This window comes from Streptomyces sp. NPDC107581, from assembly GCF_055657175.1.
Window position 1 is genome coordinate 1 of sequence record NZ_JBVKBH010000005.1, and the last position, 55075, is coordinate 55075.

The 55075-nt window shown below is 69.4% G+C and carries 54 protein-coding genes and 9 pseudogenes (1 of these 63 cut by a window edge); 32 read left to right on the plus strand and 31 right to left on the minus strand.

Going from position 1 to position 55075, the window contains the following annotated elements:
- Positions 1-197: hypothetical protein (locus ACZ7P3_RS13385; protein ID WP_472081065.1), on the plus strand; the 197-nt coding region annotated here is incomplete at its 5' end.
- A 66-nt stretch (positions 198-263) separates the two neighbouring features.
- Here the strand turns inward: ACZ7P3_RS13385 and ACZ7P3_RS13390 are convergent.
- The gene (locus ACZ7P3_RS13390; protein ID WP_472081066.1) at positions 264-626 is read right to left on the minus strand and encodes an SH3 domain-containing protein; all 363 of its coding nucleotides are present in this window, start codon (positions 624-626) and stop codon (positions 264-266) included.
- A 173-nt stretch (positions 627-799) separates the two neighbouring features.
- On the opposite strand from ACZ7P3_RS13390, the gene ACZ7P3_RS13395 reads away from it, so the two are divergent.
- The gene (locus ACZ7P3_RS13395; protein WP_472081067.1) at positions 800-946 is read left to right on the plus strand and encodes a hypothetical protein; all 147 of its coding nucleotides are present in this window, start codon (positions 800-802) and stop codon (positions 944-946) included.
- 522 nt (positions 947-1468) lie between these two features.
- Here ACZ7P3_RS13395 and ACZ7P3_RS13400 read toward each other — a convergent pair.
- A complete protein-coding gene (locus ACZ7P3_RS13400) occupies positions 1469-2371 on the minus strand; it encodes an alpha/beta hydrolase (protein ID WP_472081068.1) in 903 nt (300 codons plus the stop codon).
- 327 nt (positions 2372-2698) lie between these two features.
- Here ACZ7P3_RS13400 and ACZ7P3_RS13405 point away from each other — a divergent pair, with 327 nt between their 5' ends.
- A complete protein-coding gene (locus ACZ7P3_RS13405) occupies positions 2699-3760 on the plus strand; it encodes an Lrp/AsnC family transcriptional regulator (RefSeq protein WP_472081069.1) in 1062 nt (353 codons plus the stop codon).
- A 68-nt stretch (positions 3761-3828) separates the two neighbouring features.
- Here the strand turns inward: ACZ7P3_RS13405 and ACZ7P3_RS13410 are convergent.
- Together ACZ7P3_RS13410 and ACZ7P3_RS13415 are read right to left on the minus strand one after the other, a co-directional pair.
- Positions 3829-4128: pseudogene (locus tag ACZ7P3_RS13410) on the minus strand (helix-turn-helix domain-containing protein); the annotation flags it as partial.
- Positions 4129-4243: 115 nt separating this feature from the next.
- Positions 4244-4657 carry a DUF4345 domain-containing protein gene (locus ACZ7P3_RS13415; protein WP_472081070.1) on the minus strand — a complete coding sequence of 138 codons (414 nt, stop codon included), beginning with the start codon at positions 4655-4657 and terminating at the stop codon, positions 4244-4246.
- A gap of 90 nt (positions 4658-4747) precedes the next feature.
- Here ACZ7P3_RS13415 and ACZ7P3_RS13420 point away from each other — a divergent pair, with 90 nt between their 5' ends.
- Entirely contained in the window at positions 4748-5377 is a 630-nt protein-coding gene (locus ACZ7P3_RS13420; protein ID WP_472081071.1) for a TetR/AcrR family transcriptional regulator, read from the plus strand.
- Between the two features lie 157 nt (positions 5378-5534).
- On the opposite strand, the pseudogene ACZ7P3_RS13425 reads toward ACZ7P3_RS13420, so the two are convergent.
- Positions 5535-6176: pseudogene (locus ACZ7P3_RS13425) on the minus strand (type I-C CRISPR-associated protein Cas8c/Csd1); the annotation flags it as partial.
- A gap of 186 nt (positions 6177-6362) precedes the next feature.
- On the opposite strand from ACZ7P3_RS13425, the gene ACZ7P3_RS13430 reads away from it, so the two are divergent.
- Entirely contained in the window at positions 6363-6749 is a 387-nt protein-coding gene (locus ACZ7P3_RS13430) for a hypothetical protein (protein WP_472081951.1), read from the plus strand.
- Here ACZ7P3_RS13430 and ACZ7P3_RS13435 read toward each other — a convergent pair.
- Positions 6746-7210: pseudogene (locus ACZ7P3_RS13435) on the minus strand (transposase); the annotation flags it as partial. The gene ACZ7P3_RS13430 and the pseudogene ACZ7P3_RS13435 overlap by 4 nt on opposite strands.
- A gap of 137 nt (positions 7211-7347) precedes the next feature.
- Between ACZ7P3_RS13435 and ACZ7P3_RS13440 the strand changes: the two are divergent.
- The 4 genes and pseudogenes from ACZ7P3_RS13440 to ACZ7P3_RS13455 all read left to right on the plus strand — a co-directional run bounded on the left by ACZ7P3_RS13440 (position 7348) and on the right by ACZ7P3_RS13455 (position 9478).
- Entirely contained in the window at positions 7348-7551 is a 204-nt protein-coding gene (locus ACZ7P3_RS13440; RefSeq protein WP_472081072.1) for a hypothetical protein, read from the plus strand.
- Positions 7552-7615: 64 nt separating this feature from the next.
- Positions 7616-8342 (plus strand): annotated as a pseudogene (locus ACZ7P3_RS13445) (IS5 family transposase).
- Positions 8324-8553 (plus strand): annotated as a pseudogene (locus tag ACZ7P3_RS13450) (transposase); the annotation flags it as partial. The pseudogenes ACZ7P3_RS13445 and ACZ7P3_RS13450, both read left to right, overlap by 19 nt.
- Positions 8554-8779: 226 nt before the next feature.
- Positions 8780-9478, plus strand: coding sequence for a DUF4232 domain-containing protein (locus tag ACZ7P3_RS13455; RefSeq protein ID WP_472081073.1), 699 nt, complete (start codon positions 8780-8782; stop codon positions 9476-9478).
- A 506-nt stretch (positions 9479-9984) separates the two neighbouring features.
- On the opposite strand, the gene ACZ7P3_RS13460 is transcribed toward ACZ7P3_RS13455, so the two are convergent.
- The gene (locus tag ACZ7P3_RS13460) at positions 9985-10458 is read right to left on the minus strand and encodes a MarR family winged helix-turn-helix transcriptional regulator (RefSeq protein WP_472081074.1); all 474 of its coding nucleotides are present in this window, start codon (positions 10456-10458) and stop codon (positions 9985-9987) included.
- A 69-nt stretch (positions 10459-10527) separates the two neighbouring features.
- Between ACZ7P3_RS13460 and ACZ7P3_RS13465 the strand changes: the two genes are divergently transcribed.
- Entirely contained in the window at positions 10528-11079 is a 552-nt protein-coding gene (locus tag ACZ7P3_RS13465; RefSeq protein WP_472081075.1) for a carbonic anhydrase, read from the plus strand.
- Between the two features lie 253 nt (positions 11080-11332).
- Here ACZ7P3_RS13465 and ACZ7P3_RS13470 read toward each other — a convergent pair whose 3' ends face one another.
- The gene (locus tag ACZ7P3_RS13470; protein WP_472081076.1) at positions 11333-12271 is read right to left on the minus strand and encodes an AraC family transcriptional regulator; all 939 of its coding nucleotides are present in this window, start codon (positions 12269-12271) and stop codon (positions 11333-11335) included.
- Positions 12272-12382: 111 nt separating this feature from the next.
- Here ACZ7P3_RS13470 and ACZ7P3_RS13475 point away from each other — a divergent pair, with 111 nt between their 5' ends.
- Both ACZ7P3_RS13475 and ACZ7P3_RS13480 read left to right on the plus strand, forming a co-directional pair.
- Positions 12383-13231 carry an NmrA family NAD(P)-binding protein gene (locus tag ACZ7P3_RS13475; protein WP_472081077.1) on the plus strand — a complete coding sequence of 283 codons (849 nt, stop codon included), beginning with the start codon at positions 12383-12385 and terminating at the stop codon, positions 13229-13231.
- Positions 13228-13680, plus strand: a complete 453-nt coding sequence (locus ACZ7P3_RS13480) for a nuclear transport factor 2 family protein (RefSeq protein ID WP_472081078.1) — start codon at positions 13228-13230, stop codon at positions 13678-13680. The genes ACZ7P3_RS13475 and ACZ7P3_RS13480 overlap by 4 nt, the downstream gene beginning before the upstream one ends.
- A 179-nt stretch (positions 13681-13859) precedes the next feature.
- Here the strand turns inward: ACZ7P3_RS13480 and ACZ7P3_RS13485 are convergent.
- Positions 13860-14119: pseudogene (locus ACZ7P3_RS13485) on the minus strand (Tn3 family transposase); the annotation flags it as partial.
- Positions 14120-14299: a hypothetical protein gene (locus ACZ7P3_RS13490; RefSeq protein ID WP_472081079.1), complete on the minus strand. Its 180-nt coding sequence runs from the start codon at positions 14297-14299 to the stop codon at positions 14120-14122.
- 411 nt (positions 14300-14710) lie between these two features.
- On the opposite strand from ACZ7P3_RS13490, the gene ACZ7P3_RS13495 reads away from it, so the two are divergent.
- Both ACZ7P3_RS13495 and ACZ7P3_RS13500 read left to right on the plus strand, forming a co-directional pair.
- Positions 14711-15376, plus strand: coding sequence for an RNA polymerase sigma factor (locus ACZ7P3_RS13495; protein ID WP_472081953.1), 666 nt, complete (start codon positions 14711-14713; stop codon positions 15374-15376).
- Positions 15373-16410, plus strand: coding sequence for a CU044_5270 family protein (locus tag ACZ7P3_RS13500; RefSeq protein ID WP_472081080.1), 1038 nt, complete (start codon positions 15373-15375; stop codon positions 16408-16410). Before ACZ7P3_RS13495 ends, ACZ7P3_RS13500 begins: the two co-directional genes overlap by 4 nt.
- A 291-nt stretch (positions 16411-16701) precedes the next feature.
- On the opposite strand, the pseudogene ACZ7P3_RS13505 reads toward ACZ7P3_RS13500, so the two are convergent.
- The 3 genes and pseudogenes from ACZ7P3_RS13505 to ACZ7P3_RS13515 all read right to left on the minus strand — a co-directional run.
- Positions 16702-17295, minus strand: a pseudogene (locus ACZ7P3_RS13505) (IS701 family transposase); the annotation flags it as partial.
- Positions 17296-17417: 122 nt separating this feature from the next.
- Positions 17418-17654 (minus strand): hypothetical protein, encoded by a 237-nt coding sequence (locus ACZ7P3_RS13510; protein ID WP_472081081.1) that lies wholly within the window; start codon positions 17652-17654, stop codon positions 17418-17420.
- A gap of 287 nt (positions 17655-17941) precedes the next feature.
- A complete protein-coding gene (locus ACZ7P3_RS13515; protein ID WP_472081082.1) occupies positions 17942-18409 on the minus strand; it encodes a YxiG-like protein in 468 nt (155 codons plus the stop codon).
- A 713-nt stretch (positions 18410-19122) separates the two neighbouring features.
- On the opposite strand from ACZ7P3_RS13515, the gene ACZ7P3_RS13520 reads away from it, so the two are divergent.
- On the plus strand, positions 19123-21018 hold the full coding sequence (locus ACZ7P3_RS13520; protein ID WP_472081083.1) for a lamin tail domain-containing protein: 1896 nt from the start codon (positions 19123-19125) through the stop codon (positions 21016-21018).
- Between the two features lie 302 nt (positions 21019-21320).
- On the opposite strand, the gene ACZ7P3_RS13525 is transcribed toward ACZ7P3_RS13520, so the two are convergent.
- The 3 genes from ACZ7P3_RS13525 to ACZ7P3_RS13535 form a co-directional block, all read right to left on the minus strand.
- The gene (locus ACZ7P3_RS13525; RefSeq protein WP_472081084.1) at positions 21321-22154 is read right to left on the minus strand and encodes a DUF6159 family protein; all 834 of its coding nucleotides are present in this window, start codon (positions 22152-22154) and stop codon (positions 21321-21323) included.
- 391 nt (positions 22155-22545) lie between these two features.
- Complete coding sequence (locus ACZ7P3_RS13530) at positions 22546-22689, minus strand: hypothetical protein (RefSeq protein WP_472081085.1); 144 nt, start codon at positions 22687-22689, stop codon at positions 22546-22548.
- A complete protein-coding gene (locus tag ACZ7P3_RS13535) occupies positions 22686-22883 on the minus strand; it encodes a hypothetical protein (protein WP_472081086.1) in 198 nt (65 codons plus the stop codon). Before ACZ7P3_RS13535 ends, ACZ7P3_RS13530 begins: the two co-directional genes overlap by 4 nt.
- 181 nt (positions 22884-23064) lie before the next feature.
- Between ACZ7P3_RS13535 and ACZ7P3_RS13540 the strand changes: the two are divergent.
- Both ACZ7P3_RS13540 and ACZ7P3_RS13545 read left to right on the plus strand, forming a co-directional pair.
- Positions 23065-23211: pseudogene (locus ACZ7P3_RS13540) on the plus strand (IS630 family transposase); the annotation flags it as partial.
- Between the two features lie 218 nt (positions 23212-23429).
- The gene (locus ACZ7P3_RS13545; RefSeq protein ID WP_472081087.1) at positions 23430-23996 is read left to right on the plus strand and encodes a HutD/Ves family protein; all 567 of its coding nucleotides are present in this window, start codon (positions 23430-23432) and stop codon (positions 23994-23996) included.
- Between the two features lie 184 nt (positions 23997-24180).
- Here the strand turns inward: ACZ7P3_RS13545 and ACZ7P3_RS13550 are convergent, their stop codons facing one another.
- Complete coding sequence (locus tag ACZ7P3_RS13550) at positions 24181-24723, minus strand: hypothetical protein (RefSeq protein WP_472081088.1); 543 nt, start codon at positions 24721-24723, stop codon at positions 24181-24183.
- A gap of 819 nt (positions 24724-25542) precedes the next feature.
- On the opposite strand from ACZ7P3_RS13550, the gene ACZ7P3_RS13555 reads away from it, so the two are divergent.
- Positions 25543-26415, plus strand: coding sequence for a hypothetical protein (locus ACZ7P3_RS13555; RefSeq protein WP_472081089.1), 873 nt, complete (start codon positions 25543-25545; stop codon positions 26413-26415).
- Between the two features lie 75 nt (positions 26416-26490).
- Here the strand turns inward: ACZ7P3_RS13555 and ACZ7P3_RS13560 are convergent, their stop codons facing one another.
- Complete coding sequence (locus ACZ7P3_RS13560) at positions 26491-26649, minus strand: hypothetical protein (RefSeq protein WP_472081090.1); 159 nt, start codon at positions 26647-26649, stop codon at positions 26491-26493.
- 316 nt (positions 26650-26965) lie between these two features.
- On the opposite strand from ACZ7P3_RS13560, the gene ACZ7P3_RS13565 reads away from it, so the two are divergent.
- Entirely contained in the window at positions 26966-27310 is a 345-nt protein-coding gene (locus tag ACZ7P3_RS13565) for a hypothetical protein (protein WP_472081091.1), read from the plus strand.
- Between the two features lie 619 nt (positions 27311-27929).
- Here the strand turns inward: ACZ7P3_RS13565 and ACZ7P3_RS13570 are convergent.
- Complete coding sequence (locus ACZ7P3_RS13570) at positions 27930-28394, minus strand: SRPBCC family protein (protein WP_472081092.1); 465 nt, start codon at positions 28392-28394, stop codon at positions 27930-27932.
- A gap of 46 nt (positions 28395-28440) precedes the next feature.
- Between ACZ7P3_RS13570 and ACZ7P3_RS13575 the strand changes: the two genes are divergently transcribed.
- Together ACZ7P3_RS13575 and ACZ7P3_RS13580 are read left to right on the plus strand one after the other, a co-directional pair.
- Positions 28441-29049 carry a TetR/AcrR family transcriptional regulator gene (locus tag ACZ7P3_RS13575; protein ID WP_472081093.1) on the plus strand — a complete coding sequence of 203 codons (609 nt, stop codon included), beginning with the start codon at positions 28441-28443 and terminating at the stop codon, positions 29047-29049.
- A gap of 401 nt (positions 29050-29450) precedes the next feature.
- On the plus strand, positions 29451-30125 hold the full coding sequence (locus tag ACZ7P3_RS13580) for a formylglycine-generating enzyme family protein (RefSeq protein ID WP_472081094.1): 675 nt from the start codon (positions 29451-29453) through the stop codon (positions 30123-30125).
- A 160-nt stretch (positions 30126-30285) separates the two neighbouring features.
- Here the strand turns inward: ACZ7P3_RS13580 and ACZ7P3_RS13585 are convergent, their stop codons facing one another.
- Positions 30286-31059, minus strand: a complete 774-nt coding sequence (locus ACZ7P3_RS13585; protein WP_472081955.1) for a DUF427 domain-containing protein — start codon at positions 31057-31059, stop codon at positions 30286-30288.
- Between the two features lie 527 nt (positions 31060-31586).
- Between ACZ7P3_RS13585 and ACZ7P3_RS13590 the strand changes: the two genes are divergently transcribed.
- The 5 genes and pseudogenes from ACZ7P3_RS13590 to ACZ7P3_RS13610 all read left to right on the plus strand — a co-directional run bounded on the left by ACZ7P3_RS13590 (position 31587) and on the right by ACZ7P3_RS13610 (position 38109).
- Positions 31587-31781, plus strand: coding sequence for a hypothetical protein (locus tag ACZ7P3_RS13590; RefSeq protein WP_472081095.1), 195 nt, complete (start codon positions 31587-31589; stop codon positions 31779-31781).
- 99 nt (positions 31782-31880) lie between these two features.
- Positions 31881-35393 (plus strand): lantibiotic dehydratase, encoded by a 3513-nt coding sequence (locus ACZ7P3_RS13595; RefSeq protein WP_472081096.1) that lies wholly within the window; start codon positions 31881-31883, stop codon positions 35391-35393.
- Between the two features lie 311 nt (positions 35394-35704).
- Positions 35705-36994, plus strand: coding sequence for a lanthionine synthetase C family protein (locus tag ACZ7P3_RS13600; RefSeq protein ID WP_472081097.1), 1290 nt, complete (start codon positions 35705-35707; stop codon positions 36992-36994).
- Between the two features lie 168 nt (positions 36995-37162).
- Complete coding sequence (locus ACZ7P3_RS13605) at positions 37163-37762, plus strand: YdcF family protein (RefSeq protein ID WP_472081098.1); 600 nt, start codon at positions 37163-37165, stop codon at positions 37760-37762.
- Positions 37763-38011: 249 nt separating this feature from the next.
- Positions 38012-38109, plus strand: a pseudogene (locus ACZ7P3_RS13610).
- Between the two features lie 126 nt (positions 38110-38235).
- Here ACZ7P3_RS13610 and ACZ7P3_RS13615 read toward each other — a convergent pair.
- Entirely contained in the window at positions 38236-39603 is a 1368-nt protein-coding gene (locus tag ACZ7P3_RS13615; protein WP_472081099.1) for a cellulase family glycosylhydrolase, read from the minus strand.
- Between the two features lie 369 nt (positions 39604-39972).
- Positions 39973-40932: a hypothetical protein gene (locus tag ACZ7P3_RS13620; RefSeq protein WP_472081100.1), complete on the minus strand. Its 960-nt coding sequence runs from the start codon at positions 40930-40932 to the stop codon at positions 39973-39975.
- Between the two features lie 550 nt (positions 40933-41482).
- Here ACZ7P3_RS13620 and ACZ7P3_RS13625 point away from each other — a divergent pair.
- On the plus strand, positions 41483-41701 hold the full coding sequence (locus ACZ7P3_RS13625; RefSeq protein ID WP_472081101.1) for a hypothetical protein: 219 nt from the start codon (positions 41483-41485) through the stop codon (positions 41699-41701).
- Positions 41702-41867: 166 nt separating this feature from the next.
- Here ACZ7P3_RS13625 and ACZ7P3_RS13630 read toward each other — a convergent pair whose 3' ends face one another.
- Positions 41868-44729 (minus strand): hypothetical protein, encoded by a 2862-nt coding sequence (locus tag ACZ7P3_RS13630; protein WP_472081102.1) that lies wholly within the window; start codon positions 44727-44729, stop codon positions 41868-41870.
- Positions 44730-45060: 331 nt separating this feature from the next.
- Here ACZ7P3_RS13630 and ACZ7P3_RS13635 point away from each other — a divergent pair, with 331 nt between their 5' ends.
- Positions 45061-45363: a hypothetical protein gene (locus ACZ7P3_RS13635; RefSeq protein ID WP_472081103.1), complete on the plus strand. Its 303-nt coding sequence runs from the start codon at positions 45061-45063 to the stop codon at positions 45361-45363.
- 513 nt (positions 45364-45876) lie between these two features.
- Here ACZ7P3_RS13635 and ACZ7P3_RS13640 read toward each other — a convergent pair.
- From ACZ7P3_RS13640 to ACZ7P3_RS13650, 3 genes are all read right to left on the minus strand, one after another.
- Positions 45877-47490: a phospholipase D-like domain-containing protein gene (locus ACZ7P3_RS13640; protein WP_472081104.1), complete on the minus strand. Its 1614-nt coding sequence runs from the start codon at positions 47488-47490 to the stop codon at positions 45877-45879.
- 132 nt (positions 47491-47622) lie between these two features.
- Positions 47623-47847, minus strand: a complete 225-nt coding sequence (locus ACZ7P3_RS13645) for a hypothetical protein (RefSeq protein WP_472081105.1) — start codon at positions 47845-47847, stop codon at positions 47623-47625.
- 171 nt (positions 47848-48018) lie between these two features.
- The gene (locus ACZ7P3_RS13650; RefSeq protein ID WP_472081106.1) at positions 48019-48912 is read right to left on the minus strand and encodes a trypsin-like serine peptidase; all 894 of its coding nucleotides are present in this window, start codon (positions 48910-48912) and stop codon (positions 48019-48021) included.
- On the opposite strand from ACZ7P3_RS13650, the gene ACZ7P3_RS13655 reads away from it, so the two are divergent.
- Entirely contained in the window at positions 48899-49258 is a 360-nt protein-coding gene (locus tag ACZ7P3_RS13655; protein WP_472081107.1) for a hypothetical protein, read from the plus strand. The genes ACZ7P3_RS13650 and ACZ7P3_RS13655 overlap by 14 nt on opposite strands.
- A gap of 547 nt (positions 49259-49805) precedes the next feature.
- Here the strand turns inward: ACZ7P3_RS13655 and ACZ7P3_RS13660 are convergent.
- Positions 49806-50639, minus strand: coding sequence for a helix-turn-helix transcriptional regulator (locus ACZ7P3_RS13660; protein WP_472081108.1), 834 nt, complete (start codon positions 50637-50639; stop codon positions 49806-49808).
- Positions 50640-50927: 288 nt separating this feature from the next.
- On the opposite strand from ACZ7P3_RS13660, the gene ACZ7P3_RS13665 reads away from it, so the two are divergent.
- Genes ACZ7P3_RS13665 through ACZ7P3_RS13675 form a run of 3 tightly spaced genes read left to right on the plus strand, consistent with a single transcriptional unit; the run spans position 50928 to position 52386 of the window.
- A complete protein-coding gene (locus tag ACZ7P3_RS13665; protein ID WP_472081109.1) occupies positions 50928-51161 on the plus strand; it encodes an Atu4866 domain-containing protein in 234 nt (77 codons plus the stop codon).
- Positions 51158-51892: an SDR family oxidoreductase gene (locus ACZ7P3_RS13670; RefSeq protein WP_472081110.1), complete on the plus strand. Its 735-nt coding sequence runs from the start codon at positions 51158-51160 to the stop codon at positions 51890-51892. Before ACZ7P3_RS13665 ends, ACZ7P3_RS13670 begins: the two co-directional genes overlap by 4 nt.
- Before the next feature lie 20 nt (positions 51893-51912).
- Positions 51913-52386, plus strand: coding sequence for a nuclear transport factor 2 family protein (locus ACZ7P3_RS13675; RefSeq protein WP_472081111.1), 474 nt, complete (start codon positions 51913-51915; stop codon positions 52384-52386).
- A 121-nt stretch (positions 52387-52507) separates the two neighbouring features.
- Here ACZ7P3_RS13675 and ACZ7P3_RS13680 read toward each other — a convergent pair whose 3' ends face one another.
- The 4 genes from ACZ7P3_RS13680 to ACZ7P3_RS13695 form a co-directional block, all read right to left on the minus strand.
- Positions 52508-53359, minus strand: a complete 852-nt coding sequence (locus ACZ7P3_RS13680; protein ID WP_472081112.1) for a YwqG family protein — start codon at positions 53357-53359, stop codon at positions 52508-52510.
- A gap of 44 nt (positions 53360-53403) precedes the next feature.
- Entirely contained in the window at positions 53404-53697 is a 294-nt protein-coding gene (locus ACZ7P3_RS13685; protein ID WP_472081113.1) for a DUF1905 domain-containing protein, read from the minus strand.
- A gap of 311 nt (positions 53698-54008) precedes the next feature.
- Positions 54009-54428, minus strand: a complete 420-nt coding sequence (locus ACZ7P3_RS13690) for a hypothetical protein (protein WP_472081114.1) — start codon at positions 54426-54428, stop codon at positions 54009-54011.
- A gap of 137 nt (positions 54429-54565) precedes the next feature.
- Positions 54566-55075: the 3' portion of a GMC family oxidoreductase gene (locus tag ACZ7P3_RS13695; RefSeq protein WP_472081115.1), read on the minus strand. Its footprint extends 1344 nt past the window's final position; only the last 510 of its 1854 coding nucleotides appear in the window; its start codon lies off the right edge, out of view — the gene reads right to left on this strand; it ends in the stop codon at positions 54566-54568.

Consider the following 55075-nt stretch of genomic DNA (forward strand, 5'->3'; position numbering starts at 1 on the left):
GACGAACCACGCCCATCTCTCCCGCCACAAACCGGAGTCCATGCCCACCCAACCCGAACCAACCGATCACGTTCGGAAAGCGGATGGCGTCTCAGCGGCTCGACGACTTGGCCGCGCTCCTTGCCGGACTCGGCCGGCAGTACAGGCTCGAGCTCTCCGACGAGAACGACAACGTCATCGAAGAGCGCCACCACTGACCGGCAGCCTCACGAAACTGCGGACAGAGCCTGAATTCGCGATCCGCATCGACGCCGGGACGGCCCTCAAAAGCCGCACCAGCGCTTACTGCCCCCGTCACTGAGGAGGTCGTCGCGCATCCATCCGGCCCAACTGGCAGTGACATCACTGGCGAACGTCCATGTGTAGGCGCTGGGGCTTCCGGTCGTCCAGCAGTAGTAGTCGACTTGATGCGTACCGTAGATCGTGCCGTTGATCGAGCACGCAGTGCTCGATCCACTGCGCATGTTGATGCCGTTGCCTTTGCTGCTGATCGCGGTCGCGTCGAGGTTGCGCGGCCGGGTCGATCCGCACGCGGCATGTGCATCTGCTGGGGTGGAAAGTGTCAATGGCCCCAGGAGCAGAGCTGTGGCAGCGACAAAGGCTATGTGCAGCGCGCTCTTTCTCACAGATTCTCCTCGCCGACAGGCAGAGCCCAAAGCATCCTTGCCGACACCGTACGAGCTGACGTTGAAACGGCAACAGTAAAGTTCAGGACGAATCGTGGTGGGCCGTGGCAGGCCGTCGTCGGCCGGGGCCGCCACTTCGGCATCGGCGCGTGCCCACAACAGCGGGGCGAGCCATGGGCACTGGCGTGAAACGGCAGGCGGACGCCGACCGGCTGTGCGGTGCCGTCGACGCGCCGGACAGCTGCCTGCCGCCGTGCGTGGCGGAGTCGGCGCGCAAGACGGCCGGAGTGCTGAAGATGCCGCAGTCGGCCACCGCGTGACGCCAGGGGCGCGGCGTCGTTGGACAGCGCGACTCCATGTGCCGGGCCCCGGGGATGTGATGGCTGATCCCCCGGGGCCCGTGGTGTGTCCGGAGCCGGTCAGAGCGCTTCGGTGGCCCGCGCGGCGGTTTCGGTGTCCGTCACGATGAGCCCCTGCCTCTGGTGGGCGGTGCCGTCCTGGATGACGTGGCCGCGGCCCGGGTGCGCAGTGCCCTTCGGGGCGGGGCCGGCCGCCGGGGCGAGCCGCCGTCAGGTGTCGGCGGCGGCCGGCGCCAGGACGAGGGGCGTGAGCTGGTCGCGGCCCTGCCCAGGCCCCGTTCCCTCGTGGACGCCGCTGCCCTGTCCGGCAGCGCGGTCGGGTCGTCGCCGCCGTGGCCGATCTCGTCGGTCGGGGCTGCCCGGCGGTGTGGTCAGGGGCGGGCCGTCGGGGCGGGAAGCCGTGCTCCAGGACTTCCGCCCGGCGCTGCCGGACGACGAAGCCCGGCTGGACGCACCGGCAGTCCCGGGGCCGGGGCCTTCCCATCAGCGTGTCAGATGTTTTTCCAGGAAGGTGATTTCCGCCTCGACGGCTTCCTCGTGTGCTTCGAGGAAGGGGGCGTAATGCCGGCCCGTCAGGTGGACCACCTCGGACTGCGGTGCGTTGTGGGCCGCCCGGACGGCGGGGCCTGGAAGCACGCTCTGGTCCTGGTCGCACACGACCACCAGCAGCGGGCACCGGATCCGGGAGGCATGGCGGCCGGGCCGGTACCTGCCGAGCTGCAGCACGATCCGGGCGGCGACCGTCTGCTCCCAGTTCGTGTAGCGGTGGCCGGGGTCCAGGGCCCGGTCGCCGTCCATGGCGTCGGGGGTGGTGAGCGAGGCGACCGTGCCGCGGGCGCCGGCGGCCATGACCAGCAGCGGTGGCCGCCCGACGAGGCTGCCGAGCGCGTCCGCGACGCCCCGGCCGAAGAGTCTCAGGAGCGCGAGGGGCGTCATGCAGCGCAGCGCGTGGGGAGCGACGGCGAGGCCGTCGACCAGCGGCGTCTGCGCGATCACGGAGGCCAGTTGTGGATTGTCGGCCGCGACACGGAAGATGTGGCCGCCTGCCAGGGAGAAGCCCCAGAGCGAGATCCTGTGCGGGTCGACGTCGGGCAGAGCGGCCGCGCACTCGATCGCGGCTTGCCAGTCGGCGATCTGCTCACCGAAGCGGACGACTTGGCGCGGTGTGCCCCCGCTCTCGCCGAACCCTCGGTAGTCGAAGGCCAGAACGGCGAAGCCGGCGTCGTTGAACCGTGCGGCGAACAGGTCCGAGGCCGGTTCCTTCGTCACCGAGGTGCCTCCGGCCATGATCACGCAGCCGCCGTTGGACCCCGGGTAGTGCCAGGCGGCGCACGAGGTGTCACCGCTGGCGAAGGTTACCTTTTCGCGTTGTCCGGTCGCGTGCACATGGACCTCCGTGGTCAGTTCTGTCGTTCTGCGGGTTCGGGGATCTGGAGGTTTCGCAAGAGTCGGGCTGCGGCCCGGTGCGAGGCGTCGTCGCGTGGGCCGCATGCCTCCTTCGCCGGGTTGCGGCCGGCGGTCCGGATGGTGCGGGCGGTCAGCCGGTCAGGCCGGGAACCAGATGCGTGGATCGAGGATCATCAAGTACTCCTTGCGTGGGTCGGGTCCGCTGACGCAGGTCAGGGACGAGGGGGGAGCGGATGACATCCATCCTTGGGGCGCGGTCGCGGGGGCAGGCTCCACAGCGCGACGCAATGAGCGAAACTTGCCTTCATGGCGCGTGCATCGGCGGATTCCGTACTGAACCTCGTGGACCAGCGATTGGTGGCCGCGCTGCAGTGCGACGGCCGCCTCACCGCGGAGCACGCGGCCCAGGTGCTGGGTCTCAGCCCCGCCACCGTGCGACGCCGGCTGCATGCGCTCGGCGCCGACGGCACCGTGCGCGTGGTGGTCTCCCCTGCCGCGCGGCCGCGCAACGGGGGCGCGGCCGGAGCCCTGTTCCTGCGTATACGGGTACTGCGCGGGAAGCTCGACACCATCGTGGCCGCACTCGCGGCGCGCGAGGACATCCCGTTCATCGACATCACCACCTCGGGTGACGAGATTTTCGCGGTCGCCCGCACCGAGCCGGGCTCGCGCGACCCGCTGGTCTTCCGTCAGCTGCCCTCCACTCAGGCGGTGACGTCGCTGGAGAGCGCCACCATCCTGCACGTCTTCCGGCTCACCTCCGAGTGGCGGCACCAGGTGCTGAGCGCACCGGAACGCGCGGCCCTGACCCCGGACAAGCCGGTCGGCGGGGCGGCGGCTTCCGATTCCCCGGGCCCGTACGGCGTCGACGCCGATGCCCTGGAGCAGTCCCTCATCGAGGCCCTGGGCCCCGACGCGCGGCTGCCCGCTGCGGCCCTGGCCGCCCGCACCGGACACCCGGAGACCACGGTGCGCCGGCGCATCGTCCAGCTGGCCGCTCAGGGCCGCCTGATCACCCAGGTCCTTGTCGATCCCCGCCGGCTCGGGCTGCCCATCGAGGCCAAACTCCTGCTGCACGTGGCCCCCGACCACCTGGCCGCTGCCGGGCAAGCGCTGGCCGATCATCCTGCCGTGCACGGCGCGTTCGCCACCTCGGGACCCTCGAACCTGCACGCGGCCGCGTACTTCCCGGGCCTGACCGCCCTCTACCGCTTCCTCTCCCATGACCTGGTAGGCCTGGGCATCAGCCACGTCGAGACAGCCATCGTCAGCCGCGCCGTCAAACGCACTCCCTCACCTGACCCTGCCCGGCCCGCCGCAGTCGCCGCCCAGCGCCGCCGGACACGTGCGGGACAGAGCGAAAGCTGAGAGGGGACCCGCCCCGCAGCCGACGGCACCGCCACGCCAGCGGCCACCGCCGCGCCTCACATCTCGCACCTGCCCGCGCCGGCCGGCTTCTGCCGAGAAGCGGACATGGCCTGCGCAGGCCGTCCGGGCTCTTCTGCCTCGTCCCCGGTTGCCTCCTTCCACGCGGTCACGGCCTGTTCGTAGCCCTCGGCGGCCGGCCACGCGGAAACCTGCGGACCGCGGCCGGACCGGTGCATCAGCCTCGTCGCCCCGCAGACGCCGTAGCAGACGTGGAACTTCCTGCCGGTCGGTGTGATCACCCTCGCCGCGGTCCGCACCTGGTTCTCCACCCAGCCATGAGCGGCCGGACCCCGCTCGAGGTACGCGGCCGGTTCTGCCGGCGGTCACGCAATTCCTCACGAGCAGCGCCAGCTTCCCCGCCCAGGCGTTCCACAGGTGCCGCCGGCAGGAAGCCGGGCCCCGGCCCGTCGCCTCAAGGCGCTTTCATTGCCCGGCGGCCACGGTCTCCACATCGCCGCGCCAGGTGCGCTCTTCCGCGCCGGCCAGCCAGAAGAAGACCGGGGGCAGGCCGAGTTCGATCACCGCCAGTACGATCTGAAACCACTGCGGCCAGCCGTGCACGGCGAGCGAGAGCAGCCGGCCCATGCCGCCCAGCAGGAAAACACCGGCCAGACACCGCACCGCCCCAGCCGGGATCGGCCGCTGCCGCGCGGCCCACAGCCACGCCAGCCCGTTGCCGACGAAGCTGGCCCCCATGAACCGGCCCCAGCTGTCGACCGTCGTGCCGGCCGAACCGGCTCCGGGGATCGCCGCGTTGCCGAGGACCACGTGGTACAGGCCGATCAGCACGCAGGACCAGCCCATCAACTGTGTGAGGGTGCGCAGAGTCCTTGCCATGATCCCTCCGAGCTGTTCCGGTGAAGCTTAGTTGACATGTGTCTACTAGATTGGATGTGTTAGTAGACACATGTCAAGTAATCTTCGTCCGTGCCTCCCCGCCAACGGCTCAGCCCCGCCGACCGCCGCGCCCAGCTCCTCACCGTCGGAGCACGGCTCTTCGCCGCACGGCCCTACGACGACGTCCTGATGGAGGAGGTGGCCGAAGAGGCCGGCGTCTCCCGAGCCCTGCTCTACCGCCACTTCCCCAGCAAGCACGCCCTCTTCGCGGCCGTTTACCAGCAGGCTGCGGACCAGCTGCTCGCCGAGACCCGGCTTGACCCCGCCGACTGCCTGGCGGAGCAGCTCATCCAGGGCATGGAGGTCCACCTCGACTACTTCGTGGCGAACCGCAACGCCGTCCTGACGGCGAATCGGGTTCTCGCCGGCGATCCCGTAATCCAGACGATCATGGCGAACGAGCTGGACGCACTGCGCACCCGGCTGCTGGCCGTACTCCCGCTCGCGGACGAGGGCGCCCGTGAAGCCGTGTCCGGCGTCCTGAAAAGCTGGCTGGTCTTCGTCCAGGTCCTCTGTGTCGACTGGCTCACCCACGAGACCTGCACCCGCACCCAGTTGCGCGACGTCTGCGTCGGCGCGATTCTCGGCGCTCTGCGGCCGCTGCTCGCCGAGGACCCCGCCCCCCAGTGGCCGCCCCAGCGGCCCAACACGGGCACGTAGGATCCACCGCACGACGAGGACGGGGCGGCCCGTGCAGTCCCGGCCGGGCCCGAATGCCCGATTGATGCACCGCCGCGGGGTCGACGCCGGCCGGCCGGGCGCGCTGCTGTTCATAACCGAGGACGAACCACGCCTGCTGTCGTGTGGGCAGCAGCACGGAGATGCCGACGTCGAGCTGGGCGAGCACGGCGAAAGCCTCGGCCAGGCGGGCGTCCAGGGCGTAATAGGTGCCGCGTTTGTCGCGGCGCAACCGTTTGAGATGGGCGTTCGCTCCGGTGCGCAGGGTGGTGAGGACGGCGGCAGGCGCGGTCATCGCGGTACCGAAGTACTTGTCACCGATGGTGGTGTTGATCTCGGGCAGGGCGGCGCGCTGAATGGCCTCCAGGACGGCGAAAGCGCGCCCGCACAGGTAGCCGGCTTCCCTGTTGACGCTGTCGAGCGGGGGGCTGAGCCGGTCACCTGGTGATCCTTCCTGTTCGGGTGGAGGGCAAAGCGGAACAGGGCGGTGCGGGGTGGTCGACACGACGGTCGGCGCGGATGCGCTGGAGCGGGTCGGGCAGGAGGCGGGCGGGCGCGGGGCTGCGGTGAGGACGGCGTGCAACAGCTCGCTTTCCAGGCCCTTGAGGGCGCTGCGGGCGACATACCGGCCGGCCTTGGCGTCCCAGCGGCCGGCCGCGAGGACGAGGTGCCACAGCGGCAGGTGGCGGTACTTGTGCTCCCAGCCGTCGTAGACCTGGTGGTGTGCGAACCAGGCGCCGAGGTGGTTGCGGGATGTCGAGCCAGTACAGCACCACCGCACGGGCGTTGTTCAGTCCGAGAGTAAGCGCGTAATGGGCGCTGGGGTCCAAGCGCTCCGCGGCGACCGGGTCCGGGCATCTGCGCAGGGCGTCCAGCTGAGGGTTGAAGCGTGATGGCGTCGAAGACTCCCGTCCTCATCTCGATGGCAAGGGGAATATCTGCATCTGTTGACACCTTGTTGGTGATCATGCGCATCTTCCGTACCTACGCCCGCGCCTACGCCGACGACCTGGATGCGGTGCTTACACCGCTCACCACGGTTACGGGTGAGCCGATCAGCACCCGCTTCACGATGCCGAACGGCTTGGAGTTGGCCACGGTCGGCCGCGTTTTGGTGGTGGCGGGCGATGAGCGAGTACTGGAGCCCTACAGGGCGACAGTGGCCACGCTCATCATCGATGACCTCGACGAGTGCCAGGCGCTGCTCGACCAGACCGGAGCGCAGATCGTGCGCGGTCCGCAGGCCGTTCCCACAGGCAGGAACCTGACTGCCAAGCTGCCAGGCGGCGTCCAGATCGAATACGTGGAATGGGACGACGCCCAGTGGGAACGTGCCGGGGGCCGACCAGCCTAGGGACTCTCCTTCCCGAGTCCGGTGCCGACGAGGCATCCGTCGACGAGAGCGGGCCGGTACTGGCTCTGCCGGAGCCCTTGTCGAAGGGTACGCATCAGGTGGTCGGTGTCGGTGAGGGCGGTATTGGCCTGGCAGCGGCGGCGGAGCAGGGACCAGATGCCTTCGACTGGATTGAGCTGCGGCGCGTGGAGCGGCAGGTAGTGGATGGTGATCCAGTCCTGGGCGTCGATGAACGCACGTAAGCGGCGGTCGCGGTGGACGTTGAGGTTGTCCCATATCGGTGCGAGGGGGCGGCCAAGTTGCTGGTGGGCCGAGATGAGCAGGTCGCGGAAGTCGTTCTACGCGACGCTGCGGCGCCCGCCGGTCTTGTGGTTCGGGTGGACGATCTGCCGGTAGATCAAACGGGAGCGTTCGCCGTGCTCATAGCAGGTCAGAGCCGCGATGGAGATGCGGCGCCAAGAGGCTGTTACAGAATGAGCCGTTCGCAACCGGTCGGGCTTCCGGTCCCGTCTCTCTCCCGGGTGCGGCAACCTACCCATCGCCAGCCGCTGGCCACCGATCTTGGATAGGCTGCGTGCGGAGCCTATCAGGGGGTGTCATGGCGAAGGTCACCATCAGCCTGGACAGTGATCTGGCCATCGAGGTCATGCTGCTGGCCGGTACCCGGAGTCCGCAGGACGCTGTCGAGTTGATCGTCCGAGACTACCTGGCACGGGGTCGCCGCACCGAGGCTCGTGCCGGTAACGCCGCCGACCAGGATCGCCTCGCCGACCGGCGGTCAGCGCCGGAAGAGGGCCGATGAGCACTTCAGGTGCGATCGGCGTGTCGGCTGGTGGTTGAAGGGCCTTCTGGGCAGGCTCCGGCTGGTGTCTATTGATCTTGTTCCCGACGACCTGTGGGAGCGAATAGCTCCGCCGCTGCCAGAGCGGCCGCCCCGACGCCACCGTCATCCCGGACGGCTGCCGGTGCCGGACCGGGTTGCGCTGGCCGGCATCGTGTACGTGCTACGCAAGGGAGTGGCCTGGTGCGCCATCCCAGTCCAGCTCGGGGGTGACCGCCTGGCGTCGGCCGCGGGACTGGACCGAGGCCGGCGTCTGGCCTCGCCTGCATGAGGCACTGCTGACCGAGCTGCGCGCAACCGGCCTGCTGAACATGGACGATGCGGCGATCGACGGCTCACACATCAGGGCCCTCAAAGGGGGGGCTCACGTCGGCCCCTTCACCCGTCGACCGCGGACGCCCCGGCTCCAAGCACCATGTGATCGTCGACCGCCACGGCACGCCCCTGGCCGTTTCCCTGACCGGCGGGAACCGGCACGACATCACGCAGTTGATCCCCCTGCTGGACGCAATACCCCGCATCCGAGGGGTACGCGGACGTCCGCATAGCCGACCCAAACGGCTCTTCGCCGGCCGCGCTACGACTACGACAAGTACCGCCGCCTGCTATGGAAACGCGGCATCAGACCCCTGATCGCCCGACGCGGCGTTGCCCACGGCTCCGGCCTTGGCCACACCCGCTGGGTCGCCGAGCGGACCTTCGCCTGGCTCCACCAGTTCAAACGACTACGTGTCTGCACCTGGTGCTGCTGAGGAAGTTGCAGGCCGCGAAGAAGCTGGACTGGTCGCGGGCGGTGATCGACTCCTCCCATGTGCGGGCCGCTCGACGGGGCCCAAAAGCGGACCCAGCCTGGTCGACCGCGCTCGGCCGGGCAGCAAGCACCATGTCTTCACCGACGCTCAGGGCATCCCGCTCGCGGTGTCGCTGACCGGCGGAAACCGCAACGACGTCACCCAATTGGTTTGAGCGGCAAAGGCGGCCGCACCCTGGGTTCGCTGTTGACAGGGTCTCGCGGACCGTGGCGCAGGCCCTGCCCGCCGAGGCTGGTGACCGTACGGTGACGCCTTGGCGGACCGCGAGGTCGGTACGCCTGTGACAGAACGAAGACGTCTCGGTGGACTGCCTGTAACTCGGTGCGAGATACAAATACTTCCGACCGCATGCACCGCGCCAGTCCTGGGGGAACACCGTGAAGTACACCCGCGTCACCACTCTCGCCGCCATCGGCGTCGCCGCCACCCTCTCGCTCACCGCCTGTGGCGGCGACGACTCCGGGAAGGACTCGCCCTCCAAGAGCTCCTCGTCCTCGTTATCTTCGTCCCCGCAGGGTGGCTCGAAGTCGGAGGGCGGTTCGGGCTCCGGCGGCTCGGAGACCAGCAGCGCGAAGGCAGGCTCCGGCAACGCGAAGTCGGACTCCGGCAAGGACACCGAGGCCGGCGCCGGCGCCGGCGCCGGGAAGAGCACGCAGGAGACCGGCGGCAAGGTCACGTTCTGCAAGACGGAGGACCTGACCATCGACGCCAGGGACGCCGCGCCCGACAAGACCGCCGGCAGGATCGACATCACCATGATCAACCGGGGCTCGACCACTTGCTCGGCGACGGGCTTCGCGGGCGTCGATATCAAGGACGCCGACCACACCTCGAACCCCATCGCGCGCGGCCACGCCCAGCCGCGTATCACGACCCTGAAGCCCGGCGACGCCGCTGTCTTCGACCTCGCCTACGACATCGACAACACCGGCAAGAGCCTCGCGTCCCCGACCAACATCCTGGTGACGCCGCCGAACGAGACCCACACCGTGAGCCTGAAGTGGCCCGCGGGCGCGGGAGAGATCAAGGGCGCCTACACCGACGTCGAGGTCTACCCCACACACACGACCAAGTAAGGGCGTTGCGCGCGGCCGGCGCTGGTGGCTAACCGCCTTATCCAACCAGGATCTTGGCCATCCAGCGTCTCCCCGGCCCGTGTCAGCGATGCTTGGCATGCCCGGCTCGCAGCAGGTCTTCAGGACGTGGACGGCCCGGTGGGTTCCTTTCCGACAGAGACCACCAACCGAGAGGCGGGTGTCCGATATGGCCACTGCGAAGCAGATCGCCCTCGGACTCACGGACCGGTTCGAGGTGGCTGCCGAATGCGTCCTTGACGAGCTGGCCACCGCTGTGGAGCTCGCGGTACAACCTGGCAAGGTCGGCACCGTCCCCGTCCGCCCCGGAAGGGGAGAGCAGGCGTCCACCGGCGGCTCGTCCGGTCGACGACATGGCCGCTGCCGCCACCGTCTCTCTTTGCTGCAGCGCTCGCCCCGGAGCCTGCACGAGATGCTCGAAGCCAGGGCATTGGCGCTGCTCAGCAGGTGTTCTTTCTTCCTCAAGTCCGCAGGTCAGGGCGGTCGTATCACCGGTGTGCCGACTGGTCGGACTCCAGCGCAGCGAGCCACTGGTCGAGAGTCTCAGCGGTATGTGAGCCGAGTGCTGCGCTGATCCATGCCTGGGCGCGATGCCAAGCCGGCTCAGCATCGGCAAGCGCCTGGTATCCGGCCTCTGTGACGGTCACCCGGGTCGTCCGACCCGTGGACGACGTCGCGGCGACCTGTACAAACCCGCGCTGCACCAAACCATCGAGGTTGCGGCTGACTGTCGAGCGCTCCAGGCCGAGCCAGTCGGCGATCTCCGACGGTCGCGCCGGACCGTCGAAAAACGCCAGCTCGGAAAGCACCTCAAGCTGCGGAGCGGTCAGTCCGAACTGCCGCAACTCCGCGTCGACGCGCCGGCCGACAAGCCGTTGCAACCGCGCGATCCGTCTGCCCAGGCACCCCTCGACCATCTGCCGCGCCTGCCGACGCGACTCGGCCTCACCCACCTGTTGCATTTACACCTCCTTCCTGTACTGTACCCCTCAGAGCATGTGGTGTATATACATCATCTAGGAGGGGCTGTCATGACGGAGTTCAACGAGCTGCTGGAGCGCAACCGCGCGTTCGCCGAGAAGGTCGATCTCGGAAGGCTGGCCATGCCGCCCAAGGAAGCGATGCCCGACAAGCTGCTCCTCGTGCTGGCCTGTGTCGACCCGCGGGTCGAGCCGGCCGGCTTCCTCGGGATCGGAACCGGAGATGCGGGAGTGCTGCGCAACGCAGGCGGGCGCGTCGACGACAGGGTCGTGGAGGACATCGCCTATCTCTCCATGCGCCTGGGTGCGCGGATGGACGTTGCCGTCATCCATCACACGCAGTGCGGGACCGGCATGCTCTCCGAGCCCGCCTTCCGCCACGCATTCGCCGACCGCACCGGTCTGGACGAAGCCACCCTTTCGGAAAGGGCGGTGACCGACCCGACCGAGACCGTGCGCCGGGACGTCGTGAAACTGCTCGGAAACCCGCTGCTGGCCAACGGCGTCATCGCTTCGGTGTCCGGCCACGTACTGCGGCTTGAGACGGGACTCGTCGAGACGGTCGTTGAAGCAACCGCTCCGGCTCAGCCCCCCGCCGCCTGACCAGGTGTCTTCGACCTCCGCCGTGGTGATCGCCGGCTTCCCGCTGGGCCGGCGTCCAAAAAGCCGGAATAGTATCTGGTCGCACTCAGACCAAGACGGGGATGCCCGTAATCATCAGCTTCCGGCATAGTCGGCTATCGACGGACGTACCGCCGCCCTGGAATGCCGTTACCGAAATGCTTTCGCAGAACAGCGACTTCAACCCAACCGGTGGCACGACCGACCTGCGGCCTCGAGGAAGAAGAACGCTTGCTCACGGGCCGTGGTGCGTGGTGAGCAGTCGCGTCTCTGCGGCCGCGCGTTCCCTCTGCCGCCAGGTGCCGGGCGGTTCTCCGTGGTGACGGCGGAAGGCGGCGGCGAAAGCGAAGGGCGAGCCGTAGCCGACGGCGTCGGCGATCTGGGGCAGGGTGAGATCGTCGGCGCGCAGGTGGTCGCGGGCGATGGTCATGCGCCATTCGGTCAGGTACTGCATGGGGGCCCGGTCGAGTGCCTCCCGGAACACCCGCGCGAAGGCGGCCCGGGACAGGCCGCTGATCTCGGCGAGTTCGGGGACCGTCCACGGGTGGGCCGCGTTGTCGTGCATGGCTCGTAGCGCAGTGCCCAGCCGTGGGTCCGCGGATGCCCGGTACCAGCGCGGTGCGGTCGTGCTGCGGCGGAAGTCGCTGCGGATGGCCAGGACGAGGAGCAGGTCCAGGAGGCGATCCAGGACGATCTGCTGGGCGAGTTCGTTCCGGATCAGTTCGCGGGACAGCATAGTGATCACGTCCCGTAGGGGATCGTCGTCGGCCGCCGAGAGGGTCATGACCTGGGGCAGTGCGTCCAGGAGCCCGCTGCCGACGTCGCCGTAGCACTGGTAGGCGCCGCACAGGAACACGGTGGCCTGCGGGTTGTCCCCGGGGCTCGTCCGGGCGTGGCGTGCCCGGAACTCCTCCGGCTCCAGGCATTCGGTGCCCGGCTCGTGTCCGATGTAGTGGTTCGGCCCGCCGCGTACCAGCGTGACGCTTCCCGGGATGAGCTCCACGGCGCTGCCGGGGGTGTCCAGCCAGAGGTAGCCGCGGCCGCGGACGACCGTGTGCACCGAAAGCTGTATCGAACCGCCCAGCCTCAGTCCCCACGGTGGTTCGGCGACCGTACGCGCGAATACCGCGCCGGTGGCACGTGCCCGCACCAGGTGGTCAGTCAGCAGGTCCATGGAATCAGCTTGACCAGCACGAGCACCGAGGGTCAAGGCGTAAGAGCTTCACACAAAAACACGAGCGAATCACACATGGATCGTCTCGTTCCTGGCTTCGAACATGGAGTCATGAACAACAAGGCATCCACCGCACTCATCCTTGGCGGCACCGGGCGAACCGGTTCGCTGCTGCCCGACGCGCTCGCCCAGCGAGGAATCGTCCCCCGTACTGCGGCGCGGAGCGGAGCGGACGTCCGGTTCGACTGGGACGACCCAAGCACGCATGCGGCCGCCCTGGCCGGCGCTGACCGCCTCTATCTGGTGACACCCACCATGCGGGTCAGCTACGCCGACCAGGTCGGCACCTTCCTGGACCTCGCCGAGGCGGCCGGCGTACGCCACGTCACCTACCTGAGCGTCCACAACGCCGACCATGCGCCGGCGGGCATCGACATCATGGCCGTCGAGGCCGATCTGGCTTCCCGGCGAGGCATCACGCACTCGGTGCTGCGGCCCTCGTGGGTGATGCAGAACTTCGCCGACGACCACCTCCCGGTCATCGACGGAGTGATCACGGCACCGAGCGCCGGCAACAGGGAAGCCTTCGTCGACGCGGCCGACATCGCGGCGGTCGCGGCCGAAACGCTGGTCGACGCCGAAACGCACGCCGGCGGCACCTACTCACTCACCGGCCCGCAGGCTCTCACCTTCCAGGACGTCGCGGACACCATCGCCTCCGTGAGCGGCCGCCCCGTCACCTACCGCGACATCGGCCAGGAGACGTGGATCGACGGCGCGCTCGCCGCGGGTGTCCCCGCCGACTTCGCGGTGATGATGCGATGGCTCACCGGCGCCATCGTCGCCGGCAACGGCTCCACGCCCACCGGCGACATCGAGAAGGTCACCGGCCGGCCGGCCACCACCTTCCGCTCGTTCGCCGAGCGCAACGCCCATGCCTGGACCTCGGAGGCGAAGTGAGCAAGACCGTCGCCGACGACACTCCCCTGGTCGGGGCGAACAGCCCGTTCTTCCGCATCATCAAGGACGGGCTGGACGGCCTGGTCGACGGGGAGGACTACTACGACCTGCTGGCCGAGGACGTGGTCTTCGAGTACGTGATCACCGTGCCGGGCTACCCCCGGCGGATCGAGGGTCGCCAGGGGATCATCGACCTGTACAGCGGCTACGGCGACTACGTGACGCTGCACGGTGCGGACAACCTCCGCGTCCACCGGGACCGTGAGACTTCGGTGGTCGTCCTGGAGTACGAAGTCCACGGCACGTCGGTCCAGACGGGGCGCCCCTACGACAACCGATTCGTCTCCGTCGTGACCATCAAGGACCGCAAGGTACAGCACTGGCGCGACTATCTGGACCCCATCGCCGTGTTCGACGCACAGGGATGGCCACAGGGCGAGCGCTCGTAGGAGCCGGTGCAGCCACCGCCCCCACCCAGGCGATCGGCTTCCCCACGAAGGCACTCAACGCCCGAGCCCGCCCTGCACCCACGTGATCACAGCCTCACGCGAGGACCTTGGCAGGCGGCGTCGGCACCCGGCATCTGCGCGCATCAGGTCGAGCGCCCGCCACCTTCGAGGGCCTGTTAGGTGGGGTGTTTGGGGCAGCCGCGAGTGAAGCGCCGCAGCACCGCGCTCCGCCTCGGCGGTGCCGAGCCGGAGCGCGGTGGCGTACTTGACCATCCGGTCGTACTGCCGCTCGATCAGCTCCCAGCGGATCGGCCGCGTCAGAGAGGCTCCGAGCGTCGGCCGGCAGGGCGGGGTGTCGTCCGGACGGGGTGTCGTCCGGGCGGTACAGGCGGATACTGCCGATGTTCTTCAGCCGGGGCAGCAGGCGGAAGTTCAGCAGTTAGGTGAAGGCGCACCGGACGACGCTCGCGCCGTACGCGGCCAGCAGGGTGGTGCCCGCCTCGTCATCCTCGGCCACCAGCGACAGCAGCCGGACCGTGCCCGCCTCGCCCAGGCGACCAATCGTGCGCGCGCAGAACGTCCTCTCCCACTTGCCCCGCCACGACCAGCACCTTCTCAACCCGGGTTGGGCCCGGCGGCTCGATCCTCCGCGCCCGGCACTCCACCAGCAGGGCCTCACGCTGCCGGTCCTCAACCAGCTCGACCGGACAGCCCTCCGTGGCCATCCACCCGGCCAGTGCCTTCTCGTCCGCGACCGTCGACGGTCGGAACCCCAGGGCCTCGCGGATCTGGCCGGCAGAAGCAGAACGGCAAGAAAGGGAATCCTTGTCCCCCGCATACTCACACGAGCGGCCTTGGCCGCATCGGCGGCCGCCACCCTGGGCAGAGCGGCTGCCCGTTTTTGATCCGCTCGCGGCTCGTGAGCGTGTTGATGGTAGCCGGGTCGATGGTGGGGCGGTGGCGAGGTCGGTTTGGGCATGGTGTGACCCGGATCACCGCAACGTGGTCCGTGCAGCGGACAGGGAGGAGTGTGGAGATTTCACTACGCGCCCGTGTGCGGGCCGGGGATCCGGATGCGTTCAGGCAACTCTTCGACGAGCACGCTTCGGTGGTCTACCGGCACGCCGTCCGGATGACCGGCAACTGGGTCATGGCCGACGACGTTGTGTCGCTGACCTTTCTGGAGGCATGGCGGCTGCGCGAGCGGGTGCTTCCGGGTGACGGCAGCCTGCGCCCGTGGCTGCTGGGGATCGCGACGAACGTGACGCGCAACACGGCGCGGGCGGCGCGAAGACACCAGGCGGCGTTCATCAGAGTCCCGCCCCCCGACCCCGCGCCGGATATCGCCGACGAGGTGGCACAGCGACTCGCCGACACCGAGGAACTGGCCGCCGCGCAGAAGGCGTTGAGCACGATGCGCCGTGGGGAGCGCGAGGTGTTCACGCTGTGCGTATGGGAGGGCCTGGACGCCGCCACGGTGGCTGAGGCCCTGGGTGTCGCCGTCGGCACCGTACGGGCCCGGCTCTCGCGCGCGAGGAAACGCCTGCGCGAGCTCACCGAGCTCGAACTCGTCGGCGGCGCGGGCGGCAAGGAAGGCGGCACCAGGCAGCGCGGAACGCAACGCCTGACCGCGGACGGACAGATACCGGGTAGCCGCCAGCAGGCGGCTCGGTCCACGCAGGAGAAGAAGCGATGAACACCAACCCGCGACGACGCGATCAGCCGGCCGGTTACCAGGACCTGGCCGAGCTGCTGCCCGCGCCGGGCCGCCCGGTACTCGCGCAGGACCGCCACCGCGTCCTGAGGGAATCCTTGATGGAACACATCACCGACCAGGCCGCCCACGAGCAGTCGGGCGCGAACAACACATCCCCTGTGCCCCCCGCACGCCGGTACCTCAGGCGGCGCCTCGTTCTCTTCGCGGCGCCGCTGGCACTGGCTGCCGCCGTGAGCCTGGGCGTGGTAGCAGTCGACAGCGCACACGACGACAAGTCCGGCACCGCTGCCCCGGGTGCCACCGCGGGCTACAACGGGAATGCCACGCAGTTGCTGGACCAGATCGCCCTGGCGGCCGCCGACCGTCCGGCGGTAACCGTGCGCGATGACCAGTACATCTACACCAAGTCCCAGGGATCGGCCGATGAGTTGGGCGTCGATTTTTTCGATCCGGCGGAGCTCGCGAAGCACAAGGGGGACTTCAAGGTGGAGCAGTACAAAGGGGCCGTCCAAAGCGAGCAGTGGGATTCGGTGGACGGCAAGCGGGCGGGGCTGAGGAAGGGAGTCGCGGTGGGAGACCCCTCCAAGAAGATGACCATGGCCATGTACGGCGGCACTGGCTACCTGACCTTCCGGCAGCTTCAGGCTCTGCCCACTGATCCCGACGCGCTGCTGAAGAGGCTCTACGACGACACCAAGAGGGTGGGACCAAGCCGCCGCGTCGAAATCACACTTGAGAACATCGGAGCCATCATCGACAACGCCACCCTGCTGCCCGATCTGAGCGCCGGGCTCTACCGTGCCATGGCCAAGCTCCCGGGCGCGCACGTGGTGGACCACGTCAAGGACGCCGCGGGGCGGGCCGGTATTGGCCTTACGTTCGAGGGCGCCCCTGAGGGTTCCACCTGGGTCTTCGACTCGTCGAGCCTCGCCTACCTCGGAACGACCAAGAGCGCGCTCCTGGACATCGGCGTCGCGGACAAGAAGGGCGAGGCGCCAGTCAGCTCATCCTGAGTCAGCCGTCACAGGGTGTCCGCTCCGGCGGACACCCTGCTCGCGTGTCACGGATGAGCGCCGCCGGCCGTGTTATCGCTCCGAGTGGCCCGGGCCTGACCAGGGCCGTTCACCTAGTACTCCAGCAGCACTTTGACGTTTTCCCTGTTCAGGGGCGGTTTGGGCGAGTGTAGTGGGGTGATTGCCGGCCCGTGTCCTCTTTCCCGGACCGCCCCTCGATCGTGTGCAGCCGCCGCTGACAGTGGCAACGGCGGGCGACGGCTTGGCGTCGTCTGCGCCAATGTGGCCATCTCAGCGCACGTGCACTGATGAGAGGCTGGTGAGCGGCGATGGGTGAGTGGCCAGTTGCCACGAGCCGCCGAACTTCTGCCACGGTGAGGGGCGCAAGGCAGGAACCGTTTCTGCTGCCCCTTTTGCCGCGGCGTCGACGGCCATGGCGGCCAAGAAGGCATGTGCCGGCATGGCCAGGGTGATGTGCCGCATCCAGCCGGTGCAGCGGCGGACTTCGTACTGGTCGAGGCCGCATTCGTTCTTCGCGGCCTGGAAGGCTTCCTCGATGGCCCAGCACATCCCGGCGACGCGTACGAGGTGCTCGACCTTGGTGCCGAGCGGTGCATAGCAGAGGTAGTAGGCGATCTCCTCAGGCTTGCTGATGCTGCGGCGTGCCAGTGCCCACCGCTGGTGGGTGGGCATCGCGCCGTCGAAGTCCTCGATGGGCGTGATCTGTAGGGCGGCCCAGTGGTAGACGGGCGGGCCCTTCGCGCCATCACCGCACGAACGTCTCTCCCATGCTTCGTCAGGGGCCTGGGAGAAGAGGTGATCGATGCGCCCGAAGTGCGGCACCTGCTGAGATTTGGTGCGCGTCACTGGCACCCCTGGTCCAGCCGCCGACGCCCGGCAGGAGTCGCCCGGCTTGCCGTCGACACCCTCGAGGTTTTGCACACCGGGCCCGGCCCGGTCCTGCACGAGACGGTGACGGACTGGAGTGGGGACCACTGCCATCCGTCTCACTGGTTGCGCTTGGCCAACCAGACCAGGAGGGCCACGATCGCAACGATCAGGATGAGGACCCACACCCCGAGGTGGGCGCCGCCGCCGGATCCGGAGCTCCCGTGGTGGTGGTAGCCGCCGGAATAGCTGCCGTGATAGCTGCCGTGGTAGCCGCCGCTCCGGCCGCCGCCCAGGGCGAGTACGTCGTTGGACGAGAAGGACCGTGGGGCAGTGACAGGCACAGGCACACTCATGGCTGGGACTTTAGATGAGCATTACATGGCATGGGCACGTTCGTTGTGTGCCTGTGACGAAACCTCCGCACCCTCGGCACAAGCGGCGCCCATCCACCCCGCTGTCCGGCCGGGCAGAATCCCGTCGATCCCCTGCCGGCGATCCCGCCACCTGCCACAACGCCCATTGCTGACCGGTAGGAACGGCCGTAACTGTTCCCACTCCGCATCACTCGGATCACCCCGCCGCATGCCAGGCGGAACGATCCGGAACCACGTCAGTCACAAGATCACACGAACCCTGGTTCTCACTCCGCGACGAAGGGTGCATATCCGGCCTGGACCTCGCTCACCTCAAGGTCCGAGAAGAGCAAGGTCAGATCGTGCGCGTTGGTCTCAATGTGCACCTCATGGAAGTCGATCCCGACATCCTCCGACCAGCGGCGGGCAGCCTCCGACTCGGGGCGAAGCTCGGCTCCGTACATCTCGTGATACTTCGCGCCCCAGACGTAACCGCCGAGGTCGGGGTCAGCGGATTCGCGGTCGAGAAGACGGTCATCCAAGGAAACCCGCCAGGTATCCGCGGAGAGGAACGTCTCGCATCGGGCCTCGACGCAGTACCGGAAGAGATACCGCAGGTAGGTCGGCGGGCTCTGGTGGCCGTTCCACACGTGGACGATGACCTCGTAGTCGCGCATGCAGGTGGTGTATCCGTGATGCACGACAAGGTGTTCGATGGTCTTGTTCAGCGTCTGCTGAAGTCCTGCGGTCTCCATGCCGCCCTTCTACCTCACTCCAGGGGCGGTGGGCGCTCGTCACCTGAGAGATCGCCCGGACGCGCCCTGCTCGTGCAGGCCGTCAGCGACGACCCCACCTTGTGCAAGGTCTGGGCCGACGGCGGCAACCGCCCTTCGTCGAGCACGCCGCTGCCCTCGACATCGGTCTCGACATCCTGGCTCTGGCCGCCAAGACCTCCGCCGGCTTCCTTGCATGAAGCCGTGGACCGCGGCGCCCCCGTCCCGCGCCGTGGACCGCGGCGCTCACGTCCCACGCCGCGGTTCCGCGCCCCCGGCCGCGGCGAAGAGCTGCCGTGAGAAGTTCTTGCTGTCCCCGCCGAGCAGAACTCCGTCCGGAAACCCTCCCAGCGGCTCTCCCTGGTCAGGCGCCGACGGCTGTGCAGCCTGCGTCGACGGGTCATGCACAGGCGGGCATCCCTGTCGGCAAGGCGGGGGACTTGGGAGTCGACCGGCGAGGCCGCGTGGGCAGGGCGGTGCAGTCCAAGGCGGCGTTCTTGACCGTTTTCCGCGTGCTGTCGCATCGTAAGGTGGCAAGGTACGCCTGGCGTTCCGGTGGCCAGTAGGTGGCATTCAGCTGGAATACACACTGTTTCAAGATCGTGTCGCCAGAGTTCCGCCTCGTGTCTATCTCACACTCGCGTGCCGGCGTCGCCTCTGTATGCGCCGCGGCTTTGACGCTTTCAGGACTGCTCGTGACAGGGGTGGTTGCCGCTCAGCCTGCGGATGCCGCGGACCAGGCCGGCTACCAGAATGTTCGGATCAACGAGGTCACCTCGTCGAACAGCGACACGGTGGAGCTGTACAACACCGGCTCGACTGCAGTGAGCATCAGTGGCTGGAAGATGTCCGACGACAGCTTCTCGCCGCAGTCGTTCAGCCCGTCCTCCAGCACGATCCCGGCAGGCGGCTTCGTCACCTTCAACTCGCCCAAGGGGCTCGGCGATTCGGACAAGCTGGTGATCTACACGGCCGGCGGAACGGTGGTCGACCGTGTTGAGTGGGCCACCAACGGGGCGAAGCCGGCGATGGCGCGCTGCGGCGGCGACGGCACCGGGGGGTGGGTGACCACGACCACGGCATCCACGTTCGGCGCCTCGAACGCCTCGGGCTGCCCGTCGTCGATCCCGGCGGCGAGCCGGGTGCGGATCAACGAGGTCACCTCGGACGGCGCGGATACCGTGGAGCTGTACAACGGCGGAACGAGCGCGGTCGGCATCGGGTCGTGGAAGTACCTCGACAATGACACCACCCACTCCCCCGTCTCGATCTCGTCCTCCTCCCCGAGCTCGACCAGCATCCCCGCGGGGGGCTACGTCACGTTCAACTCCACCCTCGGTCTGGGCGACAACGACTCGGTCTTCCTCCTCGACAGCAACGGCAACTCCGTAGACTCCGTGACCTGGGCGGCCGATGGCGCCAAGCCGTCGGACGAGCGCTGCGCCAACGGCACCGGCTGGTTCCAGACCTCCACGACCGCGACGCTCGGCAACGCGAACTCCTGCACGGGCAGTGGCGGTGGCGGTGGGGGCGGTCAGCTCCTGGGTGGCGGCGGTTCACTCACCAGCGGCTGCTCCCCCGAGGCGCCCTCCGGTACGGGTTCCACCCCGGCGGGCACCCTGGCGTGGCCGGGCGGGCTGGACGTCACGATCGCCGACAACGTCTGCGCGTTCACCACGTCCACCGGTCCTGAAGGCAGGGATCTGAGCGGCCTGGCGTTCGACCCGGCGAACCCGTCGGTGCTGTGGGCCGCCAAGAACAAGAACTGGCTGTACAAGCTCGTCAAGAGCAACGGCAAGTGGATCCCGGACGCGTCATGGAGCGCGACAGGCAAGCAGATCCGTTTCGCCGGCGGCACCGGCCAGCCGGACTCCGAGGGCCTGACGGTCGGCGCTGACGGCCACATCTACGTGACCTCCGAGCGCGACAACAGCAACAACACGGTCCCCAAGGACACGATCATGGAGTTCGACCCGGCCGCGACCGGATCGACGCTGGCACCAGTCCACCAGTGGGACATGACCTCGCAGTTCCCGCAGCTCAACACCGGCAGCAAGGACGACGCCAACCTGGGCTTCGAGGGAGTCGGCTACGTACCGGACAGCTGGCTGACCGCGAACGGCTGGGTCGACCCGCTCACCGGCGCCGCCTACAACCCTGCGAACTACCCGCTGCACGGGTCGGGCCTGTTCTTCGCCGGCCTGGAGTGGGACGGCACGCTGCATGTCTACGGCCTGAACTCCAACGGCACGTTCACCACGTTCGGCACGATCGCGACCGGCAAGGTCTCCGTGATGGATGTGACGTTCGACGCCGGAACCCAGCGCATCATCGCGACCTGCGACAACACCTGTGGCGAGACGCACACCTTCATGAAGGTCAACGCCAGCGGCGCGATCGTTCCGGACGTGGCCTACACGAACCCGGCCGTCATGCCGACCGACAACCTGGAGGGCTTCGCGATCGCGCCGACGTCGACCTGCGTCAACGGCTTCCGCGAGGCGGTCTGGAGCGACGACGGCATCTACGGCTTCGGCTCCGGCAGCTCCTCCTACGGACACGCTCTCTACAGCGGCACCTTCCCCTGCTGATCCGGCCGACCACGGAAGACGGCGCATGCACGGGGCAGCCTCCAAGGTGAGGCGCCCGAGCCATTAGCAGCGATGAGGCTCCCGGTTGACGGGGTGGCGGCCAAGACCACCCGCTGACAACCAGGGGCTTCGTCGTTCCTGTCCCGGCAACCGCCTTCGGCCTGTAGAGCCAGACGCAGCTCACCGCCCAGCGGCAACGGACCATCCTCGTCGTTCAGCGACCAGTCCGCGGCACCTGCACGATTCTCGCGAGGGCTGTCCGCTCGGCCGCGGGAAGCCGCTCAGAAAAGCGGTCACGCCGTTCAGGAGCGGAGGGCGGCCGAGCACGCGTTCCCACACGTCGTCCGGAACAAAACCAGCGGCCGTTCGGACGCCCTGCCGAGCCAGAGGATTGGGGGCAAGACCCAAGGCTCACTTGACTCTGAAGCGAGCGGTAGAGATGCAAGCCGATGACCGGTCGGCCCAGCCGTGGTGACGGCCTCGCGGTAGAGAGAGACCCGGTAGATGCCGGACGCGGCGGAGTTGACGACGGAGACGAGCAGGAAGAAGACCACGATCACCGCAAGGGTGGCGAAGAGGACGGCCAGGTCGTCGGACTCCACCGCGAGAATCAGCACCACGATCGCACCGATGACGACCAGTGCGGTCGTGATGAAGAGCTTGAGACCGCCCGCGACCCACTGGCCGAGCGAGTGGCGCCCCAACGCAAGTGACCGGCGCAGACTGGCCACAAGCCCGGTTCCCTCGACGACGATCACCGGGAGTACGAAGAATGTCAGCAATGACCAGGAGAGCCCGAGCAGTTCGAAGAGCGTCGACAGGCCGGCCAGGGACTCTCCGGTCCGCAGAAGCGAGCCGGCTACCAGCGAGAACAAGCTCCAGGAGAGCAGGGTAGGCACACGTCGGCCGGTCGCGCGCAGGGAGGCACGCAGCGGGAGACGCTCGCCGCCGAGCAGCGCGTGCACGGAGTGAAGCAAGGCCGCGGTGAAGACACTGTTGAGCGTGAAGGCGACCCACAGCATGAGCGCCATCGCGCCGGACTGGGCCTGGGTGGGAGCCTGGCCCCGCCCGACCCGATGCCAGACTTCTTGCAGCAGCAACGGCCAGGAACCCGTCAAGGCCAATGCAACGGTCAAGAGTCCGAGAGCGGGAAAGCAGAGCAGACCAGGGCGCTGACGCAAGACGCCTGCAGCTGTTCGTATGATCCCGCGCTTCAACATGACCCCCCGCATGTCTGGTTACGGCGCAGGCTACCTGGACCCGGGGTTCGGGCACGACCGGCGGCCCCCAGTCTCCGGGTGCAGCGTGGGGTTCGGGGCATCCGTTCGGGCAGCGGTGTGGATCAGGCCATGCGGGCCGGTCTTCGTCGCGTAGAGGGCGAGATGGACCGGGCCAGGCAGACGGCAGACCCCGAAGGCACAGGGGCGTTCACGAACGAGACGTCGCTCTATGAGTCGTTGAGCGCTCTTGCCCAGGCCGGGAGCAGACGAGGGTACCCATGTTCTCGGGGCCGTGGCCGGTGTGGATCTAGGAGCGGTCTTCGTCCCAGAGGATGTCGCGCACGTAGTGGATCTCGTCTTCGATGCGCCGGTGGCCGCGCAGGCCCAGGGCGATGTCCTGGAGTTTCGCCTGGGCTGCGGGCAGGTCGGTTGCCCCTTGCCGGAACGTCACAGGACACCGGGAGAGACGTCACCGCCGAGCAACTGAGGCTGCTGCTGCCGCAGCGGGCGGGCGGCAGGCCAAGGCGCGGAGGGCAGGACCCGCGCCAGCTCGTGGCGTACGCGGTCGGCTTCACCACGAGCCTGAGCCGGCACATCACCGCGCTCTGCGACGAGACGGTTGAAGATCGGGGTTTCCTGGAACACGCTGGGATCCGCCTTCTGAGGTTGAAGCAGCACGGCAACCGCCGAGCTGCGAGCCGATCATGTGACAGATCAAGTATCCAGTGCCGCCGGCCGGGCAGTGACCAGCCGTATCCCTAACGGGTCACCGGACCATAGTCGGGCTAATCATGTTCAACCAGGTGTTTTCAAGGGTGAGGATTGCTGGCGGCGGGCGTTGACTTCGGGCGGTCGGCGCGTCTTGGCCTCCGAGGGCTCCGGTGGCGCTCGCTGCAAGCTTGATGCAGCACAACCGGGTGTTCTGCAGTCGGTGTTGGATGCCGGCCCAGCCGCCTCCGGCTGGGCCGAGCAGTCGCGCATTGCTCGGTGACCAGCCTGCTGCCCGCCTGGTTCACCACTTCAGACAGCAGCGGAGCGATGCGGCCCATTGAGCGCAGTCGGCGTCGCGTACAGTGCGGTGTCAAGGGCCTCACGGTCCGGGCTCGTAGCCCGACCCGCACGGTCCTCTCGTCATGTCCGCCGCCGAGCCGGGAGGAACGGGCTCCCCGGCCCCATCCAGAAGGAAAGCGCATGGCACTGCGGGTTCTGCGGGCGCAGGAGAGAACTCCCACGCCGTGGAAGAACGGCGGAGGTGTCACCTCTGAGGTGGCCGCCCACCCCGAGGGCGGGCGGACCGGCGATTTCGTCTGGCGTGTCAGCATCGCTGATGTAGCGCAGAGCGGACCCTTCTCGCTCTTCGAGGGCGTGGACAGGATCATCACCGTCGTCGACGGTCCCGGCATGGCCCTGACGATCGACGGTGCCCCGCATGTGATGACCGTCCCGTACGAACCGTTTGCCTTCGCCGGTGACTCCGACACGCAGTGCGAACTGCTCGGCAGCCCGATCGTCGACTTCAACGTCATGGTGCGGCGCGCCGATGCCTCGGCGCGGGTCCGGATCGTGCGCGATCGCGTCGCGGTGCGGCCCGAAGACGGAACGTGCGTGCTCGCAGTGGTCCTTCAAGGAACGGCCGCCCTCGGCCGGAAGTCCGTCCACCTCGACCACCTGGATGCCGCACTGTTCGCCGCGGGAGATTCCTACGACATCGACGTCGACGGGGTTCTCGCACTGGTTACTGTCACCGACCGCGGTTGACTGACCCGTCGCAGTCGATCACGGCGAACCCGAAACCCGCGTGCCATCCGGGAACGCATGGCGTGCTCCGGCCCGTACCGGCACTCGTCGGCCGGTGCGCCCTGACCGATCACGCACGCGCAGACCGGGGCCTCGCCAGGGCTCAAGGGACGTAGAACGCCCGTTCCTCGCGTACTCCTCTCCATCACGCTTGCCGGACCTCCCCAGCCGGCAGTACTGGACACGTCCCGGCTCGGTCTGCGGAGAGTGCGGAGCAGTCGTGTCCGTCGCCGGGCAGGCCCAGGACGTTCAGCACGGGTTCTTCACCCTCGGGGATCTCGAAGGTGAAGTTCGCCTCCGACGGGATCGCCACGAGCGTGCACTGGTCACCGAAGGTCAACGAAGGGCATGGCTGCCGGGAACAGCCGGCCTTGTCCAAGGCGGAAACCACGTCCACATACTTGAGCCCAGCGGCGAAGGTGCCCGTCCCCCCGACAACCGACGGGGGGAGTTCGACGACGTCACGCCAGGTCTGGACGCAGATGAGGGAGACCTTGCGGCAGTGGCAGACACTCAACTCGAGGTCTCCGTAGGCGAAGAGCCGTGGCCACTCTCCGCTCCGGCTCATCGTTCCCATGTCCCATGGTTCGCCGAGTGCTGCGGTCACATCGTTCCAGTCGGCTCCGCTGAACACCGGGCCCAGACGGCCCGTTTTCGCCATGTCGGTCAGAACGTCAAGTATCTCCACGGAGCGGAGCCTGACAGGTGCCCTGACCAGCAGTCCAGCGGTTACAGGGGCGGCAGCCCGCTACAGCCTGTCCGGCTCCAGCTCGGGCTCGGTTGCCGGCGATACGGTAGGAGTCGGTGCCGGTCACGATGATGGTGCCGAGGCAGCCGGAGCCTCCTCTGGTTCGACGCCGTCGATGGCGCCCTTCCACAGACGGCGTAAGCAGTCCCGGCACGACCATGGATCGTCCTCCGCGTTCGCCCGCAGCACAGCGAGACGCTGCCGTACGCCGAGGCACAGTGCCTCAGACCGGCTTCATGCCGCCCGCGCCGGTTCGGCGCACAACACGGAGGTCGCGGCAACCCGGCGCCGACCCATGAGAGGCGTAGCGCGAGCGGTGTCATCCCTGTGTCCGCCGCTCGGATGACGTCGCTGGGCGCCGCTGTCGGATGTCCCGTTCATCTGCCCGGACGGCGGTACGCTCGCACGCAACGAAGGAGGGCTCATGTCGGGCAGAGCGGCACGAATGACGGTCGTCAGCGTGCTTGCCGTCATGTGTCTTCACTCGATTGCCGGCTGCCGCTCCTCCGGTCACGAGCCGCACACGAGCGCCTCCGCCACCAGTCCGGCATCGTCACCGGCAACAGCTACGACAACTACGCCCTCGCCGGGCACGGCGTCGGCCACCTCGCCGTCGCCCACGGACACTACCGGTGTCCCGTCGCCGCCGCCTCCCCCGTCGTGTACCAACTGCGGCCACGAAGACGATCCCACCATCGCCCCCTCTGCGACGAATCCATCGCCTCCCACCGCTCCCGAGGTAAGCCCCCCGGATGGCACGTGAGTGCGCCTTCGGAAAGCCCTTTCCCGCAGGATCAACAGACGGGCTTCGGCCGTCGGGCGGTCAGTCCGACAGCGCTCATCAAGACCGTGATCGCGCAGGCATCCGTCATCGCCGCGCTCATGTTCTACCTGGGCGCGATGTACAGCAGCGCCTACTACGGCTACTTCCACCTCTCCATCTACGCCCTCGATTTCGGCTTCGCCCCACTGGTGCTCCAGAGCCTGCACCTGGTGCGGTCTCCGGTTCTCGTGGCCGTCGTGCTCGTCCTGATCGCGATGACGACTCCCTGGTACGCCATGCGCCGCCCGCTGTCCGGGCAGCATGGTCGTACCGCTTCCGCGGCACTCACCTCGGTGGCTCGCTTCTACCCCGTGGTCCTGGCGGTCGGACTGGTGCTGCTGATCTTCTGGTCGAAGATCCAGCCGTACGCATGGACAGTTCCTCTCACTCTCGCGATCGGCTTCCTGCTGGGCCAGCTCCCACAGGCCAAAGGCAGCCACCTGGGGTTGCACCGCCGGGGAGTGCTGCTCTTCGCCGGTGCCGTATGCATGTTCTGGTTGCTCACACAGACCGCGTTGCAGTTCGGTGATGGAGACGCCAGGGCCCGTGCCAGCCACGTCGAAAGCTGGCCCAGCGTGATGCTCCTCAGCAGCCGGCCACTGAGCCTGCCCCCGCCCGGGGTCCAGGAGCAGAGACTCCCCCGCAAGGACTTACGTCTGCCATACCGCTATGTGGGACTCCGGCTCCTCATCGAGCGCCAGGGCCGCTACTACGTCGCTCCCGTCGACTGGAAGCCCAAGACCGATCCGATCTACATCATCCACGAGAGCGACGACCTCTGGGTCGGGCTCGGGCCTGGCTTTCAATGAAGACCCCCTCGCCCGCGCCCTGCCCGCCCCGCAGCACGGTGAATCCGACGGAGGTGACCCTCTCGACGGGGCACCTCACGGGCCTGCAACTGCGCTCGATCCGGCGCCGCGGTCCTCGTGCAGTACGTAGCGCAGGGCGACGAGGGCGATGCCCGGCAGGTGGTCGTCGCCGGGCCGGGTGTGGGCGTACTCGTTGAACGGCCCGACGCTGCCCAGTGCGTCTGGCCTGTCCACGGCCACCTGGGCCGCTGCGACTGTGTCCGGACGACTTGCCATCGGGCCAGCCATCCAGCAGGGGGAAGAGCGTCGCTTTCAGGCCACCGGACGGCCCTGCGAGTACTCCAGCACCGCCGGCGCCTGACGAGTGCGCCGAGTACGGCAGGCTGCCTTCTGGACGCCGGACACCGCAGAGTTCGAGCAGGTTTCTTCTGTGGCCCAGGGTTCGTCGAGGCTGGGCGCGCCGCATGTCCCCGTCAGCCGTACTGCGCATCGGAGCACGGATCAGTGGCCCGGGTCCCTCAGCAGGTGGCAAGATCAGGGGGTGTCCGTCATGAGCAAGCTGCAGATCAAGCCCGGTCAGAGCGTCGTCGTACTGGGCAAGCCCGACGATGTCCATCTCGAGGTCGAGTCCGCGGGCGACGCAGCCGCGGCCGATGCGGTGCTCGCCTTTGTGACCACCGCCGGTGACCTGCTCGGGGCGGATGCGCAGGCGGCGCTCGCGGCCGCGCAGCGCGATGCGCTCGCCTGGGTGGCTTACCCGAAGGGCGGGAAGCTCGGAACCGACCTGAACCGCGACAGCTTGGCCGCCGCGCTGTCCGGGCAGGGCGTACGGCCCGTGCGGCAGATCGCCATCGACGACACCTGGTCGGCGCTCCGGTTCCGGCCCGGCAACTGAACCCGGCAGGCAAAGGGGCGCGGCTCGGCAGCTGAACCCGGCAGGCAAAGGGGCGCGGCTCGGTGTCGGGCACTGCCGGTTCTCTCTGCGGCCCGCCTTGCCCGGGCCTCCACGCCGTGTACCGGACGGGGCAGAAGGCCCGGCTCGGCGGGCTCGGTCTGGCCCTCGGTTCGGAGGCTTTGACGGTCCATCACCTGGACTTTTTTGTCGGGCAGTTCGGGTGCTGTCCGCCGAAGAGCGTGCGCGTGAGGTCCTGAACGAGGACGTCGCCCGGCTTTCCCCGCTCCGCCGTGCGAACCTCAACATTCATCTGGACACTTCCGAGGACTTCGGGGCGGGTCCGGCGGTGTCGGAGTTCTCCCGGTCCAGCTGCTGAGGACGGGCTGGTGAGCTATCGCATGTGTTCCCGGAGTCCGGCAGCCACGGTCGCAGTCGAGGCGAAGAGGGAAGAAGGTGGGCATCGGCGCCCAGGACCTCCTCCGTCCGGGCCCACGTCTCATACGACGACACCGGCCCGGCCGGGCGGGCGGCAGGCCAGGGCCGGCAGGTCCAAGGCCGGGAACAGCAGGACACGTGCAGTGACCGCCCTGCACCGGCAGTCGACCGAGAGGCACCGTCGTCAGGACCTGGCGGCGGCCCCATGACGAGCCAGCTCGACAGCCAGGCGTTGCACGACCGTGCGGTTGGCGCGGCGCATCACGGCCCGGACGACTACCGCCAGCAGGCGATCGGCGAAAGGGGCACGCTCCCGGACATAGGTGAAGCGCACACGGCTCCCACCGCTCGACAGCGGCTCGATGGTGTAGATGCCGCGGGCGCGGCGTCGGCCGGCTGCGCTGATGTTGCGTTCGACAATGCGCCGCGGCGGTTCCACCTCGACGACCTCTACCGTGACGTCGGTCTTCGTGCCGCCCAGAGCGGCGGTGACCGTGGCGCACGAACCGACGCCGCGGTCGGGTCCGCTGTAACGCCAGTCAGTCAGGTAATGGTTGGTGAATCGCTCGTGGTGAGCCATGACATCGAGGAAGTCGTAGACCTGCTCGGGCGTCTGCGGTACGTCGATCGACACGGTGACAGACTTCATGTACCACACGGTACATGCGAGATGCACCAATGGGTACACTCGCGATGTGGTGAATACGGACGACTCACATCCCCTGGGCGAGGCTGCCCACGGCACGGACGGCGACCGGCGCGCCCAGCTGGCCGAGGTGGCCGCCGACCACGTCGCAGCGCACGGCATCGCGGACCTGAGCCTGCGCGGCCTGGGCGCCGCGATCGGCGTCAGTCACCGCATGCTGATCCATTACTTCGGCTCCAAGGAACAACTGCTCGCCGAGATCGTCCGCACATCGGAAAGACGCCAGCGCGATCTGCTGTCCCAGCTCCGGCTGGAACCCTGCCTCTCACCAGCCGATGCCGCGCGACTGCTGTGGCGGCGGCTGACGGACCCGGGGCTGGCCGATCAGGAGCGGCTCTTCTTCGAGATCTGCGGACAGGCGCTGCGGGGCCGCCCCGAGGCCGCCACGGTCCTCGAAGGGCTCGTGACGGACTGGCTGGAGCCGCTCGCGGCTGCCGAGGTGGCCGCGGGGGCAGACCCAGCAACCGCCCGGAATCGTGCCCGGCTGGGCCTCGCAACCGTCCGCGGTCTCCTGCTCGACCTGCTCGCCACCGGCGACCGCGCCGGCGTCGACGCAGCGATGGAGGAGTTCCTCCGGCTCTACTACGGCCCGGAATGACGCAACCGCATCGGGCCGCCGCGACGAGCTTCCGCCCTGCCCCAAGGTCAACCTCAACCGTGTTCTGGCTCACAGCTGCTGACTCTTGGGGGAACAGATCCGGGACAACCACGCCGACCGGGGAGGTACCACGGCCCTGTTCCGGTGGGCGGACACTTCCCCAGGCACATCAGTACTGGGCGAAGAGGAGTTGCAACCGGCCAGAACGGGGCCGGAGGAGGGGGTGTTCAGCGCCAACCGTCTGGCAGCGGTTGGAGGCTGCGGGGGCAGGGAGCGGAGCCAGCCGTAGGGCTTGCGGTCGTCCAGGACGTGCGTTGCGGTTCCTCCGGCACGTGCGTTGCGGTTCGTCAGGGGCCTGCGTTGCTGTCGTCCAAGGCCTGCATGAGTAAGATCGTTTGCCCATGGATGCGAGTGCAGAGCACGAGATGACGGCAATCCCGGCGGGGCAGGTCACGCTGTCGGACCGGCGGACACAGCGGAGTTGGACAGTCGGGCTGGCGCCCTACCAGCTCGCGGCCCACCCCGTCACCCAAGGGATGTACGCGCAGGTCACCGGCCGGAATCCCAGCAGCGCCCGTGGGGACCTGCTTCCCGTCGAGGGCGTTTCCTGGTGGGACGCGGTTCGGTTCTGCAACGCTCTGTCCCAGCGCGACGGGTTCACGCCCGCCTACCACGTCCAGCCCGACGGCCAAGACATCGAATGGGACGCTTCGGCCGACGGTTACCGGCTGCCGAGCGAAGCCGAGTGGGAGTACGCCTGCCGGGCCGGTACGACCGGACCGCGTTACGGTCCCCTTGACGAGATCGCCTGGCAGCGGGACAACTCGGACGAGAGGATCCACGAGGTGGGTGGCAAGCTGCCCAACCCGTGGGGCCTTCACGACATGCTCGGCAACGTGTGGGAGTGGTGCTGGGACATCTACGACGCCGAGGTGTACGGCGGCTACCGGGTGCTGCGTGGCGGTGGCTGGTTCGACGAGCACTGGAGCTGCCGGGCCTCCGTACGGCGCCGTAGCCACCCGACCTTCCGGGTCGACGACGTCGGGTTCCGCATTGCGCGCTCCATGGTGCGCTGATCGGCAGCTTTCGGATGGTGATCGATACGGCTTCGCGGTGCGTCGTCACGGCCGGGTGAGGTGGCGGGTACGTGTCCCGAGAAGTGCGCACGAGACCCGCCCGTACATGGCCTGATCAAGGTGCGCTCGACCCGCAGATGGGCCCCGGCCGATGCGTCCTTCACACGGGGTGTTCCCGCTCCCAGATCGCTCTGGTGACGGGAGCGGGACGCGGCAGCAGCCGGCCGTCGAGGTAGAGGTCGACCTTCTCGTTGTAGAAGGCGACGAGTCCGGCGACGGGTGACAGCTGCCGGGTCGGGAAGTCGTACGCCCAGGCGAGGTCCGGGTAGGTGGCCTCGCTCGTTCTCGCCGACCAGTAGCCGCTGGTCCTGCCCTTGTACGGGCAGCTGGTGACCGTGTCACTCGGTTGCATGCGCGTCCAGTCCACATGCACGCGATCGAGGTAGTAGCGGGTGGGAAGCCCCGTCTCCAGCACCATCACGGAGCACGGCGCGTCGGCGAGCACGGTTCCGTCCAGCACGACGCGCACGCTGCGCCCCGAGCGGAGGGCGTCGACGCGGGTGTACGGGCTCCTGGGGTGCACGAACACCTGCTCGTCCTCTTCGAACCATGCGTCGATGGCCTCCCAGCGGAAGCTGACGGAGCCGGCAATGCCCGAGGGTGCGTCGTCGTCCCACATCCAGGCCGCGCCCGGACGGGCGAGCGAACCCAGCTGGAGGGTGTGGCGGCGTGCCCTGCCGGCCCTCAGCACGACGGAACCGCCCTCGTCGAGCAGGGCTCCGTCGTGGATGTCCTCGCGGGGAATGCAGTACTGCGGGTACCCCGGCCACAGCCACACATACCGTGCCCGCACTGTGTCGAAGACGGCCTGCCCGGCGACGAAGCCGCGGATGCGGCGCGGCACCGGCTCGACCTGTCCGACAGGGACGATCATCGCTGGGTAGTCACTCACCCACCGAAGAGTACGGGCGCCGGCCAGTTGCTGACATCACCATGGCGACGTGTCAGAAACGATGACGGTGTGCACGCACCGCGAACCGGTGCCCCATGGCCATCGCCGCGTGCTGACAGCAGAGCGGGACGACGGGCCGGCTTCGGCACCGCTGTGCGCGTCGGCCGAGTACAGGTGGACCCGCTGGTGGCAGGAAGGGACCAGGAGCACGCCCCGATCAGCCGAATCAAGGTCAGTTCCAAATCAAGGTCAGCTCCAAGCGTGAGGACAGGCAGGGAGGACAGGACGGGTTTCTGCGGCTCCTTTCCAGGCGGAGGGCGACCTCCAGGATGAAGTTTCGGAATCCCTGCGAACTCGACAACGGCCGCCGCACCTTGACGTCGGACCGTTCGGTGCTGCGCCGACCAGGCTCCGGGAGCTCCGTGCACCGCGAGCGCAGCCGACACAGTTGAACACCCGTGAACTGCGCTACTTTGCCTGCCCGTAACTCCCTCGACCAAGGAGCGACCATGCCGGCAGACGTGATGACGCACTCGGACCCGGAGGCCCTCGCCTCCGACTTCGACCTGGACGTCCGTACCCAGCTGCGCGACCTGGCGGATGGCGACGAGACCCTTCAGGCGAAGTCGGTCTCGCTGCCCCACGGCCCCGCCACCAGCTCGTGCTTCTGCGCGACGTGGGCCTGTCCGTCGGCGTTCTGCTGATGCCCCGGACGACGACCCGCATGACGCACCGAACGAGCAGCCGTGCTCTCGTCCGGCACTGACCGCGCGTTTCGTGCGGCCGGCAGCGGCATGCTCCGCATGCCGCTGCTGCCGCACACCGCGGTCGGCTCGGTCGCCCGCGCCGGCACCGATGTCGACCCGCGCGACCGAGCCGACGCCGAGCGCTACCTCGCCGCGCTGACTGCCGACGAGCGGATCCGCGAGGCTCTGGCTATCTCCAGCCCCTCGCTCGACCGGGCGCTGCGCGGCCTGCTGGACGGCGCGCCGATGAAGCCCGCGGCCGTGCGCAAACTGGTGCTGGGCGTGACGCGTTACGTCCTGCGCGCGGCCGCCCGCCCCACCCCGTTCGGGCTGCTGGCCGGCATCGCCCCGGTCTCCTTCGCGGACGACTGCCGCATCCGTGTGGGGGACGACCACCGCGCCGCGGTCCGCCCGGACAGCGGCTGGCTGCTCGGGCTGGTCGGGCCCTGGGAGAGGGAACCGGCGCTGCTGCGCAAGCTGCGCGTGGTCGCCCACGACCTGGGATTCCGGCGCGGACAGCGCTGGGTGCTCCCCGTGTCCCCGAACCCCGATGAGACCGACGCACCCACCTCCCGCACCGAGGAAGTCTCCGTCCGGCTCACCCCGCCGGTGCGGCTCGTGCTGGAGCGGGCCCGCCGCCCCCTTCCGTCCGGTGAACTGGCCGCGCTGCTGGCCGAGGCATACCCGACGGCCGGCCCGGCGGTCGTGGAGCGGCTCCTGGTGGACCTCGTACGGCAGGGCGTCCTGTTGACCGAACTGCGCCCGCCGCTCACCCGCACCGACCCGCTGCGCCACGTCCACGACGTCCTGGTGTCCGTGGCCGAGTGGGAGAAGGCCGACGTGCTGGCCCGGGTGGCCAAGCTCCTCGACGGCTGTGCCGCCGAACCCGTCGGCGCGGGCGCCGCCCGCTGGCACAACGCCGCGGACCGGATGCGCGCCCTGCACCGGCACGACCGTCCGCTCCAGGTCGACCTGCGAATGGACGCCGAGGTCACGCTGCCCGCGGCGGTGCTGCGGGAGGCGGAGCGCGCCGCGACCGCGCTGTGGCGCACGGCGCCCAAGGACGACCCCGTCCCGCACCTGACGGAATATCACGCGGCCTTCGTGGAACGGTACGGCATCGGCCGGGCCGTCGCGCTGCTGGACGTCCTGGACCCGCACACCGGCCTGGGAACCCCGGTGGGCTACGACCGTCCCGGCGAGCGCGGCACCCCTGGCCTCACCCCGGGCAGCACCCTGGGCGGCGCCACCGGTGCCGGCCCGGCCCGGGACCGGGTGCTGACCGAGCTGGCGTTCACCGCGCTCGCTGCCGGGCAGCGGGAGATCGTCCTGGACGAGGCGACACTGGACCGGCTGTCCCGCACGGTGCCGCAGCCCGCGCCGAACGCGGCCGAGCTGTGCGTCCAGCTGACCGCCGAGTCCCAGGAGGCCCTCGCCCAGGGCGACTTCGGCCTCGTGGTGTCGCAGACCACCGGATCGACCGCGCCGGGCGCCCTGCTCGGCCGGTTCGCCTACCTGCTCGACGACGGCGAGCCGGTCGCCCGGATCGCCCGCGAAGGGGCGGCCTCGGCGGCCCGTGACGGAGCCGAACCGGTGCACCTCGGTTTCCAGCCGCTGACCGGCGGAGCCGCCAACGTCGCCCGGGTGCCGTCGTACTGGGCCTCACGCCTGGCGATCGGCTGCTTTCCGGATGCCGCGCCTGAGGCGGGCTGGGAAGCCGTGGGGGGCACGTCCCTGCCGGGCGCCGCGGACACCTGCCCGGGCGCCTTGCCGGGTGCCGGTCCGGACACCTCCCAGGGCACCACCCTGCCAGGGGCCGCTGCGGACGCCTGTCCGGGGGCCGCTGCGGGCACGTCCCCGGACACGTCTCCCGGCGTGTCCTTCGGCACCTCCCCGTGGACCCGCGTACGGAACGCGAGGGACATCGCCCTGGCCGCCGACGACGAACGGCTCTACGTCGTCGACTCGGCAACCGGCCGCGAACTGGTCCCTCAGTCGGCGACCGTACTGAACTTCGTCCTCGCCCCGGCCGCCGTACGGCTGCTGCGGGAACTCCCGGCGATGGGCCGGCCGGTCTGGGCCGCGTGGTCCTGGGGCACCCTCGGCAGCACCGCCCCCCACCTGCCCCGGGTCCGTTTCGGCCGCACGGTCCTTGCCGCCGCGCACTGGAAGCTGTCCGATCCCGCGCTCACCGACACCCGGAGCTGCGACCAGGAGTGGGGCCGGGCGCTGGACGCCTGGCGCGCACGCTGGAAGGTGCCGCGCCAGGTCAGCGTGGGGATCCTGGACCGGCGGGTGGTGCTCGACCTGGAGGCTGGGCTGCACCGGGCACTGCTGCGGCGAGAACTGGCCGGCGGCGCCGAGCCGGTGGCGTACGAGATCCCTGAGGAGTCCGGCCCCGGGGAGAACTGGCTGCGCGACGCCCGCGGCGATGCCTACCGCGCCGAACTCGTACTGCCCGTCTTCCCCGCCCGGCCACCTCGGCCTCTGCCCGCGTCCCCCGACACCGTAAGGCCGACCGGTTCCCCCGACACCGTACGACCGACCGCGGCGCTCGACACGGTGCAGCCGGCCGCGGCCCTCCACCCCGTGCAGCCGGCCGCGGCCGTCGACACCGTACGGCCGGCCGGGTCCGCGGTCGCCCGGGGCACCCTCGCGTCCGCCGACACGCTGCCGGCGACCGGGTCCGCCGATGCCCCGGCCTCGCCCTCGGCCGGTGCAACATCGCCCGCGCCGGTCGCCGCCCCCGCGCGGCTCCCGGCGGCAGACACCCCGGTGCTGCTCCGGTCCGGCAAGGAGGACGGCCGACGGCACCGCGCCTGGTTCTACGGCAAATTGCACACCGTCCCGGCGCGGCAGGACGAGGTGCTGGTCGACCATCTGCCGCGATTGCTCGCGGCCCTGCCGGACGGCGGCGGACGCTGGTTCTTCGTACGCTACGCCGACCCCGAGCCCCACCTGCGGCTCCGCTTCCACGGCGATCCCGACCTGCTGTGGTCGCGGCTCGCGCCCGTGGTCCTGGACTGGGCCGACGACCTGTACGAGCAGCGGCTGGCAGGACGTCTCGTCGTGGACCGGTACGAACCCGAGACCGTGCGCTACGGCGGCCCCGGTTCCCTCGACGCGGCCGAGCGCTTCTTCCACGGTGACAGCCTGACCGTGCTCGAACAGCTGGGCCTGCGCATGTCCGGTGCCGTCTCCGCCCCGCTGCCCGTTCTCGCCGCCGCCCACTACGTGGACCTCGTCCGGCAGGTCCACGGCGAGCAGTGGCCCGACTGGTTCCTGCGCATACCGCGCGACGAGCAGCAGCAGCCGTACGCGCACACGCACCGGTCGGCGGTGCTCGGCCTGCTCGCCGACGGCGCCGCGCTCGCCCCGTCCGCCCGCGCGGACCGAGCCCGGGCCCTGGCCGCCTTCCCCGCGGCGTCCCGGCGCACCGTGCTGGCGTCCCTGCTGCACATGCACCACAACCGGCTCGCCGGGATTCAGCGCACCGCCGAACGCCGCTCCCTCGCCCTCGCCCGGGCGGTGGCAGAGGCGGAGCGGGGCCACATCAGGAGGCAGCGATGAACACACCCGGAGGCATGGGCGGGGACCGGCAGGAGCAGGCCCTGGAGCGCGGACCGCGGAGCCACCCGGGCGCTCAGGAGGGCGGAGTGCTGCTGGGTCAGGAGGGTGAACTGCGATCCGGCCCGGGCGGCGGGGTGCCGTCAGGTCGGGAAGGTAGTTCACGGCCCGGCCAGGGCGGCGGGGTGCCATCGGCGCGAGACGGTGGGGCGGGGCCGTCGCAGAGAGCCGATGGGGCGGCGCCGTCGCAGAGAGTCGGTGGGGCGGGACCGTCGCAAGGAGGCGGTGGGGCGGCGCCGTCGCAGGGAGTCGGGATGCTCCCCGGCCATGGCGACCGACCACTGCCGGTACGGGCCGGCACCGGCAGTCCGCCCCCCGCCCCCACCGCCGAAGCCGTCGTCGCGGAGATCGCGGCGCGGGCTGGCGCGTGGAGTGCGCCCGCCGGTACGCCCATCGGGCTGGCCGGGGGAACGGCCGGCACCGCGCTGCTGCTCGTCGAGCTGAGCCGGGCCGATCCCACGCTCCGCCCCGCCGCCCATGCCCGGCTCGCCGCCGCCGCGCGCACCATCGGCAGCGCGCCCGGCTCCGAGCGGCACGGACTCCACGACGGCCTGGCCGGACTGGCGTTCGCCGTCAAGGCGGCCGTCCGGGCCCCCGGCGACTACGCCACCGTACGCGCGCAGCTCGACGTCTTCCTGCGTGACCGGCTCGCGCGCCTGCTCGACCTGGAGCGCGTACGGCTGGCCCACCGCACCGAGCCGGTGCCGCGCGAACGGTTCGACGTGGTGAACGGCGCCACCGGACTGGCCCGTTACTTCCTGGCCGACCCCGTGGACCCGGAACCGGTCCGCGCGGTACTGCGCTACCTCGTCGCCCTCACCGGACCGATCCGCCGCAACGGCCGCACGCTGCCCGGCTGGACGGTGACCGCCTGGCCCGGCCGGGAGACGGAGGGCGACCTGATCGACCTCGGTCTGGCGCACGGCGTCGCGGGCCCGCTCGCCCTGCTGTCCCTGTGTTGGGCCAGGGGCATCCGGGTGGCGGGCCAGGACGCCGCGATCCGGCACATCGCCGACTGGCTGACCGACCGGGTGCGGACGGACGGCACCGGCCCGTACTGGCCGAGCGTGTACCCGGCCGCGGCCGAACCGGCCGAAGGCCCGTCCGCGCCGCCGCCGCACCGCCCTAGCTGGTGTTACGGCACCCCGGGCATCGCACGGGCCGTACAACTGGCCGGTGCGGCGCTGGACGAGACGGAGTGGGTGCGCGTCTCGGTGGACGCCCTGCGCGCCGTGCACCGCCGTCCCGGCGCAGTCGCGGAACTGACCGACCCGGGGCTGTGCCACGGTGTGGCCGGTCTCGCCCACCTCACCCGTGTCGTCGCCGACGACGTCGCGGACCCGGAACTGACCCGGCACGCCGATGCGCTCACCGACCGCCTGCGCGCCCGCTTCGACCCGGCCACCGCCTTCGGCTACCCCGTTCCCGCACCCACCGGCCTCCAGGACACCCCGGCCTTCCTGGAAGGCGCCGCCGGAGTGGCCCTCACCCTCCACCGGCCCGGCACACCGGCCATGTGGGACGCCGTGCTGCTGGTGTCCTGACCGGCACTGCCTCCCGGCGAGGGAGGGCTCACCCGGAGAACCCATGAGTCGGTTGCCGCCGACACCGTGGATGCGGGGGTGATCTTAAACATCCCAACAGAGAGCAGTGATTGCAGCGTGGCTGGGGCCGTGGCTGTTCGACACCGAGGTGCGCCATAGAGTCGCAGCATGCGACGAAGGACGGGATTGGCGGTAGTCGGGGCAGCGACCCTGGCCTGGGGCGAGTGGTTGAACTGGCGCTGGTCTCAAGCTCTCGTGGGGAACCGCGGGGGCGTTTCCGAGGCCGTGGTCGTACTGGGTTACCGGAACCCCCAGGCGACAGCGAACTTCATCAACCGCTGGCGAGTCCGTGCTGGGATTCGGTCCATCGCCGCCGACGGCGCGCGCGACACTCGCGTGATCTTCAGCGGCGGTGCGACCAGCGACGGCGCCACGGAAGCTCAACTGCTGGCTGATTACGCAAAGTCGGTGCTCGAGTTCGACGGCGCAGTGCTCCTTGAGGACAAAAGTGCGACGACATGGGAGAACATGACCAACGTGATCCCGCTGCTTGAGGACGTCGACCGCATCAAGATCGCCTCTCAGCCGGCTCACGCTCTAAAGGCCCGAGCGTACTTGCGGCGGCAACGTCCGGATCTTGCCGAAAGGCTGGTGCGTGCGTATGACTACCGGCCCGGGGAGTGGATGATCGTCAAACCGGTGCTGGCCCTGTACGGACTTTGGACGCTCCGCGGTCTCAAGGCCAACGAGCGGAGGATTTCGCTCTAGCCGGCCGCTGTCGCGTCGGCATCATCGGCATCACAAGCGCATGCCGTTCGAGGCCATGCTCGCAAGCCCAGGCGTGGCGGCGCGTCGAGCACTCGGAACATGCGCGGGGCAGCCCCCCCGTCCGCTCTTGAACTGTGCGGGCTCAGCCAGGGACTGGTGCGCGCATCAGCGGCACGTCAGCTCCCGGTCAGGGGACCCTGGCAGAGTTGTTCACGTGAACGGCACCGAGCACCAGCGGGCCGGGAACGAGGAGAGGTGCCCGGAGTGGTTGATCGGGGACCAGCGAGCACGCCTCAAGGTCGGGCCCCTCGGGGCCCACGCAGGTTCGAATCCTGCCCTCTCCGCCACATGAGCCGTCCCGGATCGGGCAGCACACTCACCGATCCGCACTCTCATCGACGTGACCGGCGTGAGACGGTGATTGCTCGTCATGGCGGACGTCATCAAGCGCTACCCCGCGTTCGGCAGGGCCATCAGCCGTGTGTGACGTTGACGGTCACCTCGCCGCCCCGGGCGGCCACAATCCACGCTCTGCCTGCCGTCCTGCGCAGCACGACCGCACCGCCGTCGACCACGACCCGCCACCCACCCCCTGGCAGGGACAGCTCGGTCAGTCGAGAACCGTGCCGAGCCGCACGGTAGGTCAACCGGTACGTGGCATCGGCGGGGTCGTACGAAGCGGAGCGGATCGTGCCTGCCACTGCTTCCGCGTACGGTTGGGCCGTCAGCTCCTTGTTGGTCCGGAAGACGCCCGAGGTGTCGAGCGCGCAGTAGCCGCCGCCGTAGCACCAGACATAGCCCGCCCAGCCCGAGCTGTAGCGGCCCAGCGAGGCCATCGCGTCGCGGTAGAACCGGTTCATGTTCGGCAGCGAGCTGTTGAGCGCGCCCCACTCCCCCACCACGACCGGGACCTGGTACGCCCTCGGGTACTCAGTGACGGCCCGTTCGTAGGTCTCGATCCACCCTGCTCCCGGATCGTAGTCGGCGCCCGCCTCCATGGCGGCGTTGTAGAAGTGCGGCGCATACACCACCTTCGGGTCTTCGACCCTCCCGAGGCCGGTCGGTACGCCCTCGCCCACGATCGGGGTGGGTTCGACGAAGACCCACGCGTCCGGGTCGGCCGCGCGAACCGAGTCGGCGAGGCGGTTGTACATGGGGGTGAGCTGGTCACGCTCGATCCGGCGGGCGGCCGCCGGCAGGTCTTCCCCCTGCCGCAGCTCACCCATCGGTTCGTTGATCAGGTCGTAGCCGATCACCGCCGGGTGGTGGGCGAAGCGAGAGGCGAGGACCCGCCACATCCGGGCCTGGGCGCGCTGCAGGTCCTGGTCCTGGTAAAGGTGGGTGAAGGCGCGCTGGACAGCAGGCTCGAAGTATTCGGCGAACCAGTCGTCCGGATGGGCGGTGAACGGCAGCCCGTCGGTTCGGGTGGCCCATTCCGGTATGCCTCGGTGGCCGAATGCAGGTCCGAAGACGTCCTGATGTGCGTCGATCAGGACCTTCACGTCGTAGCGAGCGGCCCAGTCCACGATGCGTTCGATCTTCCGCAGATACGCCTGGCTGTACTGGCCGGGCCGCGGTTCAAGGTCGTCCCAGAACACGAGTAACCGGACGAAGTCGAAGCCCTTCGCCCGCACGTCACGGACCTGACGTTCGGTGATGCCGGTCAGGGCCGTGTCGCCCCGGTGCACCTTGTCCTCGAGGTTCCATCCGCGCAGGGCAAGCGTCCGCCCGTGCCCGTCGGTGAGCGGGGGTATGTCGTGCACGGCCGGTCCGGGACGGGCGGTCGTCGGGGCGAGGAGCGCAGCTACGACCGCAGCCACCGTCAAAGTCGTTCGGAGCACCGTGGAACACCTCCAGGCCGTCGGATGCGAGGTGCCGCATCCCATCACGGCTGTGTCTCCATGAGAACGACTTCTGCTCAACTTCTGTGCTGCACGCAGACTGAGCGACCCGCCGATGCCGGGACCACCGCGGGGCCGTCAGCCGAACGTCGGGGCACCGAGTGACCGCGCGCTCAGACTTCAAGGCCGCGGGCCGGCGCTGAAGTACGCGTCGATGTACATCGTGCAGCGGATCTTGTACTCGTCGTTGCCGTCCTGGAAGAACAACTCCTTGGCCCGTCCGCCGCGGCACGAGTCTTCGAGGGTGACCAGGCCATGCGTGAGCGAGGTATGGACGTCGCAGTTGGACCGCCCGAGCCGTCGGAGTGTTCATGCTTCCATGCGCAGCCAGATGTTGCCTGTGCGGAGCCAGAGGAAACCGTCGCGGCCCTGGCCGCAGCGCATGACGACTCGACCGGGCACCCGCAGCCGACGGCGGCTGGTTACAGACCAGGTGGTGCCGTTGAGCTCGGCACGTATGAGCTCGACAGAGCGCTTGTTGTGGTCTCGGCGGGTGAGTATTGCCCTGTTGCCGCGGACTGCGAATCCGTCCGGGGCGGGGACGGGGCTGCGATAGCTGACAACGTCGCCGGTGGACGGGGTGATCCGTGTCAGGAAGGTGCCGCCTCTGCCTCGGCCGCTGCCGGAGTACCACACGAGCCATACCTGTTCGCCCTCGGTCGCGGCGGTGCAGCCTTGCAGTGGGTGGTCGGGCAGCCGGGCCTTGGGAACCCAAGAGATCTGGCCCCGGGTGTTCCAGCCCGCGAGGCCCGCTCCTGACTCGGGGTGGCCGCCGTAGATGCCCTCGTCGCCATGAGCCGTCCAGATGCCTCCGGCGACGTCGGTGACCAGGGCAGGAATGTCATCACCGACGCAGAACTCGGCCTCAGGGGTACCTGATGGGGAGAGCACCACAGCGTTGGGCGTCCAGGAGCCCTCGGTCTCGTTCCGGAACGTACGACCGCTCACCAGCAGGAATCGGGAATCCGGGAGCAGGGCCAAGTGACTGGGCCAGATCCGAATGTCCTTCACCAGGGTGCGCCGCTCCTCCTGCCCCGTGACGGTGACCAGCTCACCCGTGAACGGGACTTCCGGCCGCCACCCGATCCACCCCTTGATGTAACGGGTGCGATCAAGGTATTGCCGATGGACCAAAAGGACGGCAAGTTCCCCGGCGGGCCCCACACTCCACCACAAGGCTCGGTACCCCCGCACGGCATCAGCAGCGGAAAGCCGCCACACCTTGTGCATCGCGGAATCAGAACCAGCAGTCGTGGGTTGCAGATTCATTGGCGATCGCCTTTAGGACTCCGGAGCCAAGTAGCCCGAAGAGCACTACCCTACCGACCCGCTCGGCTGGATCCGGCCCCGGCTGCGCAAACCGGCAGCGACCGACCGGTGGACATGGCTGATCATCACCGCATACACCCAGCTCCGGTTTTCCCGCCCCTGGCCCGCCACCTGCGGCATCGATGGGAGAAGTCGGCCGCACCGAACCGTCTCGCACCCGCCCGGGTGTGCCGGACGTTTCGGAACCTCCGCCAGCACATGCCCTGTCCCGCCCAAGCACCGAACCCAACCGGCCCGCCCCGGACGACCGCCCGGCACCAGGAACAGATGCCGGGCACCCCGCTACGACGTAGGCAAAACCGTCCGCCGCGAGAGGATAGTCGTCGCTCCACAACGACTGAAAAGAACAAGATGGGCTTTTCCTTTGACCTCACCGCGTTCCCGAGGTCGGGTGAATTCTTCGGCCTGCGGGATTCGTCGGCGGTGTATCGGATACGGACCAGGAGATCGATCAGAAATTATTTCGCTGTCTTCCTCCTTGGAGTGGCTCATGCCGGTGGACCCGACCGACCCCGATAGCTTCGAAGATGCTGAGGCCGGCGAGGGAGTGTTCGACGTCGAGGCTCCTGAAGCCGATGCGGCCGAGCAGCACGCGGATCTCGCACCACACCGGGATGAGACAGGCACAGGGGGCGACTTCAGTGCCGATGAAGCGGACCGTGCGGAGCAGGCGCGTGTGGTTGAGCTGGCCGAGGACGACTACCGCTGAGCCTGCCGTTCCTCCGGTGCGGCGGGGCTTCGTGCCGACCGTGTGGTGGGTGGGTCTGCTGTATGCCCCGCCGGTCACGAGGACACCGCGGTCACCGCGGCCACGCCCGCGCCGGGCTCGATGCGCAGCGTGTCCAGCGGCCCGGCGCTCGCCCGGGGGCCCGGGCCTAGAGACCTGGCCGGGGCGGGACGCGCAGGCCGGTCGTGCCGTCGTACGGGCCCAGTTGTTGGGTGGCCGTCAGTCCGTCGGGATCCGTCGCGGTCACCGCCAGTTGGTGGGTTCCCGGGCCGAGGGTGCGCACGTCGAGGGAGCCGCCGGTGACGGAGACCGGTGAGCCGTCGACCTGCCAGACGAGGGCGGCGCCGGTGAGCGGGCCGTGCTGCGGGGAGTGGCCTTGGACATGCAGCAAGGGGCCTTCGGTGTCGGCCAGCAGGAACTTCGGAGGTCGCGGGGGCAGTGGGAAGGACGGCGTCTGGACGTACGAGGTGTGGTAGCCGTTGGTGGCGATGACCTGGACGAGGCAGCGGCGGTCACCGGGCAGGTCGCGCAGGTCCAGGTCGTAGGAGTCGCCGGTGAGGCTGACGCCCGGCCGTAGGGCCACGGTGCCGGCCGCGTGGGAGAACCGCACGAAGAACGTCGCCGGCGGGTCGGCCTCGCGGTCTCCCCCCAGCTGCTGCCAGCGCAGGTGGAGGATTCCCCCGGTGTCGATCTGCGGAGGGGCCGTCGGGGTGAGCAGGATGAAGACCGGCGGTGCGGGCGGCACCTCCAGGGCGCCGAGTTCGTTGCCGTTCAGCCTCAGGACGATGCGGCGGGTGTGCTCGTGGTACGGCAGCCGGGCGGTGAACGTGGCCTCGGGCTGGGCGGTGGAGTGGAAGCGCGGCTCGGTCGCGGCGCGGGCCAGGACGTCGCCGGTGGCCGATTCGAAGGACACCTCGTAGCCCTGTCCGGTCGCGGCGGGGGTGGGCGCCGGCTCCGTGGCGGTGCGCACCGCCGGGCTCCAGCTCACGGTGCCGGAAGCCGACAGACTCCCACGGACGCGGACGGAGCGGCCCGGGAACGGCATGCTCGCCGGGACGGGCGTTGCGGGCAGTTGCAGCGGTGGGGGCGGGGTCGCTGCGGCGCGCTCCGCGGCGTGCTCGGCGAGGTAGAGGCGCAGCCGGCTCCAGTGGTGCACGCCGATCCACTGGCTGTAGGGAGTGGCCGCACCGGAGGCACGGCAGTAGCTCATCAGGTCGGGCATGGTGGCCGGGTAGACGTCGAGCCGGACCGGGTCCACGCCTACATCGCCGATCGAGCCGTCCGGCGGCCGGTAGTTCTCGTCCGTCTCCGCCGGCTGGTCGTTCGGCGGGCCGCACGGCGCATGGTCCAGGCCGTAGACATGGCCCAGTTCGTGTGCAACGGACCCGGTCAGGTCGGCGTAGCCGAAGGCCACGTTGTCGTCCCTCCGTGAAATGCCGACCCGGTCCAGGTGGACACGCCTGTCCACGAGGCCGTACAGCTTCTTGTACTCGGCCGCCTCCTCCTGGACGTCCTCCAGGTCGTTCAGGAACCCCTGCATCCCCTTGTACGTGCCCAGGTCGCGTGAGGTGCGGACGACTTCGCTGCCCGGAAGGATCCAGTACCGGATGCTCTTCGCGGGGTCCTCGGCGATGGGGTACACCTGTGTCAGACGGTTCACGGCTGTGACGTAGTCCGCGTCCCTGGGTGCCGGGACGGTGTCGGTCGCGACCCGGACCATCAGGATGTCCAGCGGGTGTGCGGCGAAGACGTCCAGGAGGAGTTCCACGGGGTTGCTGACGGAACCGGCGACCGAGGCCTGCACCAGGATGCGGGCCTTGCCGGGGGCGAGGCGGTCGGCGGGGATCCGGAAGTTGAGCGTGTGGCCCAAGTCGGTGCGCTGAACGGCGGCCGCCGGTCTGGCAGTGATGGGGGCGAGAGGGGCTGCGGTGTAGGTGCCGTCGTTCAGGTCGAGGGTGCCGGTGACCCCGGCGACCAGGCCCCCGCCCTCCTCCGGGCTGACGCCGGAGTCCAGGTAGACCCTGACCAGGGCGGTCCGGTCGGCGACGAGGGGGACGGCGTTGTCCGGGGCGACGGGCGAGTGGAAGGCCTGGATGGCCTGGGTGACCTCGACTCCGGTGATCTGCAGGTCCGGGGTGGTGTCGGGGGGCAGTACCTCGGCGCTGAGGGTGACGAGGTAGCCGGGGTGGGTCTGGTCGGTCTGGGTGGGGCCGAGACGGAGGCTGCCCAGGGTCGCCGGTTCGGCCGGGTCGACGACGAACATGGCCCGCCCGAGGAAGTTCTCGTACCTCTCGGCGCTGGGCCAGAGGTCGTCGTCATGGCTGTAGGCCTCCACGAAGAAGCGCATGGGTCCCTGCATCACCAGGTCGAAGACGGTCGTGGCGGTGCCGTAGGAGAGCGGGAAGAGCGCTTCGTCGAAGACCCGGTCCCCGTTGTTGTTCCAACGGAACAGTTCGCGATCGGCCGGCGGGTCGGCATCGCCCTGGACGCGGACGTAGAGGGCCATGTGCGTGAAGTCGCTGTTCTCGTCGTTGATCAGCACCAGGTCTTTCCAGACCAGCCGGACGTGGGAGCGCTGGGCCGTCGGAACGGCCTGGACGTTCGCCGTGACGACGATGCCCGGGTGACCGTTGTCGGTGGTGGTCGGCCCGATCAGGAGGCGTCCCAGGGTGGCGGGGTCGCGGTTGTCGATGAGGACCTCGGCTTCACCGAGGAAGTTCTCGTGGTGCCCCTCGTCCGGCCACTGTTCGTCATTGTCGGTGTACGCCTTGACGGATACGCGTGCGGTGCCGTTCAGGTCGAACGGCAGGACGCTCGGCAGGGCCGGATCTCCGTCCAGGGCATAGTCGAAATTGTCTTCGACCGGACCGTTGCGATGATTCCAGCGGAATGTGGCCAGGGTGGTGCCGTTCGTATCAGTGACGGCGGCGTACAGGCCGATCCTTGTGTCGCCCGCCTCCTCGTCCTCGAAGACATAGAGGTTTTCGAACGAGACGCGCAGCTGGGCCATGGGCCACCCCTGGAGTTCATCGGCCTCCAAGTTCCCGGTACGCCCGTCGGACTGTCAAGGGCGAGAAAAGGAGGGGGAATTCACGCCTTCTCCGTGCGCCTGTATGCGCCCTCCGACTCGCCCGTATGCGCCCTCCGACTTGTTTGGTGGCGGCCTTCGCGGAGCCCGAGATGGACCGGCAGGCCGATCAGACCGTGGCGCGGCAGGCTGCGAAGATGGTGTGGTGGTCACGGATGTGGAGTGGGCGAGGATTCGGAGGGGCCTTCGCTTCGGGCAGGTCGTGAGAGGCACCGTCGTCCAGGTGCCCAGACCTGGGGCGATCGGGATCTTCGTGGACATCGGTCTGGAGGTCGGAGGCTTTGTCGATGTTCTGCTGCTACCGGAGCAGGACGACCTCTGGCCCGTTGTGGGTACGGTCGCCGATTTCGAGGTCTGGTGGGCGGACTGCCGTCAACAGGTCCGGCTGAAGCCGTGCGGTCCGCAGTATCTGCGTGCGGACTTCGCGGAGTTCATCGCACGTTTCAGGCCCGGTTGGCCGTCCGACATCGGTCGACCTGTCCTCGTCGACGGCACCGTCACACCGGATGAGGGTGCCTCCCTGGAGCAGAGGCAGGAGCGACGCGAGGGCCTGTAGCGGGCGGTTCCCCTTCCGGCCGGTGCGCAGGGCCACGTCACGTCGGTGAACCGGCCGCCGCACACGTTGCGGGCCGTCAGCACCTGGCGGTGCAGGAAATCGAGCCGCTGCTCACCGGTGATCTGGGCTGCACCTTCGCCCCCAATCACCATGCTCGCGGACGTCCACGGCTACGAGTTCGCCGCCTGGACGGCTCGCTCCCCAAACCCGGCCGGTCGGCCTATGGGGTGCGGGCCGGCGCTCCCAGGCCCGTCCAGGTGTCTGCAGCCCGTCGACGGCTCCACTGCCACCCGGATGCCCGGCTGGTCCCGCCCCGGCAGTGTGCGGCCGGGGCGGGACCAGCCGGGACGGTCGTGTGTCGGGAAGGATCGGCCGACCGCTCCCCCTCTTGCCCTGTGGGCATCAGGAGGAACGGCGGCTTGGAGCGTCGTCGTCCTGTCGTCGTCCCCGCCCTGCTCGGGCGGAGGGTGACCGTGCTGCCCGGCCATGGACTGCCCTGCGTGCAGCGGGATTTCAGATGTGGCAGAGGCCTTGCGCGTAGTCGACCGTGGCGGACGCCTTGGAGTGGGCCCACTGGGGGCTCAGGAGCTGGTCGTCCAGCTGCCGGGCGGCGTCGGGGTTCTCCACGATGTAGCCGAAGTCCTGCAGCCACGCCGGGTAGAGGTTCTTCGAGCCGATGTAGAACGCGGAGCCGTCGACGGAGACCAGCTTGTGGTGCTGGGCGTAGGGGTGTCCGTCGGCCCACTTCGCGCTCGGGGAGCTGCGGAAGGAGGCGAGCTGCAGGTTGGAGCAGAGCGCTGTCGTGGCGGTGTGCTCGTCGCCGGTGATCCGGGCGAGCCGGCTGCGCAGCACGTCGCTGATCTCGGAGAGGGACTTGATCTGCGAGTAGCCTCCGCTGCCGACGGCGCCGCGGTTGGCGGGGTCGCTGACGACGATGCGGACCTTGACGCCGTCGGCGAGCTTCGCCGCGAGGGCGTCGTAGACGCGGGTGTCGTAGCGGGGCAGCGGCGGGCAGGTCGCGTTGAGGTCCTGCTGCGAGATCTCGATGTGACCGGTCGCGCTGGAGATCAGTGAACGCAGGGCGCTCTCCTCGGGGTTGACCGTGTCGTAATCGCGGTCCCCGTTGGTGTTGTCGTGCAGCCCGATCACACACCGGGTGGCGGACGTGTCCGGCAGGGCCGGATGCCAGGCAGAGGCGGGATCGGCGTCCTGGATGCCCACGCCCAGCCCGCCGACGGCGATCACCGGTACGTCACCGGTGGCCGGGACGGCACGGGGGTTGGTGTCCTGTTCCATGGTCGCCATGCAGTCGGCTCCGTCGGAGGCGGCGTACCAGACGCTGGCGATGTTGCTCTTGTTGCGGCAGGTCCAGGCCCACAGCCGGTCCAGGTACCGGCCGGCCGTGCCTGCGGCGGGGCCGGTCAGAGCGAGGTCGACGTCGGTGACCGGGTGGGTGGTGTCGAGGTAGTCGCCCTTCCAGTCGTTGATGCCGCCGGTGACGGCGGACTCCCCGTCGACGACCAGGAGTTTGGAGTGGTTCCACGAGAACGCGGTCTTCGACGTGGTCATCGAGGCGACGTCGAGCGTGATGGCGTCGGCCGCCGGACCGAGCCTGCTGCGCAGGTCGTCCCGGTACTTCGAGGGCAGCACGGTCATGTGGTAGACGGGTGCGGCCCCGACGAGGACGCGGACCTTGATCCGGTGGCCGGCGGCCACGGAGGACTTCAGGCCCGCGGCGATGGCGTCCTGGAAGGCGCCGTCCGGGAAAGGCGCGAGACTGGAGATGTCGACGGTCCGCGTCGCCCGGGAGATGTTCTCGGTCATCTTGGCCAGCAGCCGCTTGGTGCCGGCGCGGTCCTTGCAGTCGGCGTCGCCCCAGCAGCCGGGCGTCTGGAGCAGCCAGCCCGAGGGGTCGTCGGCCGCGGCGTCGAGCCGGTTGCCGCTCGTGCGCTCCCACACGTCCCCTTCGAGGCCGGGCGAGACCTCGCGCAAGGTGCGTTCCACGGCGTCGAGATGGGGGGTCGTGGAGTCGGCGGCGACGGCGGGTGCGGCGGGCAGCGCGGCCAGGGCGACGGTGGATATCAGTGCGGTGCGCGCCAGACGGTTTAAGCTGAGGGAAAAGATCACCCGCAGAAGTTACCAGGCAGTACGTCCTGCTCGTGACGCCTGAGCCCGCTCGCAGGGCCCCGGATCCGGACACCGCTCTTGCCACCGGACTCGAACACCGGTGAGCGCATGCGGACTGGGTGGTGACCGTGGTCATGCGGTCCTGATGCTGATGGTGCGCAGTCTCTTGGTGGCGCGGGTGAGGGCGGCGTACAGGTCTCTTTCGCCGCCGGGCCGGACCGTGGCGATGTCGTGCGGCAGGACGACGATGACGGAGTCGAACTCCAGGCCTCGGCCCTCCGACTCAGGGATCAGCCGTGCGTGACCGGTGAGCGGGGCGGTGGCCAGCTCGTCCGTTCTGGCGTCCGGGCAGATCACCGCGAGCAGTTCGTCCGGGTGCGCGGCTGCCAGGGCCTTCAGTTCGCGGTTCAGGTCGCGGGATGTGCCTGGAGTCGGGGGCAGGAGTACGGCGGCTGCGGCGCGAACGGGTCGGCGGCAGCCGGGCGGCGCCGGACGGCCCGGGAGAGACCGTCGGCGACTACGGCAAACTCAGGGGCTCTTGGTACCGTGCGCGCTTCCAGGCCGTGCCGCAGCCGTCGTGCGGGGCAGACGGGGCTGGTGGTAGGGGCCGTGGTCGGTGTGGAGTCCGTGCTGGGCGTCGGTGTAGAGCTGGAAGAAGCGGTCCCCGTGCAGCGGGCTGTAGGTGATCCGGTTGTACCGGGGGTCACTGGGCTTCACGTCGGGGCCGCCCCCGTTGAAGCCGCCCACGTTGCCGATGATCTGGCCGGTGTTGCCCGAAGCGTCGAACTTGGAGAACCACGGTCCTCCGGAAACACCGCCCCACATGCCGCCGCAGTCGATCCGCATCTGGTAGTAGGACGCCAGCGCGGTCGTCCGGACATTGGGGCAGCGGAACGCCTGGTCCTGCGGGTTGTGCCCGATCGACGGGTAGCCGATGACGGTCACCTTGTTGGCGAAGCCGGGCGTGGTGGCCAGAGTGTTGGCGCCCACGACGTCCTGGAGCTTCCGGCCACCGTTGGGCTTCAGGCTGGCGAAGGCGAAGTCGAGGTCGGAGTTGACACTCTTGTCGGAGGCGTACCGCTTGTCGCGGAACCACTCGTTGACCGGCCAGATCCCGTACGGCTGTCTGGCCGCCGACTTGGTGTGGTCGTACTTGGGAACGAACGCCGCGTTCCTGCCGAGACAGTGTCCGGCGGTGAGGATGAGGTTGTGCCCTGCGCTGCGCACCACGCTGGCCGAGCAGTAGTGGGCCCGCATCCCGCTGTCCGTGTGGAAGAGCATGCCGACGGACTTGATGCCGGCGAAGTGCTGACCGGTGAGAGCGGCGCCGGTGAGTCCTGCGGCGGTGAGTGCGTTCTTCCGCGGTGCCGTCCAGCCCTTCGGCTGGGCGACGCGGCCCGAGGGGTCGGTGGCCGAGGCCATCCGCTGGGGTGTCCAGAACCGGATGGCCTCCTGGGTCGTCCAGTTGGTGTCGGCGGACGGCGATCCGGTGACGGACGCCGATCCGGTGAGGGACGCTGTTCCGGTGACGGACGCCGATCCGGTGAGGGACGGCGATCCGGTGGCGGACGGCGCAGCGCTCGGTGTCGGCGTGGCCTTGAGTGACGCCGTCGATGTCGTCGATGTCGTCGGTGTCGGGCCGGTGGTGGCCGGGGCCGGCGTGGCGCCCTGCGCTGCCGCGCCGCTGTCCAGCAGCACTGCGGTGCACAGCGCGCCCATGGCCCCGAGACGTATTCGATTCTTGTGCAAGGTGGTCTTCTCCAAGTGAGGCAGGCACGGTGAGTCGCCGGCTGCGCGTGTCGATGGCAGCCACGGCGAGGTCATGGGCTGGGCAGGCCCTCGTCCTGCACACGGCGATGCGCCGCTATGCGGCCCGGCATGCGGTGTCCCGGCATCCGCCCGCGGCCCCGCGCGCCGCGGGCTCGCGGACCGCGTGAAAGGTCGCGGTGAAGGTCGCGGTGAAGGTCACGGCAGCGGACCACGCGTTCCGGCCGCAGGGTGTCGACGTTCCGGCGCGGCTCACTCCGCATGGCTCAGTACAGATGACAGTGCACCCCGTTGTGTTCCCCCGTGCCGCCGAGCGGCAGCTTCCAGTCGGCCGTGATCAGCGGCCGCAGCCGTAATGATCGCACGCACCATCGGACATGTGCACGATAAATGGCCGCATCGTCTCGCGCAGTTGGGGCGGGCCCGGCTGAACGACGGTTCCGCACACCTGCGCCCGCAGATGGTGCGCACGCCGGCGGTCGGCCTGTCCGGCCGGACGGTCGGGCGGCCGGGACAGGGCTTCGGAGGGACCGTGCCCGTGGATCCGTCTAGCCTGCGGATCGGTGCGACGTGGCGTGGATGGAGCCGAGCAGGGACAGGGCCTGGGCGCTGGGGCTGCCGGGTTCGGCCTGGTAGACGATGAGTTGCTGGCCCGGGGCGTCGCGTACGTCGAAGGCCTGATAGGTGAGGGCCATGGGGCCGACGTCCGGGTGGAGGAAGTGCTTGGCGTCCTGGGTCTTGCCGCGCACGGCATGGGTGTTCCACAGGCGGGTGAAGTCCGCGCTGTGCTCGATGAGGACGCGGACGAGTTCGAGCAGCCGCGGGGCGTCCGGGTCGAGGCCGGCTGCCTGGCGCAGATGGCCCACGGTGGCCTGGGCCGTCCAGTTCCAGCGTGTGTAGAACTGCCGGCCCGCCGGGTCGAGGAAGGTCATGCGGGCGAGGTTGTCCGCCTCCTCGAAGGGCGAGTGCAGGGCCTGGGCCAGGTGGTTCGCGGCGAGGATGTCCAGGGTCCGGTTGATGACGAAGGCCGGTGCGCCCGGGTAGCCGTCCATCAGCTGACGCAGGGCCGGCCCGACCCGGTCCGTGGTGTGGGTGAACTGGTCCCCCGGTGTCGTCCCGGCCAGCCGGTGCAGGTGGGCGAGGGCGTCGGGGTCCAGCCGCAGGGCACGGCCGAGTGCGTCGAGTACCTGGGCCGAGGGGTGGCGCTCACGCCCCTGTTCCAGACGGGTGTAGTAGTCCGCGTTCATCCCGGCCAGGACGGCGACCTCTTCCCGACGCAGCCCCGTCACTCTGCGCAGGCCGTGGCTCGCCATGCCGACGTCCTGCGGTTGCAGACCCGCCCTGCGTGCGCGGAGGAACTCTCCCAGGTGGTTGTCGGTCATGCCCCAAGGCTAGGCCGCGGGGGCGGTGGGCCGCCTGGGTGCGGTGCACCCGGGCAGCACACGTCCTGGTGGGCGGATCGGGACCTGCCCAAACTCGGTCGGGCAGGACGGATCCGCACCCGAGAGCGAGGAGTGTCCGCCATGACAGGACATACAGCGGGAAGTACAGCGGGACATACGGCACGGCACACGGCAGGAGCTTCGGCAGAACCCACAACACGGCATACGGCACGACGATCGGCAGGGCATACGACAGGACACACGCAGGACGGCCATGTCGACGTCGGCGTGGTCGGTCTGTGGGTGACCGCGGACGGTCGCATACGCCAGGAGCTGCGGGCGGACGGCCGCCACGACGAGGCCCGTGGTGACCGGCGCGGCGCGTACACGGGCCGTTACACGGTGAGCGGGAACCACATCGACTACGTCGACGACACGGGGTTCACCGCGACGGGCGACATACGCGACGGGGTGCTCCATCACGAGCACCTGGTGCTCCACCGGGAAGGACAGCAGGCATGACGGACACCACCAAGGTCGTGGCGATCACCGGGGCGAGCAGCGGGATCGGTGAGGCGACGGCCCGCCGGCTCGCCGCCGACGGCCACGCTCTCGTCCTCGGAGCCCGGCGCACCGACCGTCTCGCAGCGCTGGCCGCGGAGATCACCGCCGCGGGCGGCACTGCCGGCTTCCAGCGGCTGGACGTCACGGATGCCGGCGATGTGCGGGCCTTCGTCTCGGCCGCTCGCGAGCGCCACGGCCGAGTGGACGTGATGGTCAACAACGCCGGGGTCATGCCGCTGTCACCGCTCGAAGCCCTCAGGACCGAGGAGTGGGACCGCATGATCGACGTGAACGTGCGGGGTGTCCTGCACGGTATCGCCGCCGCGCTGCCCGTGATGCGTGCTCAGGGCGGCGGACACTTCGTGAACATCGCATCGGTGGGCGCCTACGAGGTCTCCTCCACCGCCGCGGTCTACTGCGCCACCAAGTTCGCCGTCCGCGCCATCTCCGAAGGGCTGCGCCAGGAGTCCACCGGCTCCGTCCGGGTCACCCTCGTCTCCCCCGGCGTGACCGAGTCCGAACTCGCCGAGAGCATCTCCGACGCCGCTGCCAAGGAGGCCATGAAGGCCTACCGCGCCGTGGCACTGCCCGCCTCCGCCATCGCGGAGGCCATTGCCTACGCCGTTTCCCAGCCTGCGCAGGTCGACGTCAACGAAATCGTCGTCCGTCCCGCTGCGAGCGCCCAATGACCCACCCGGAGGGAACAGACATGCCCCGCACCGTGTGCGAATTCGACGCCCTGGTCGGCAGATTGCGGGTCCTGGAGGACAAGGAGGCGCTGCGTACTCTGATGATCCGCGGATGGCGGGCGCTGGACCGCAAGGACTGGCAGGCCTGGATCGAATGCTGGGCCGAGGATGCGGTGCTGGAGTTCGGACCGTGGGAGACGATCCGGGGCAGGGACGCGATCCGGGCGAAGGTGGAGGAGGCGGAAACGCCCTACGCGAGCATGCAGCATCACATCCTCAACATGCATGTCGACATAGCGGGAGACCGGGCGACGGGCATCGGCTACATGTGGTTCGTCGCCGTCACCGCGCCCGGGCAGAACTCCTCGCCCTACGCCATGGGCGGCGCCTACGACTGGGAGTTCCGCCGGGGCGCCGACGGCTGGCTCCTGGTCCGCCAGCGGCTCGGCATCCGGTGGACCGACGGCGAGGGCGCCCTGCGGACATTCGCCTGACCACGCCCCGTCCGCACCGGTGGGACCGGCAGCCGCGGCGCCGCCAACCCGCCCTCCGGCATGGGCTCCGGGCCAGTCGATCCACCGGCCCGGAGCCGGAATACACCCGGCGGGGTCGCTCTCATTGGCTGTGGAAGAGCACCGGATGTTCCGGGTCCGAGGAGCAGACGAAGAACCCGCCATGGCTGCCGCCCCGGCCGAAGTCCATGCCGGTCGGCTCGCTTCGTTCCTCGTATCCGGGTGACCCGTACACGAGGTGACGGTCTTCGAGCGGGCACCAGCGACCGTCGCCCTCGAAGTTGTCGGCCTGGAGGAGGAGAACGGTGCGTGCGCCGCAGTCGATGCAGTCCAGCTTCGGCATGTCGCTCACGGACCAGTCCATGCTGCCGCCGACCTTGAAGCCGGGCGCCGTCGCCACCTCCTCGTAGAGGACTCTGCTCGCGTCGGAGGCCCAGAGCCGGGCCTTGAGGTCACCCGGCAGTTCCTCGTGCCAGGGGTACTCGACGATGCGCTCGGGGTGCAGTACGCACGGGCGGGGAATCGAACTCTCGTAGAAGCCGGGCAGTTCGCCCTCCAGGTCCGGTACCGGCGGCTCGCCCAGGGTCGTGGTCACGTCCGCGGAGCGCCGCCAGACCACGTGGCAGGGGGCATCCTGCGGGCAGCAGTGGTAGCCGACACACCACAGGATCTGGAGCAGGTCGGTCCCGGGCGGAAACGCGATCTCCGGAAAGTGCGCGGCCTTCAGTTGGGCGACCGCGACCATCGGGATGCCTTCGTACTGGTCACAGTCCGGGGCTTCGCACCGTGGCCATGGTTCCGAGGCCGGCCACAACAGGGGACCCCCTATGTGGCTGTCTTCGGGGCCGGGTGCGCCCGGCCGGGGGTGCAACCGCACCGTCGTACGGGCATGGGCGCCCATGCCTGGTACGACCTGGGCGAGATCGGAGGGCGGGGCCCCGGTGGTTCGCGTCATCGTGCGATTGTCCCCGCTCGGCGGAGAAGCGCCGCGCGCCGGTCTCAGGGCTGGAGACGGACGGCCATCTCCACCCTGACCTCGTCCCCGGCCGACAGGCTGTGCGGCTTGCGCACGGCCGCCTTGAGCGGCAGCAGGTAGCTGCCGTCCTTCGGGAAGAGTGATGTCTCAAAGGCGATCTCGCCCATCCGGGCCCGGACGGGGATCACGCCCCAGCCGTAGGTGGCCATGGCCGCCACCTCGCGGATGTCGGCGGACTCCTCGTCGGGCACGGGGACGAAGTAGTAGGGCGGCGGGCCGCGCCACTCGATCACCCGGCCGGAAAAAGTGAACTCCATGAGGTCAGTCTGCCTGTTGCGGGGAGCCCGTCTTCGACTGGCCGTACAGGAGTCTCGTGGTGCGGCGGGGCCCACTCAACGCGCGGCTTCGGGAACTCGCTCTTCGGGCGTTGTGCGCATGGTGCGCAGTGGTGACAGGAAGGTGGGAAGGAAGCTCGCCGTCATGCCGGCGGCGCCGATCCACAAGGTGGCTCGCGCTCCGAACGCGGAGCCGCGGCGCCGCCCAGGACTCCGCCCAGCGGGAGGCCGCCCCAGGACACGAATCGGGCTGTCGCGCTCATCCGGCCCAGGAGTCGATCCGGTGTGAGGGCTTACTGGAAGTTCGACTGAGCCACGAAGCGTACGACTCCCCCGAGCGAGAGGGCCGCGAGTCCGGTGGCAGCCGCGTAGAGGCTCCAACCCGGTCGCGCCCATGGCATCAGGGCCGCCAGCGGACAGGTGACCAGCGGCGCGAGCCAGATGACCGGGCCCTCTCCGAACCGCTTCGAGATCCGAGGTGCCGACAGTGCGCCCAGCAGTGCGCCGCAGACGAGGCCGATGCCGGAGGAATCGAGTCCCGTCTCCCTCTCCAGGAAGACCAGCAGCATGGCTTGGTACATGACCAGGAAGAGGTTGAACATCGCGTCGCCCAGCATGATGGCCCGCAGGGCGGGATGCTTGAGGACATGGCTCAGCCTCTTTGATGTCGCGGCCCAGTCGTAGGCGTTCACCCGGCTCCGGGATCGGTTCACGCTTGCGGATACCGAGCGCGAGCACACCCGAGACGGTCATCCCGAGCGAACTCACCAGAAGCGTCGCAGGGGCTCCGACGCAGCCGACCAGCGGACCCGCCAGGGCCTGCCCGCAGTCGGAGCCTCCCGCCCAGGCTTCATGTGCGCAGTGATTCCTCCGCGATCGCCTGGGCCGCCGCCATGATGCTCAACTGGGGGTTCACCTGCGGGCAGCTGGGAAGCACCGAGGCATCCGCGACCACTACCCCGTGCACTCCACGGAGCCGGCCCCACGGGTCGAGGGGGAAGCGCTCGGGATCTGCACCCGCGGCGACCGTGCCGGTGGGGTGGTAGGCCGACAGGTGGAGCTGCCGCGCGCTGATGCCGTCGAGTACGGTGTCCAGTTCCGCGAGGCTGCGTACGCGGGGCGTGCTCGGGATGCCGGTGAGTACCTCCTCCGCGCCGGCGGCGAACAGCAGCTCGCCCATGGCGCGCACGGCTCGCACGAGACGGCCTGCGTCACGGCGGTCGAGGTCGTAGCGGACCAGCGTGCGTCCGCGGCCGAGGACACGGCCGGAGGGCCGGTCCGCGATCATCGCGCCGAGCGTGGCGAGCCGGTCGCTGCTCTCCAGTTCGCGGCGGAGTTCGCCGCCCAGTCCGGGCAGGAT

Bases quoted from the DNA above. Each gene is read 5' to 3' on its own strand.
- ACZ7P3_RS13440 (WP_472081072.1), top strand. From the start codon at position 7,348: ATGGCGAAGGTCACCATCAGCCTGGACAGTGATCTGGCCATCGAGGTC.
- ACZ7P3_RS13595 (WP_472081096.1), top strand. From the start codon at position 31,881: ATGCCGCTGCTGCCGCACACCGCGGTCGGCTCGGTCGCCCGCGCCGGC.
- ACZ7P3_RS13620 (WP_472081100.1), bottom strand. From the start codon at position 40,932: ATGAATCTGCAACCCACGACTGCTGGTTCTGATTCCGCGATGCACAAG.
- ACZ7P3_RS13415 (WP_472081070.1), bottom strand. From the start codon at position 4,657: ATGGCAAGGACTCTGCGCACCCTCACACAGTTGATGGGCTGGTCCTGC.
- ACZ7P3_RS13500 (WP_472081080.1), top strand. From the start codon at position 15,373: ATGAACACCAACCCGCGACGACGCGATCAGCCGGCCGGTTACCAGGAC.
- ACZ7P3_RS13605 (WP_472081098.1), top strand. From the start codon at position 37,163: ATGCGACGAAGGACGGGATTGGCGGTAGTCGGGGCAGCGACCCTGGCC.
- ACZ7P3_RS13475 (WP_472081077.1), top strand. From the start codon at position 12,383: ATGAACAACAAGGCATCCACCGCACTCATCCTTGGCGGCACCGGGCGA.
- ACZ7P3_RS13570 (WP_472081092.1), bottom strand. From the start codon at position 28,394: ATGAAGTCTGTCACCGTGTCGATCGACGTACCGCAGACGCCCGAGCAG.
- ACZ7P3_RS13660 (WP_472081108.1), bottom strand. From the start codon at position 50,639: ATGACCGACAACCACCTGGGAGAGTTCCTCCGCGCACGCAGGGCGGGT.
- ACZ7P3_RS13545 (WP_472081087.1), top strand. From the start codon at position 23,430: ATGGCACTGCGGGTTCTGCGGGCGCAGGAGAGAACTCCCACGCCGTGG.
- ACZ7P3_RS13470 (WP_472081076.1), bottom strand. From the start codon at position 12,271: ATGGACCTGCTGACTGACCACCTGGTGCGGGCACGTGCCACCGGCGCG.
- ACZ7P3_RS13585 (WP_472081955.1), bottom strand. From the start codon at position 31,059: ATGATCGTCCCTGTCGGACAGGTCGAGCCGGTGCCGCGCCGCATCCGC.
- ACZ7P3_RS13510 (WP_472081081.1), bottom strand. From the start codon at position 17,654: ATGAGTGTGCCTGTGCCTGTCACTGCCCCACGGTCCTTCTCGTCCAAC.
- ACZ7P3_RS13405 (WP_472081069.1), top strand. From the start codon at position 2,699: ATGGCGCGTGCATCGGCGGATTCCGTACTGAACCTCGTGGACCAGCGA.
- ACZ7P3_RS13465 (WP_472081075.1), top strand. From the start codon at position 10,528: ATGACGGAGTTCAACGAGCTGCTGGAGCGCAACCGCGCGTTCGCCGAG.
- ACZ7P3_RS13670 (WP_472081110.1), top strand. From the start codon at position 51,158: ATGACGGACACCACCAAGGTCGTGGCGATCACCGGGGCGAGCAGCGGG.
- ACZ7P3_RS13680 (WP_472081112.1), bottom strand. From the start codon at position 53,359: ATGACGCGAACCACCGGGGCCCCGCCCTCCGATCTCGCCCAGGTCGTA.
- ACZ7P3_RS13515 (WP_472081082.1), bottom strand. From the start codon at position 18,409: ATGGAGACCGCAGGACTTCAGCAGACGCTGAACAAGACCATCGAACAC.
- ACZ7P3_RS13565 (WP_472081091.1), top strand. From the start codon at position 26,966: ATGAGCAAGCTGCAGATCAAGCCCGGTCAGAGCGTCGTCGTACTGGGC.
- ACZ7P3_RS13395 (WP_472081067.1), top strand. From the start codon at position 800: ATGGGCACTGGCGTGAAACGGCAGGCGGACGCCGACCGGCTGTGCGGT.
- ACZ7P3_RS13590 (WP_472081095.1), top strand. From the start codon at position 31,587: ATGCCGGCAGACGTGATGACGCACTCGGACCCGGAGGCCCTCGCCTCC.
- ACZ7P3_RS13460 (WP_472081074.1), bottom strand. From the start codon at position 10,458: ATGCAACAGGTGGGTGAGGCCGAGTCGCGTCGGCAGGCGCGGCAGATG.
- ACZ7P3_RS13650 (WP_472081106.1), bottom strand. From the start codon at position 48,912: ATGGCCTCGGCCACCGACCCCTCGGGCCGCGTCGCCCAGCCGAAGGGC.
- ACZ7P3_RS13625 (WP_472081101.1), top strand. From the start codon at position 41,483: ATGCCGGTGGACCCGACCGACCCCGATAGCTTCGAAGATGCTGAGGCC.
- ACZ7P3_RS13630 (WP_472081102.1), bottom strand. From the start codon at position 44,729: ATGGCCCAGCTGCGCGTCTCGTTCGAAAACCTCTATGTCTTCGAGGAC.
- ACZ7P3_RS13675 (WP_472081111.1), top strand. From the start codon at position 51,913: ATGCCCCGCACCGTGTGCGAATTCGACGCCCTGGTCGGCAGATTGCGG.
- ACZ7P3_RS13430 (WP_472081951.1), top strand. From the start codon at position 6,363: ATGCGCATCTTCCGTACCTACGCCCGCGCCTACGCCGACGACCTGGAT.
- ACZ7P3_RS13580 (WP_472081094.1), top strand. From the start codon at position 29,451: ATGGATGCGAGTGCAGAGCACGAGATGACGGCAATCCCGGCGGGGCAG.
- ACZ7P3_RS13685 (WP_472081113.1), bottom strand. From the start codon at position 53,697: ATGGAGTTCACTTTTTCCGGCCGGGTGATCGAGTGGCGCGGCCCGCCG.
- ACZ7P3_RS13600 (WP_472081097.1), top strand. From the start codon at position 35,705: ATGCTCCCCGGCCATGGCGACCGACCACTGCCGGTACGGGCCGGCACC.